This is a genomic window from Actinomadura sp. DC4 (assembly GCF_030406325.1).
GTDB lineage: Bacteria > Actinomycetota > Actinomycetes > Streptosporangiales > Streptosporangiaceae > Actinoallomurus.
On sequence record NZ_JAUEQY010000024.1, the window covers coordinates 1 to 57671 of the forward strand.

The 57671-nt window shown below is 70.8% G+C and carries 49 protein-coding genes, 1 tRNA gene and 1 pseudogene (1 of these 51 running past the window's edge); 24 read left to right on the top strand and 27 right to left on the bottom strand.

What is annotated here, in order from left to right:
- The 3 genes from QWU11_RS32485 to QWU11_RS32495 all read left to right on the top strand — a co-directional run.
- On the top strand, positions 1-973 hold a 973-nt coding region (locus tag QWU11_RS32485; RefSeq protein WP_290118303.1), incomplete at its 5' end, for a family 2B encapsulin nanocompartment shell protein.
- 16 nt (positions 974-989) lie between these two features.
- Entirely contained in the window at positions 990-2027 is a 1038-nt protein-coding gene (locus tag QWU11_RS32490) for a family 2 encapsulin nanocompartment cargo protein polyprenyl transferase (RefSeq protein WP_290118304.1), read from the top strand.
- A gap of 457 nt (positions 2028-2484) precedes the next feature.
- Positions 2485-3228 carry an antibiotic biosynthesis monooxygenase gene (locus tag QWU11_RS32495; protein WP_290118305.1) on the top strand — a complete coding sequence of 248 codons (744 nt, stop codon included), beginning with the start codon at positions 2485-2487 and terminating at the stop codon, positions 3226-3228.
- Between the two features lie 10 nt (positions 3229-3238).
- On the opposite strand, the gene QWU11_RS32500 is transcribed toward QWU11_RS32495, so the two are convergent.
- Both QWU11_RS32500 and QWU11_RS32505 read right to left on the bottom strand, forming a co-directional pair.
- Positions 3239-4177: a hypothetical protein gene (locus QWU11_RS32500; RefSeq protein ID WP_290118306.1), complete on the bottom strand. Its 939-nt coding sequence runs from the start codon at positions 4175-4177 to the stop codon at positions 3239-3241.
- A 40-nt stretch (positions 4178-4217) separates the two neighbouring features.
- The gene (locus QWU11_RS32505; protein ID WP_290118307.1) at positions 4218-4595 is read right to left on the bottom strand and encodes a helix-turn-helix domain-containing protein; all 378 of its coding nucleotides are present in this window, start codon (positions 4593-4595) and stop codon (positions 4218-4220) included.
- Positions 4596-4724: 129 nt separating this feature from the next.
- On the opposite strand from QWU11_RS32505, the gene QWU11_RS32510 reads away from it, so the two are divergent.
- From QWU11_RS32510 to QWU11_RS32520, 3 genes are all read left to right on the top strand, one after another.
- Entirely contained in the window at positions 4725-5090 is a 366-nt protein-coding gene (locus tag QWU11_RS32510; RefSeq protein ID WP_290118308.1) for a DoxX family protein, read from the top strand.
- 521 nt (positions 5091-5611) lie between these two features.
- Positions 5612-5749: a hypothetical protein gene (locus tag QWU11_RS32515; protein WP_290118309.1), complete on the top strand. Its 138-nt coding sequence runs from the start codon at positions 5612-5614 to the stop codon at positions 5747-5749.
- 34 nt (positions 5750-5783) lie between these two features.
- The gene (locus tag QWU11_RS32520; protein WP_290118310.1) at positions 5784-6650 is read left to right on the top strand and encodes a hypothetical protein; all 867 of its coding nucleotides are present in this window, start codon (positions 5784-5786) and stop codon (positions 6648-6650) included.
- A gap of 43 nt (positions 6651-6693) precedes the next feature.
- On the opposite strand, the gene QWU11_RS32525 is transcribed toward QWU11_RS32520, so the two are convergent.
- The 4 genes from QWU11_RS32525 to QWU11_RS32540 all read right to left on the bottom strand — a co-directional run bounded on the left by QWU11_RS32525 (position 6694) and on the right by QWU11_RS32540 (position 10833).
- On the bottom strand, positions 6694-7920 hold the full coding sequence (locus tag QWU11_RS32525; protein ID WP_290118311.1) for a DUF6596 domain-containing protein: 1227 nt from the start codon (positions 7918-7920) through the stop codon (positions 6694-6696).
- Entirely contained in the window at positions 7917-8240 is a 324-nt protein-coding gene (locus QWU11_RS32530) for a YciI family protein (RefSeq protein WP_290118312.1), read from the bottom strand. The genes QWU11_RS32525 and QWU11_RS32530 overlap by 4 nt, the downstream gene beginning before the upstream one ends.
- Positions 8241-8294: 54 nt before the next feature.
- Positions 8295-8918: a dihydrofolate reductase family protein gene (locus tag QWU11_RS32535; protein WP_290118313.1), complete on the bottom strand. Its 624-nt coding sequence runs from the start codon at positions 8916-8918 to the stop codon at positions 8295-8297.
- 157 nt (positions 8919-9075) lie between these two features.
- The gene (locus QWU11_RS32540) at positions 9076-10833 is read right to left on the bottom strand and encodes a tannase/feruloyl esterase family alpha/beta hydrolase (protein ID WP_290118314.1); all 1758 of its coding nucleotides are present in this window, start codon (positions 10831-10833) and stop codon (positions 9076-9078) included.
- Positions 10834-11014: 181 nt separating this feature from the next.
- Here QWU11_RS32540 and QWU11_RS32545 point away from each other — a divergent pair, with 181 nt between their 5' ends.
- Together QWU11_RS32545 and QWU11_RS32550 are read left to right on the top strand one after the other, a co-directional pair.
- Entirely contained in the window at positions 11015-11179 is a 165-nt protein-coding gene (locus QWU11_RS32545; protein ID WP_290118315.1) for a hypothetical protein, read from the top strand.
- Positions 11180-11851: 672 nt separating this feature from the next.
- Positions 11852-13870 carry a toxin glutamine deamidase domain-containing protein gene (locus tag QWU11_RS32550; RefSeq protein ID WP_290118458.1) on the top strand — a complete coding sequence of 673 codons (2019 nt, stop codon included), beginning with the start codon at positions 11852-11854 and terminating at the stop codon, positions 13868-13870.
- Between the two features lie 319 nt (positions 13871-14189).
- Here QWU11_RS32550 and QWU11_RS32555 read toward each other — a convergent pair.
- From QWU11_RS32555 to QWU11_RS32570, 4 genes are all read right to left on the bottom strand, one after another.
- Positions 14190-14266 (bottom strand) — tRNA-Arg (locus tag QWU11_RS32555).
- A 306-nt stretch (positions 14267-14572) separates the two neighbouring features.
- Positions 14573-17134, bottom strand: a complete 2562-nt coding sequence (locus QWU11_RS32560) for a glycosyltransferase family 39 protein (protein WP_290118316.1) — start codon at positions 17132-17134, stop codon at positions 14573-14575.
- 66 nt (positions 17135-17200) lie between these two features.
- Complete coding sequence (locus QWU11_RS32565) at positions 17201-17533, bottom strand: TraR/DksA C4-type zinc finger protein (protein WP_290118317.1); 333 nt, start codon at positions 17531-17533, stop codon at positions 17201-17203.
- Between the two features lie 49 nt (positions 17534-17582).
- Positions 17583-18527: a LacI family DNA-binding transcriptional regulator gene (locus QWU11_RS32570; RefSeq protein ID WP_290118318.1), complete on the bottom strand. Its 945-nt coding sequence runs from the start codon at positions 18525-18527 to the stop codon at positions 17583-17585.
- A gap of 42 nt (positions 18528-18569) precedes the next feature.
- Here QWU11_RS32570 and QWU11_RS32575 point away from each other — a divergent pair, with 42 nt between their 5' ends.
- Together QWU11_RS32575 and QWU11_RS32580 are read left to right on the top strand one after the other, a co-directional pair.
- A complete protein-coding gene (locus QWU11_RS32575; RefSeq protein WP_290118319.1) occupies positions 18570-19334 on the top strand; it encodes an SDR family oxidoreductase in 765 nt (254 codons plus the stop codon).
- A 142-nt stretch (positions 19335-19476) separates the two neighbouring features.
- On the top strand, positions 19477-20037 hold the full coding sequence (locus QWU11_RS32580; protein ID WP_290118320.1) for a class F sortase: 561 nt from the start codon (positions 19477-19479) through the stop codon (positions 20035-20037).
- 140 nt (positions 20038-20177) lie between these two features.
- On the opposite strand, the gene QWU11_RS32585 is transcribed toward QWU11_RS32580, so the two are convergent.
- Positions 20178-20912, bottom strand: coding sequence for a hypothetical protein (locus QWU11_RS32585; RefSeq protein WP_290118321.1), 735 nt, complete (start codon positions 20910-20912; stop codon positions 20178-20180).
- A gap of 8 nt (positions 20913-20920) precedes the next feature.
- Here QWU11_RS32585 and QWU11_RS47490 point away from each other — a divergent pair, with 8 nt between their 5' ends.
- Positions 20921-21142, top strand: a complete 222-nt coding sequence (locus QWU11_RS47490) for a hypothetical protein (protein ID WP_354670923.1) — start codon at positions 20921-20923, stop codon at positions 21140-21142.
- Positions 21143-21149: 7 nt separating this feature from the next.
- Here QWU11_RS47490 and QWU11_RS32590 read toward each other — a convergent pair whose 3' ends face one another.
- From QWU11_RS32590 to QWU11_RS32600, 3 genes are all read right to left on the bottom strand, one after another.
- Complete coding sequence (locus tag QWU11_RS32590; protein WP_290118322.1) at positions 21150-21953, bottom strand: IclR family transcriptional regulator; 804 nt, start codon at positions 21951-21953, stop codon at positions 21150-21152.
- Between the two features lie 72 nt (positions 21954-22025).
- Positions 22026-23807 (bottom strand): GMC family oxidoreductase, encoded by a 1782-nt coding sequence (locus QWU11_RS32595; RefSeq protein WP_290118323.1) that lies wholly within the window; start codon positions 23805-23807, stop codon positions 22026-22028.
- Positions 23807-24538 carry an SDR family oxidoreductase gene (locus tag QWU11_RS32600; RefSeq protein ID WP_290118324.1) on the bottom strand — a complete coding sequence of 244 codons (732 nt, stop codon included), beginning with the start codon at positions 24536-24538 and terminating at the stop codon, positions 23807-23809. Before QWU11_RS32600 ends, QWU11_RS32595 begins: the two co-directional genes overlap by 1 nt.
- 246 nt (positions 24539-24784) lie before the next feature.
- Between QWU11_RS32600 and QWU11_RS32605 the strand changes: the two genes are divergently transcribed.
- From QWU11_RS32605 to QWU11_RS32620, 4 genes are read left to right on the top strand one after another with little or no spacing between them, the layout of a single operon-like run.
- A complete protein-coding gene (locus QWU11_RS32605) occupies positions 24785-25813 on the top strand; it encodes an ABC transporter permease (RefSeq protein WP_290118325.1) in 1029 nt (342 codons plus the stop codon).
- A 31-nt stretch (positions 25814-25844) separates the two neighbouring features.
- Entirely contained in the window at positions 25845-26903 is a 1059-nt protein-coding gene (locus tag QWU11_RS32610) for a sugar ABC transporter substrate-binding protein (protein WP_290118326.1), read from the top strand.
- 1 nt (position 26904) lies between these two features.
- Positions 26905-28395, top strand: coding sequence for a sugar ABC transporter ATP-binding protein (locus QWU11_RS32615; RefSeq protein ID WP_290118327.1), 1491 nt, complete (start codon positions 26905-26907; stop codon positions 28393-28395).
- Between the two features lie 29 nt (positions 28396-28424).
- A complete protein-coding gene (locus tag QWU11_RS32620) occupies positions 28425-29885 on the top strand; it encodes a benzaldehyde dehydrogenase (protein WP_290118459.1) in 1461 nt (486 codons plus the stop codon).
- Positions 29886-29953: 68 nt separating this feature from the next.
- Here QWU11_RS32620 and QWU11_RS32625 read toward each other — a convergent pair whose 3' ends face one another.
- Complete coding sequence (locus tag QWU11_RS32625; protein WP_290118328.1) at positions 29954-30946, bottom strand: sigma-70 family RNA polymerase sigma factor; 993 nt, start codon at positions 30944-30946, stop codon at positions 29954-29956.
- Positions 30947-31016: 70 nt separating this feature from the next.
- Between QWU11_RS32625 and QWU11_RS32630 the strand changes: the two genes are divergently transcribed.
- On the top strand, positions 31017-31355 hold the full coding sequence (locus tag QWU11_RS32630) for a VOC family protein (protein ID WP_290118329.1): 339 nt from the start codon (positions 31017-31019) through the stop codon (positions 31353-31355).
- A gap of 327 nt (positions 31356-31682) precedes the next feature.
- Here QWU11_RS32630 and QWU11_RS32635 read toward each other — a convergent pair whose 3' ends face one another.
- The 7 genes from QWU11_RS32635 to QWU11_RS32665 form a co-directional block, all read right to left on the bottom strand.
- Entirely contained in the window at positions 31683-34610 is a 2928-nt protein-coding gene (locus tag QWU11_RS32635) for a glycoside hydrolase family 3 protein (protein WP_290118330.1), read from the bottom strand.
- Entirely contained in the window at positions 34607-35950 is a 1344-nt protein-coding gene (locus QWU11_RS32640) for a GH1 family beta-glucosidase (protein ID WP_290118331.1), read from the bottom strand. Before QWU11_RS32640 ends, QWU11_RS32635 begins: the two co-directional genes overlap by 4 nt.
- Positions 35947-38256, bottom strand: coding sequence for an alpha-xylosidase (gene yicI, locus QWU11_RS32645; protein ID WP_290118332.1), 2310 nt, complete (start codon positions 38254-38256; stop codon positions 35947-35949). The genes QWU11_RS32640 and yicI overlap by 4 nt, the downstream gene beginning before the upstream one ends.
- 10 nt (positions 38257-38266) lie before the next feature.
- Positions 38267-39109 carry a carbohydrate ABC transporter permease gene (locus QWU11_RS32650; protein WP_290118333.1) on the bottom strand — a complete coding sequence of 281 codons (843 nt, stop codon included), beginning with the start codon at positions 39107-39109 and terminating at the stop codon, positions 38267-38269.
- On the bottom strand, positions 39106-40053 hold the full coding sequence (locus tag QWU11_RS32655; protein ID WP_290118334.1) for a sugar ABC transporter permease: 948 nt from the start codon (positions 40051-40053) through the stop codon (positions 39106-39108). Before QWU11_RS32655 ends, QWU11_RS32650 begins: the two co-directional genes overlap by 4 nt.
- A gap of 6 nt (positions 40054-40059) precedes the next feature.
- Positions 40060-41349, bottom strand: coding sequence for an extracellular solute-binding protein (locus tag QWU11_RS32660; protein ID WP_290118335.1), 1290 nt, complete (start codon positions 41347-41349; stop codon positions 40060-40062).
- A gap of 67 nt (positions 41350-41416) precedes the next feature.
- A complete protein-coding gene (locus tag QWU11_RS32665) occupies positions 41417-42409 on the bottom strand; it encodes a LacI family DNA-binding transcriptional regulator (protein WP_290118336.1) in 993 nt (330 codons plus the stop codon).
- A gap of 241 nt (positions 42410-42650) precedes the next feature.
- Between QWU11_RS32665 and QWU11_RS32670 the strand changes: the two genes are divergently transcribed.
- Entirely contained in the window at positions 42651-44087 is a 1437-nt protein-coding gene (locus QWU11_RS32670) for a sigma-70 family RNA polymerase sigma factor (RefSeq protein ID WP_290118337.1), read from the top strand.
- Here QWU11_RS32670 and QWU11_RS32675 read toward each other — a convergent pair.
- From QWU11_RS32675 to QWU11_RS32685, 4 genes and pseudogenes are all read right to left on the bottom strand, one after another.
- Positions 44071-45408: an amino acid permease gene (locus QWU11_RS32675; RefSeq protein ID WP_290118338.1), complete on the bottom strand. Its 1338-nt coding sequence runs from the start codon at positions 45406-45408 to the stop codon at positions 44071-44073. The two genes, QWU11_RS32670 and QWU11_RS32675, sit on opposite strands and share 17 nt — an antisense overlap.
- 219 nt (positions 45409-45627) lie before the next feature.
- Positions 45628-46242 carry a YqcI/YcgG family protein gene (locus tag QWU11_RS32680; protein ID WP_290118339.1) on the bottom strand — a complete coding sequence of 205 codons (615 nt, stop codon included), beginning with the start codon at positions 46240-46242 and terminating at the stop codon, positions 45628-45630.
- An 87-nt stretch (positions 46243-46329) separates the two neighbouring features.
- Positions 46330-46434: a hypothetical protein gene (locus QWU11_RS47495; RefSeq protein ID WP_354670924.1), complete on the bottom strand. Its 105-nt coding sequence runs from the start codon at positions 46432-46434 to the stop codon at positions 46330-46332.
- 40 nt (positions 46435-46474) lie between these two features.
- Positions 46475-47482, bottom strand: a pseudogene (locus QWU11_RS32685) (alpha amylase C-terminal domain-containing protein); the annotation flags it as partial.
- Between QWU11_RS32685 and QWU11_RS32690 the strand changes: the two are divergent.
- A complete protein-coding gene (locus QWU11_RS32690) occupies positions 47466-48479 on the top strand; it encodes a LacI family DNA-binding transcriptional regulator (protein ID WP_290118460.1) in 1014 nt (337 codons plus the stop codon). The pseudogene QWU11_RS32685 and the gene QWU11_RS32690 overlap by 17 nt on opposite strands.
- A gap of 134 nt (positions 48480-48613) precedes the next feature.
- A complete protein-coding gene (locus QWU11_RS32695) occupies positions 48614-50191 on the top strand; it encodes a glycoside hydrolase family 13 protein (protein ID WP_290118341.1) in 1578 nt (525 codons plus the stop codon).
- Positions 50192-50256: 65 nt separating this feature from the next.
- Here the strand turns inward: QWU11_RS32695 and QWU11_RS32700 are convergent, their stop codons facing one another.
- On the bottom strand, positions 50257-50709 hold the full coding sequence (locus tag QWU11_RS32700) for a nitroreductase family deazaflavin-dependent oxidoreductase (RefSeq protein ID WP_290118342.1): 453 nt from the start codon (positions 50707-50709) through the stop codon (positions 50257-50259).
- A gap of 395 nt (positions 50710-51104) precedes the next feature.
- On the opposite strand from QWU11_RS32700, the gene QWU11_RS32705 reads away from it, so the two are divergent.
- From QWU11_RS32705 to QWU11_RS32725, 5 genes are all read left to right on the top strand, one after another.
- On the top strand, positions 51105-51536 hold the full coding sequence (locus tag QWU11_RS32705; protein ID WP_290118343.1) for a MarR family transcriptional regulator: 432 nt from the start codon (positions 51105-51107) through the stop codon (positions 51534-51536).
- Positions 51529-55149, top strand: a complete 3621-nt coding sequence (locus QWU11_RS32710; RefSeq protein ID WP_290118344.1) for an ABC transporter ATP-binding protein — start codon at positions 51529-51531, stop codon at positions 55147-55149. The genes QWU11_RS32705 and QWU11_RS32710 overlap by 8 nt, the downstream gene beginning before the upstream one ends.
- A 16-nt stretch (positions 55150-55165) precedes the next feature.
- A complete protein-coding gene (locus tag QWU11_RS32715; protein ID WP_290118345.1) occupies positions 55166-56026 on the top strand; it encodes a hypothetical protein in 861 nt (286 codons plus the stop codon).
- Positions 56027-56090: 64 nt separating this feature from the next.
- Positions 56091-56969 carry an LLM class F420-dependent oxidoreductase gene (locus QWU11_RS32720; RefSeq protein ID WP_290118346.1) on the top strand — a complete coding sequence of 293 codons (879 nt, stop codon included), beginning with the start codon at positions 56091-56093 and terminating at the stop codon, positions 56967-56969.
- 170 nt (positions 56970-57139) lie between these two features.
- Positions 57140-57671: the beginning of a hypothetical protein gene (locus QWU11_RS32725; protein ID WP_290118347.1), read on the top strand. Its footprint extends 599 nt past the window's final position; 532 of the gene's 1131 nt are visible here — the first part of the coding sequence; its start codon is at positions 57140-57142; its stop codon lies beyond the right edge, outside the window.

The following is a 57671-nucleotide window of genomic DNA, read 5'->3' on the forward strand; positions in this document are numbered from 1 at the left end:
CGGGGTTGGTAAGTATGGGGATGAGACGGTGTTGGGGGTGTTGGCCGATGGTGATTACTTCGGTGATCGGGCGTTGGCGGGGTCTCAGGACACGTGGGACTTCACCGCCAAAGCCGCCACACGCTGCCTTCTCCTGTCGCTGTCCCGCGAGACCTTCGACGAGCTGACCGAGGAGTCCGAAGAGCTACGGGACCACCTCGACCGTCTCCGCGACGGCACGACGCCGACGCAGAACAAGCACGGTGAGGCCGCCATCACGCTGGCCTCGGGGCATGTGGGTGAGCCGGTGCTGCCGGGCACGTTCGTGGACTACGAGCTGTCGCCCCGGGAGTACGAACTGAGCGTGGCCCAGACCGTGCTGCAGGTGCACACGCGCGTCGCCGACCTCTACAACCAGCCCATGGACCAGGTCCAGCAGCAGTTGCGGCTGACCGTCGAGGCGCTGCGCGAGCGGCAGGAGCACGAGCTGGTCAACAACCGCGAGTTCGGGCTCCTCCACAACGCCGACCTCAAACAGCGCATCCACGCCCGATCCGGGCCGCCGACCCCGGACGACATGGACGAGCTCGTGAGCCGCCGCCGCAAGTCGCGGTTCTTCCTCGCCCACCCGCGCGCGATCGCGGCGTTCGGCCGCGAGTGCAACCGGCGTGGCATCTACCCGCAGAACGTCGAGGTCGAGGGCCGCGCGGTGGCGGCCTGGCGCGGCGTGCCGGTCCTGCCGTGCAACAAGATCCCCATCACCGACGACGGCACGACCTCGATCCTGTGCATGCGGACCGGTGCCGACGACCAGGGCGTCGTCGGGCTCCACCAGAGCGGCATCCCCCACGAGATCGAGCCGAGCATGTCGGTGCGGTTCATGGGAATCAATGAGAAGGCCGTCATCTCGTACCTCGTCAGCGCCTACTACTCGGCGGCCGTCCTCGTCCCCGACGCGCTCGGCATTCTCGAGAACGTCGAAATCTCTCGTTGAGAGGCGTGCCCACCTGATGACCACAACGGATGAGTCGAGAGCGGCCCGTACGGCCGCCAAGGTGCTGGCCTGGAGCCGAAGCACGGTCGAGCCGGCGCTGCGTGCGGCCGTCGACACGCTGCCGAGCTCGATGCGCCTGGTCGCGGGCCACCACTACGGCTGGTGGGACGAACGCGGCGAGCCGGTCCAGGCCGCGGGAGGCAAGGCCATCCGGCCCACACTCACCCTGCTGGCCGCCGAGGCGGTCGGCGGCGATCCGGCGGTCGCGGTGCCGGCGGCGGTCGCCGTCGAACTCGTGCACAGCTTCTCGTTACTGCACGACGACGTGATGGACGGCGACCGCACCCGCCGCCACCGCCCGACGACCTGGGCCGCGTTCGGAGTGGGCCCCGCGATCCTCGGCGGCGACGCGCTGCTGACGCTGGCCTTCGACGTCCTGGCCGCGAGCGACCACCCGGCCGCCGCGGACGGCATGCGGCGCCTGAGCGCCGCCGTGCAGGACCTGGTCGACGGCCAGAGCGCGGACATGGCCTTCGAGACCCGCGCGGACGTCGACCTCCGCGAATGCCTGACCATGGCCGAGGGAAAGACCGCCGCCCTCTTAGGCTGCGCCTGCGCCCTGGGTGCCTTCTACGGCGGCCGCCCGGACCTGGTCCCCGGCCTGGGAGCCTTCGGCGACCGACTGGGCCTGGCCTTCCAACTGGTCGATGACCTGCTGGGCATCTGGGGAGACCCGGAGGTCACGGGCAAGGCCGTGTACGCGGACCTCCGCCAGCGCAAGAAGAGCCTGCCGGTCGTTGCCGCCCTGACCTCGAACACCCCGGCCGGCCACGAATTCGCGGACCTCTACCACCGGGAAACCTCCCTGACCGACGACGAACTCGTCCACGCGGCCGGCCTGATCGAACTGGCCGGAGGCCGCACCTGGTGCCGCCGAAAGGCGGACGATCTGCTGACCGAGGCCCTGTCCCACTTGAGATCGACCGCCCCGGCGGACCGCCCAGCGGCCGAACTCACCGCCTTGGCCGACCTGGTCACTCGCCGAGACCACTGACCTGGGCCGCACGCCAGGCGTTGACCCGAGCCCCTGAGGGCCGGTTCGTTGGAGCGCCGCCGGCGTCCGCGGATCCATGCCACCGCCCGTCTCCGCGTAATCCGCAGGTCTGCATGGTCCAGCCGAACCCCGGTCACCCGCCGAGACCACTGGTCCTGGCTGTTGAACATGAGCCACCGAGGGGCCGGTTCGTTCGCTGGTGGCCTCCGGGATCCATGCCACCGCCCGAGGCTTCGCCACCCGCTCTCGCACTTCCGCGGGTCGTCTCGGGGCGCGCCACCCGCGCCATCATCTCGAAGCGGTGCGTGACCTGCACGTTTCGTGTCACTCTGGCTCTCACGGCAATGCGGGCCGAACTCATCCGCCCGCACCCCGCCTATCGGACTGGTTCGACGACCGAGACACCTGTAGGGTGCATGCGAATTACATGATTACATGATTTCGGGGAGGTCGTGCGATGATCGTTGAGTACATCCGTTACCGCGTGCCCGACGGCGAGGAGTTCGAGGCCGCCTACCGCCGCGCTGTAGTGCCACTGGACAAGGCGTCCCAGTGCCTGGACTACGAGTTGTCCCGATGCGTCGACGAACCCGGCGCCTACACCCTCCGTATCGTCTGGACCTCCGCGCAGGGCCATCTCGAAGGCTTTCGGAACGGCGAGCACTTTCAGGCGTTCTTCGCCGAGATCAAGCCGTACGTGTCGAACATCGAGGAGATGCGGCACTACGAACCCGTGATCGAGAAGACCCAGCCGACATTGTTCGACTGGGCGGGTGGCGCGGAGGCGCTCGAACGGCTGACCGATGCCTTTTATGGAAAGGTGGCGAAAGACGACCTGGTCGGGCCGTTGTTCGCTCATATGGACCCGAGCCACCCACGCTACGTGGCGATGTGGCTGGGCGAGGTCTTCGGCGGACCCACTCATTACAGCCGAGAGCGCGGCGGCCACGCGCACATGGTCTCCAAGCATCTCGGGAAAGGGATCACCGAGCAGCAGCGTCGCCGGTGGGTGAGCCTGCTCATGGACGCCGCCGACGACGTGAGTCTGCCCTCCGACCCCGAGTTCAGGGCGGCGTTCGCGAGCTATATCGAGTGGGGCACCCGCCTGGCCGTGTATTTCTCCCGGCCCGGCGCCACCGCTCCCGGCGAAGGGCCGATGCCACGCTGGGGCTGGGGGGCCGCCCCGCCGTACCGGCCCTGACCGAAGACGCCTACCGGGCGCTCCGCAGGTCGGACCAGCGGGTCGGATGGCCGGATGCATCCGTGGTCAGCCAGGATCCGTCTCCCAGCGGTTCGAGGTCGTACGGGCTCTTTCCATGGGCGTCGAACTCGGCTCCCACCTGGCCAGACCGCAGGTCGACGGGGTAATGGTGCCACCATTCCTGCTCGTCCTCCGTTTCTCCGACAATGGTGACGATGGCCGTGTCCGGGCGGAGGTAGCCGCCGCTCCACTCCACGAAAGCGTCCTCCGGGTCGTACCCGAAGGTCTCGATCGGGATTTTCAGCTCTACCTCGCCGCCTGGATAGGTGTGGAAGGCCACGTCGCCCTGGTCGTGGTCGACGGTCATGAAACGGTCCCCGTCCGGGGCCAGGTCGATGAGGCATCGGTCCGACCACGGGTAGCGGACGAGGTCGAGGCGGTCGCCGGCCGGCGTTCCGCGGAAGATGATCGAGCCGTCCTGGCCTTCTCCCACGTTCAGCAGGAGACTCTCGCCGGCCGGGTGGCGGAGTTGTTCGGCGCCGTGTCCGACGGTCTCCAGGTCGGCGTGGTCGATGGTCCGGCCGGTCTCGGCGTCCAGGACGACCCACTGGTCGAGGCGTTTCCGGCCGGCCATGCTGTCGGGGCGGTAGATCCAGACCAGCCGGTCGTCCAGGGACAACGCGCAACCCGGGTGGTGGCCGTGCCGCTCCGTCGCCGGCGGCTCGAACGCCGAACGCCAGATCTCGGTCCCGTCGTCGGTCATGCAGACGGCCGCGTTCACGGTCGTGTAGACGGCTCGCCGGAGATCGGCGGAGACCGCGTGGTCGACGACCTCCTCGGACGGCCGGAACACCGCCGCAGGGGACAGCGTGCCCCAGGAGCCGGGGGCGATGTCGTACGCGCAGATGCGTCCGTCGACCAGACGCATGGGGAGGGATCGCTGGACCATGATCGGAGGGTAGTGCTCCGGGCCTGGTCGTGATCCTGGGTCACTCCGTGCGCGCCTCGTACGTGGCTCGGCTCGCCTCGATGTGGGGGACGTGTTCGATGGCCCAGCCCGCGAGGGCCAGTGCGGGCGGGATGAGGCTTTTGCCGGTTACGGTCAGCGCGTACTCCACTCGCGGCGGGACCTCCGCGTGGACCGTACGGGTCACCAGGCCGTCGCGCTCGAGGTTGCGCAAGGTCAGGGTCAGCATGCGCTGAGAGATGCCGGGTACCTGCTGGTGCAGCTCGGTGAAGCGCAGCGTGCCCTGGTCGAGAGTCGCCACGATCAGCAGCGTCCACTTGTTGCAGATCCGGTCCAGAATCGTACGGATCCTCCGGCCGCCGTCGCCTCTGATCATGCAGGTGTGCTCGTATTCGGACATGACAGCCCCTTGTGCCTCACTTACACGTCTGTGCCTTTTGTAGACCTTTCAATACTGACGCATCATGAAGCTACTTACGGCCGGTGACCGTCCTGTTCACGGCCGTTTTCCCGCCGTCGAAGGGCTCTCATGGAACTCGCCTACTGGATCGTCGCGGCGCTGCTGGCGGTGTTCTACGTGTACGCCGGAGGTAAGAAGGTCATTCAGAGCCAGGAGCGGCTCCGGCCGATGATGGGCTGGGTCGACCGCGTCCCGATGCCGCTGGTCAGGGCGATCGGTGTGCTGGAGGTCCTCGGCGCCGCCGGCCTGATCCTGCCCCCGCTGACGGGGATCGCCGCCTGGCTCGCCATCGCCGCGGCGATCGGGCTCGTCCTGATCCAGGTCGGCGGCATCGCGGTCCACCTGTCCCGCGGCGAGGCCCGGCAGATCGGGCTCAACATCGCCCTTCTCGCGGCCGCCGTCGCGGTCGCCTGGCTGGGCACCACCTGGCTCTGAACCGCCCCCGCACGGCCGAACCGCTACGCGATGCTCGGACGCCGGCGCCCTTCCTGCCGGGCGGGGAAGGTGAAGGGCCGGAGGCGTTGACCGTGCCGGCCCTTCACCGGCGGCCGGGGCGCTTCCACCCGCACCGGCCCTGCGTTTCCGTTTGCCCGCCCGTAGCACCAGACTGAGCGAAAAGGGAACGCTCGACATCCCTCTGACGTCGACCTGTATTACACCGCAGGGAAAAGCCGGAACACGACTGCAAGCATCGCCAGTGACCAGGATAGAACGCATCGCATCAATGCTGAACGACGCTCACCACATTGCAACACGCCATTTCGCGTTCGGGACGAGTGCACCGGCACGAGCTTCACAGTTCTCTGGCGGGCACGCCATCTCTGGGGCAGTATTGCTACACCAAAGGGAGTCGGCGGGATCCGTGACTTCCACCGGCGAGGAACCACCGGCCCCCTTTGCGTGACAGTCCCGCCCGTAGCACGGTAATCGGACCGACCGAAAACGGAGATATACCTATGGGTCACAGACAACGTTCCGGGCTGGCCGATGCTCCCCGTACGCGCGGCGGCCTCGTGTCCCTGGGCGTCCCCACCATCATCCCGGCATTCGTCGCCCAGGCGCTGGTCGCGACCCTCGCGTCGGGGCCGAGGTGATCAAGTGGTGGCGACACGACGGCGAGGGGCGCCGGTGACCGCGACCAAGGGGCCGGCGCCGCTCGAACCGGAAGAAGACCAAGAGCCGCTCATCGAGCATCTCCGCGAAGAAGAACTGCGGGATCGCATTCGTACTATCGACGATGAAATGGCCAAATGGAGGGCCAAACTCAGCCTCTTGCTGAATGCCGCCGTCCAGTACGAGCTCAACAAGGTCGCCGGCGATGACGGCGTCGAGGTCATCGCCTCGGTCGTCGGCATTCACGCCGAGGCCATCTGGCCGCTTCTCGCCGGGTCCTATCGCGCCACCCCGACCGTATGGATGCGGCTCGAACGCATCCTCATGCTCTGCCACGCCAGCGAAGGCGTCGAACGCGTCACCACCGCGCGCGGCTATTTCGACCGGCTGCTCGATCTCACCGCGGAAAGGGACCGGGCGTTGAACCGCCGGGTCGAACTCAGCCGGCGCAAGCGCGGCAAGGAGGCCGGGATCGGCGCCACCCGCGTCCCCGAGCCGGAGAAGGCACCCGGCGACAGCACGGACCCACCCGTCACTCCACCGGCAATCCCCGACCTGCGCGGACACGACCAGCGGCCCGACCCGCTGCTGGCCGACACGCCGGAAGGCTTCGTCGCCGCGATGCGCGCCTACCACGCGTGGGCCGGCAACCCCAGCCTGCGCGAGATGGAACGACGCTGCGCCAAGCAGATCTCCTACTCGACCTTCCGCACCATGCTCAACGGCGGCTCCCTCCCGGCCAAGCTCGCCTCGGTCGAGACCTTCGTACGGGTCCTCGGCGGCACCACCGAGGACCTCCAACGCTGGGCGACCGCGTGGCGGCGAATAGCCATGAACGGCGACGAGGCGGGTGGAGGGGACCGGCAGTCGAACGAGCCCTGACCCCGCCGGAGCGCGGAGCCGACGTGCAGCCGTAGGGGAGGCGCTACCCCAGCTGGTCGCGGCGGCGGGTCAGGTAGGCGATCTCGGCGGTATTGCCGGCCAGTTCGATGGCTTCGTCGTACGCCGCGCGCGACTCCTGGTTCCGGCCCAGTCTGCGCAGCAGGTCGGCGCGGGTGGCGTGGTAGGCGTGATAACCGACCAGTTCGTCCCGAAGACGGTCGACGGCGGCCAGTGCCACCTGCGGGCCGTCGAGTTCGGCGACCGCGATGGCCCGGTTGAGCGCGACGATCGGTGAGGGGTCGAGCCGGACGAGCTGGTCGTAGAGGGCGAGGACCTGCGACCAGTCGGTGTCGCGCATGTCGCCGGCGGAGGTGTGTACGGCGTTGATCGCCGCGAGGATCTGGTACCGGCCAGGGGCCACCCCGGCGGCGAGCCGCTCGCGTACCAGCCGGTGGCCCTCGGCGATCAGCGCCGTGTCCCAGGCCCCGCGGTCCTGCTCGGCGAGTGTGACCAGTTCGCCGCCGGCCGAGACCCGGGCGCTGCGGCGGGCCTCGGTGAGGAGCATCAGAGCCAGCAGCCCGGCCGCCTCGCCGTCGTCCGGGAGGAGGGCACGGATCAGGCGGGTGAGCCGGATCGCTTCGGCGGTCAGGTCGTGCCGTACGGGATCGGTGCCGGGGCCGGTCGCCAGGTAGCCCTCGTTGAACACCAGGTAGAGGACGGCGAGCACGCCGGAGACGCGCGTCGGCAGGTCCTCGGCGGACGGCACGCGGTAGGGGATGCGAGCCGCTTTGATCTTGGCCTTCGCGCGGGTGATCCGCCGCTCCAACGCGGTCTCCCGTACCAGGAAGGCGCGGGCGATCTCGGGCACGGTCAGGCCGCCGACCAGACGCAGCGTCAGCGCCACGCGCGCCTCCACCGCCAGCGCCGGGTGACAGCAGGTGAAGATCAGCCGGAGCCGGTCGTCGTCGATGGCGCCGGCAGGCTCGGGCGGGTCGTCGTCGTAGACCATCTGAGCCTCCTTGTGCTTGTCGTCGCGTTTGTTCTCGCGCCGGATCCGGTCGATGGCCTTGCGATTTGCGGTGGTGGTCAGCCAGGCGCCGGGGTTGGGAGGCACGCCGTCGGCCGGCCACCGCTGTACGGCGGTCGCGAACGCCTCGGCGGCCGCCTCCTCGGCGATGTCGAGGTCACCGAAGCGCCTGGTCAGGGAGGCGACCACCCGAGCCCACTCCTCGTGGTGGGCCCGGGTGATCGCGTCTTCGACGTCGCTCACTGGAACGGCCGTACCTCGATCTTCCGATCGCAGGCCTTCGACGCCTCGGCGGCGAGCTTGAGCGCCACATCCAGATCGGGGGCCTCCCACACCCAGAGGCCCGCGAGGTACTCCTTCGACTCCACGAACGGCCCGTCGCTGAACACCGCCTGCTCACCCCGGTTGTCGATGACGGTGGCCGCGTCGGTGTCCGCGAGTCCGCCCGCGAAGACCCAGTGGCCCTCGGCGATGAGTCGTTCGTTGAACGCGCTGATGACAGGCTGCCTGTCCGTACTGCCGGGATTGCTCTTGTCGTCGATCACGGAAACCAGGTACTGCATTTGAAGATCATCTCCTCTGGTGGTCGGGACAGGGTGGTCCGGTGGTCAGGGACCTCAAGCCGTTGGCGCGTACTGCGGGCGCCCGGCGGGCCGGTAGACCTGGATCGTCACGCCCTTGGAGTCGACGCGCGACTCGACCAGGTCGAGCGCGAGATCGGGGCCCGCGTCGGGGAACAGCCGCGCGCCCTGGCCGACGACCACCGGGACGGTGATCAGAGTCATCTCGTCGACCAGGTCGTTCTCCAGCAGCCACCGGGTCAGGATGCCACTGCCGTGTACCTGCAGCTCACCCCCCGGCCTGGCCTTCAGCTCCCGGACGGCGGCCGCGAGGTCTCCGGGCAGGACGGTCGTGCCCGACCAGGCCGGATCGGCGAGGGTGGCCGACGCCACGTACTTGGGCTTGGCGTTCAACGCCTCCACCACGGACTCCCAGCCAGGGGCATCCTGGACCGTGAAGGTCCCCCATGAGCCGGCGAACAGCTCATAGGTCCGCCGCCCGAACAGGAACGCCTCGGCCCGCTCGTAGGTCTGGTCGATGAACGCCCGGGTCTCGCCGTCGCCCTTCCCCAGTGCCCATCCGCCGCGCTCGAACCCGTTCCTGCGGTCCTCGTCCGACGCGCCGCCGTTTCCCTGCACCACTCCATCGACGGTGACCTGAGTCGTGGTCGTCAGCTTCATGATCGCGGTACCTCTGCCTCGGCGCCGCCCCTCGTGGGCGGCCTCACCCCTGCTACGAACACCACCGCCCCGATCCGACACCTCTTCCCGGATTTCTTCGAAGAACTTTTCCGGGACGCCGTGGAGCGTGAGCGGGGCGGTGACGTGCTGCCCGAGCTCAGCTCGGGCGTCGCGCCGGGGCGCAGGACCAGCGGCCGTCGTGCCAGCCGCAGGTCTGCTCGTAGCCGGAACGGAACGACCCGAGCCAGGGGATGCCGTCCTCGTAGCGCGCAGGCGGCGGTGCCGGCGCGAAGTTCGCCGCGTCGTCGGTGCTGCCGCTCCCGTCGTAGCGTGCGACGGCCGGATAGGGGTAGACCGGCCGGGTCCGTACGACGGTGTCGTCGTCCTGGCGCTTCGTGGCGACGAGCCGGTCGGGTGCGACGCCGTTCTCGACCCAGGCGAGGGTGGGGGTGAGCGCGTCGATCGCGTCCGGTCCCTGACCGGCACCGCAGTGGGAGACGCCCGGCAGCATGAACAGGCGGGCGAACCGCTGCGTGGCGTCCGTCCCGCCCATGCGCTCGGTGAGGGCGTGGTAGTAGGCGATCGTCCCGTACGGCGAGATCGCCGGGTCTGCCCAGCCGTGCCAGAGGAGGAGCTTCCCACCCGCGGCGCGGAAGGCCGTCAGGTCGGGGTCGGTCGCGTCGTAGACGCCGGCCCGCCGGTAGATCTCGCGGAACGTCGCCGAGTCGTAGCGCAGGTCGTGCAGTGTCGCCGACGGCCGGGCGGACGGGTAGGCGAGGTACTTCAGCGCGTTCGTCGCATTGGCCTCGGTCGCGGACGGGGCGCCGGTGGCGGTCGGGGTGACCCAGCGTTCCCAGTTCGCCTCCGAGCCCACGGGCTCACCCCCCGGGTACATCCGCCGGCCCTTCTCGTCGCGTGGCCCGTCGTACAGCTTGCGTACGGCACCGATCTGCGCGTCGGTGAGGCAGTTCGCGCGGTCGGTTCCCGTCGCGCAGCGCAGACTCCGCGGATCGAACGCGCAGGCACGCGGGTCCTCGATCTGGCCGTCGGTCAGACCGTCCTTCGCGTCGCACTCGCGCAGGACGGCGGCGTGCAGCGCGGGAAGCTTGGCGGCGGTCAGGATGGGCCGGCCCCGCGCGTCGGTGTTGGCGGTGGCGTGCCAGCCCGCGGACCAGACGATGAGCGACGTGAGCGACGCCGCCGGGGCGCCGGCGACGATGCCGTCGAAGTCATGCGGGTAGCGCTGCGCCTCGGTCATCCCCTCGTGGCCGCCCTGCGAGCAGCCGTCGAAGTAGGAGTAGCGCGGGCCCTGTCCGTAGTAGAGCGAGATGAGCCGTTTGGCGACGAGCGCGACGACGTGGTCGGCCCGGTAGCCGAAGTCGACCCCGAGCTGCGGATCGGCGCCGAACGTGGCGTCGAAGCCGGAGACGCCGACGTGCCCCTCGTTGTCGGTGGCCAGGACGAAGTCGCCGCGGTTCAGTGGCACGCATCCGTCCGTCGCGTCGGCGTAGAAGTCGATGTTCCCGCAGAACGACGCGCACCCGATCTGCAGATACCGCTGCCGCCACGTCTTGGTGGGGAGGAACACGTCGAACTGGATCTGCGGCGCCACGGTTCCCTTGACCTCGCAGGCCGCCGAGCCGTCCGGCGAGGTCGCCGCGGTCGCGGACCCGATGACCGCCGGAGCGCCGGGCGTCCCCGACAGGTCCTGCCCGGCGAGGGCCGCGCAGTCGGTCCTCGGCAGCACCACGGGCGGGCCGGAGGGCGAATCGGCGGCCACGCCGGCCGTACGGGGCGCGGCCTGGCCGCCGCCGGCCATCACGAAGACGGCGAGAACGGCGAGCATGACCGGTAGCGCCCGTCCAGCGGTGCGGCCGGCGCGCCCCCGCGCCCGGCCCCGTACACGAGTACGCATGCGGTTTCCTCCCCGTTTCGCGGCGTACGCGTGATCGCTGGACCCCCTGCGACCTCACGACACGAGCAACCGGAAGCTAAATGTGCCGCGAGCACGTGTCAATACCGAACCGGACGTCCGGAAACCGCGCTGGATCCCGGCGAAAATCGCCACGCCCTCTGATCTGTCACCATTACGGCTGGTGATCATCCAGCGCCCGCTGACGGCCGTTTCCGGTCGCCCGGTCACCAGTCTGGCTCGATGCCTCCAGCGCGCGGGGGAGCCGGTCGAAGAGATGGCGGCCACCGCGAACGATGGCCTCCCGGCGCCCGTCGAAGAAGTGCAGGGAGATGTCACTTACCATTGATTCCGACGTGTGGGTTCAGCGGTCTGGCACAGGTGTTCTAGCCTTTGTGAAGCGTCGACCGGAATACTTACTTTATCCTTATGCGATCGCGTCCGGTCAGGTCCTTCCCGGCGTGATTCCTGTAGCGTGCCCGTATGTCCGTGTATAAAGGCGGACGCCATGGCTTCGAGCGACCGCCGAAAGACCGATCTCGGGCCATCAGGGTCCTTGCTGCCGGCGGGTCCGCACAGGCGTTCCGCGCCGACATCTCCGAAGCCCCCCAACGCGCCTGCGTCAGCGTCACCACGGGGGAATTGCCTCGGTCGTCTGCGCTCGTAGTGAAAGGAAAAATTGATCATGAGTGTTGCGGGAGTGAAAGCAGTGTGCAATGGGTGGCGTACGTCACGGTTCAGCTGGGGTGGAGTGGCGTGTGTGCAGGCTCGCGTGGAGATGGTGTCGGTCGGAGTAGGGGCCGGCGAAGTGGCTGGGTCCTTAAGCGCCGATTCTTTAGCACGCCGCCCGGGAGCTTCCAGGGGGCGGGCCATAGGAGTGGAGGCATGGGCAGGGTCGCGCCCGGTATTGGAGGATCGCGTAGTCGCAGCGGCTAAAATGGCGACGTTGGATGAGGCGCGCCGCTTTTCTGGTCCCGGGCCGGTACCGGACGCTGGGAGGTTCGGGGAATATTGCCTGGCGATGGTAGAGGAATTGGCCCGCCGATTGTTCCCGGGCTTCGGTGTCAGAATCACCGGGCGGGCGACGGATGATGCGGCGGCCGGTACGAGGGGGCGGACGCGCCGATATCTGGGGGTTCCGGCTGGAGCGTGGATGCCAGTCACCGGGTGGGAAGAGCTGGCCCGGTCCGTGAAGGAAGCCGGGGTGGGGACGGCAGCGTTCGTAGTGGTGGGTAGGCCCAACCGGATCGGTCACGCCATGGTGTTGGCCCATAGCGATACCGGTCTGGTGAAGATCGACCCGACCACCCCGCCGCCTCCTGCGGGCAGGGCCAATGCTCATGCTTACGGCATGGCATCGGTGTCCGCTGAGGAACTGCGGGACGCTGACGGGGTGGGGCCTTCGCTGATCGAGACACGTGCGCTGATCATCACTCCCAACGGTCGACCCCGCGCTCTTGCCATTCCTGCGACCGTGGGTGCCTTGACCGACCCCGTTGACACCCTCATCGGCGCTCCTCCCGTACCGGCAGACTTCCCTAAGAGTGAGGTCACGAATGATGAACTAGTACAGGCTGCCGCCGACGCGCGAGCCATTGGCATATCCGAGCTAGCGGATTTTACGCGATACTGTCGCGCCGACATGGATTGGAAGGTTTCCAACAAACGTATCGGGGTGGCATGGTCAACAGAGAAAGCCGGGGCTGAGGTCACCGAAGTTCAACTAGAACAGGCCGCCATCGATGCGCGAGCCACAGGTATGACCAGCTCGGTTAAATTTTCGCAACACTGTCGCGAAGTCAAACACTGGGCGATCGGTAATGATCGCGCCTTCGCGGCGTGGGCGCGGGCGAAGAACAAGCCCTCTGTCACCTCCAGGGACCTGACTCAGGCAGTCGCCCGGGCGCAAAGCGAAGGAATCAGAAATGGGCCTGCATTCCTCAAATTTGTCCGCAAGACGCATAAGGTCAGCGCAAAAGCCGCCGCTGCGGCCTGGGCGCAGAGGTATGCGGGAGACGAGACCGTGGAGGGGGTCCCGCTGTCCCATGTGGCCGCGATCTCGCCCCCGGCCGACCCGGCGACCGCCGCCGGGTATCGGCCGCGGCCCGGGCCACAGCAGGCGGAGTCCTCGTTCGCGGGGAGCAACGCACCTCCCCGGCCTTCGTATGATCCGCCGAGGATGTTCAGCCCGGCGCCGGGCGCCCAGCGGCAGGCGCCGGCAGGCGGGGCGAGCGGACCCGATTCGGCGCAGGCTCGCCGGCTCTTGGCGCAGTTCGGCCTGGATCTGGTGGAGGTGCCCTCGGACGGCGACTGTTTCTTCAACGCGTTCTTACGTACGCTCGGGCATAACGGAACCGCCGTTGAGCTGAGAACGACCCTCGCGCAAGACCTGGAGAACCCGCAAGTCCGAGAGAGGCTGCTCCAGACCGAACTTCAGGCCGCCGAACGGAGCTGGATCAATCGATCCCGAGCGGGAGTCAACCTCGCACTGCTCCACGCCGACCCCACACAGCTCCAGGCCACCATGTGGCGCGAAATCGCGAATCAGATCCGCACGGGCGACTGGGCCGGCGAAGGCGGAGACCTGGCAGCCCACCTGGCCGCAGCACGCTTCGGCATCCAAATACGCGTCCTGTTCCCCCACGGTGGGCACCTGATGATCGGCAACGCCCTGGACCCCACCATCACCTTGTACCACCCGTCCAACCACTGGGACGGCACCCGTATCAGGACATCGCCCCCCTCCATTCCCGGCCATCACCCTCACGGAGGGTACGGCGCAGGCGGCTCCGGCTGGAGCGGACAGAACCGCTATGGGCAGGACGGATCCGGGCGCAGGGGGATGCGGCAAGCAATACGCGACGACCCAAGGCTCCAGCCACTCCAGGCCGGTCCGATCGCCCGCACCGACGAACATGGATTCACCTGGTTCTCGCCGTCCCCCAGCGCCTACGACGCACACGGCGACTGGATCGCCCCAGAAGAGCAAGCCTGCGTCAACGTCGCCATCATCACCCTTATCCGTCCAACAGGGGGATAGGCCTGTTGGAAATGCGGCACTTGGCGATATCGGTGCTGGTCATGGCGTGCTTCTGATGGCACCAGGCGCTGTGAGCGCTGACTTGGCGGGCGGCGAGGATCGCGTTGCGTTCAGCGTGGCTGCGCGCCTTCAGCATCTCGCGGGCGAGGGCGCCGTGGACGCGGCCGTCGGCGCGCTTCGTCCCGGTGGCTGCGACCACCGAGGGGGCGACGACGCTCCGCCGGCCGGTTCGCGCTTCGCCTTCCGGGTGACGGCCGGCCGGAGGCGACCGGAGAATCTGAGTATGCGCAGGTCAGCGTGGATAACGTCCTGACCGCGGTGGCGCGCCCAGAGGGATTCGAACCCCCGACCGTCGGATTAGAAGTCCGATGCTCTATCCGGCTGAGCTATGGGCGCCGGTCGATCGTTCTGAGTGTACGGACTCCGGAGCGTTGATGTGATGCCGGTGGCCGCTAAGCGCCACGGGGTGGGTGGGCGGCGTGGTGCGTTGCGGCTGGGAGTAGCCGTGCGCCCTGGAGCTGCGGTGATGGCTCTGTGGCCGGAAGTGGTAAAGAAACCTTTCACTGACTCTCGGGTCGACCCGTCCTCACTCCGCTTGTGACGGTCCGTCACCACCGTGCGTGATGGGTGGGCGGCGGGACGCGTTCGGCCGTTCCACCGTCGGTGGAACGGCCGAACCCGGGGTGCCCGCGGCGCGCCCCGTCAGGGGGACAGGTCATAGACGGTCGTGCCGTCGACCGTACGGGCGGTGTACTTCGCGGCCACCCAGGCGGCGATCTGCTGGGCGGCTCCGCTGCCGGTTCCGGCGCCTCGCATCATCGAGCCCGCGATGAAGTAGTGGACCTTTCCGGCCTGTACGAGCTGCTGGAACCTGCTCAGGCTCGGGGCCGGGTCCGTGCCGTTGAAGCCGCCGATGGCCATGACCGGGTCTCCCGTCGCCAGCTGGTAGCCGGCGGCGCTGTTCGAGCCGACCGCCGCCGCGGCCCAGGTGTACGAGGTGGCGTTCTGCTCGAGGTACGCCGTCAGGGTGGCGCTCGGTGTGGTCGCGTCCAGCAGGGCGCCCGGGCCGCCGCCCATTCCGCCGGCGCGCATGCCGCCGCCCTGACCACCGCCGCCCTGGCCGACGCCCCCGGGCTGTCCGGAGGGGCGAGTCGGTGCGCCGCCCTGCCCGTTGCCCGCGCGGCCCTGCCCGGCACCTCCGCCGGGCGGCCGGCCGAAACCGCCGCGCGTACCGGCTGGGAAACCGCCACGTCCGCCGCCTCCGGGGAAGCCGCCCGATCCGCGCATCCCGCCACCGGACGGGCCGGCCGTGGGGATCGCGCCCTTGTGCGAGGTGGTCGCCGTGTCGATGGCGTACGCGGTGGGGCCGGCCAGCGACGCGGCGACCGCGACGGCGGCGCCGGCCACCAGGAGACGCGCGGGCAACCGTCGCCAGGCCAGGAGGGTGATCGCGGCAAGGAGGCCACCGAGCAGTACCGGAATTCGGAGCCACGGGACGAAGTCCGGCGTACGGCTCAGCAGGCGATAGCACCACCACGCGGTCAGAGCCACGGCCGCGGCCAGGGCGATCGTGGCGGCCGGGCGGCGGCGATGGGACCAGAGGACCGCGGCGCCGATCCCGACCAGCGCCGCGACCGGCGGTGCCAGGGCGACCGTGTAGTAGCCGTGGAAGATGCCCTGCATCAGGCTGAACACCGCGTCGGTGACCAGCAGCCATCCACCCCACACCACGAACGCCGCCAGGCCGCGATCGGTCCGCACCCCGGCGCGGCCGGGGTGTGCGGCGGAGGCTCCGGGGACGCGGGCCGCAGGTACGGGCTGTTCGCCGTCGAGGCCGCGCGCAGGCGCGTCAGAGCACTCGGCGTCATCCTCGCCGAGGTCGGCGGACGAACCGGTACGGTCCGTCCCGGTCCCGGCATCGCGCCGAACGCCGGGCGGGCGCAGGCGCGCGGGCGACCCGCCGCCCGACTCCCTGAACGGCTCGGCGGCAGGACGCGGGCGACCCGGCCGGCTCCCGGCCGCAGCCGCCCCCTGCGTCGCAGGCGTTCCGTGCGACGGCCGGGACGCCGTCGGTAGTACGCGGCCGAGCCGGGCCGGAAGCAGACCGAAGAGCGAACCCTCGCGCGCCGATGGGCGCAGGCGAGCGGCCCCGTCCAGCGTGGCGGGCGATCCGCGTGACGGCCGACGTGTCGCCGGCAGCAGGCGGCCGAGCCAGGCGGGAAGAGAACTCTCGCGGCTCGCGGTCGGTTCCAGGTCGTGCGGTGAGCGGCGAGCGGTCAGCCAGACGCCTGCGAGCAGGAGGACCAAGGCGGCGGGGAGGAGCCAGGCGATCTGGCCGCCGAGTTCCACGTCGAACATTCTCAGCCAGCCGGCGTCCTGGTTCGTGTTGCCGAGCCCGCCCGTCTCGTTGCCGCTCAGGCGGCCGAACCCGTTGTACCCCAGCGCCAGCTCCAGCACGCTGTTGTGCTGCGACCCCCCGATGTAGGGCCGCGACCCCGCCGGCACCAGCGCGACGACCGCCACCCACCAGCCCGCCGACGCGAGCAGGACAAAGCCCGCCAGACAGAGCTGCCACAACCGCCGGCGCAGCCCCGTCGGCGCCATCAGCAGGTAGACCAAGCCGAACGCCGGCAGTACGAGGAACGCCTGCAGCATCTTGGCCAGGAAGGCCGGCCCCACACACGACCCGGCCACCAGCAGCCACCCCGTACGCGCCTCCTCCTGGGCCCGCAGCAGCGCATACGCGCCGAGGGTCAGCAGCAGTACCAGCAGCGCGTCGGGGTTGTTGAAGCGGAACATCAGCGCCGCCACCGGTGTCGTCGCCAGGACCGCGCCCGCCAGCAGGGCCCCGCCCGCCGCCGCACGCGGGCCGTACGAGGCGAGCGACCGGCGTACGGTCGCGTACAGAAGAGCGACCGTTGCCACGCCCATCAGGGCCTGCGGCACGAGGATGCTCCACGCGTTCACGCCGAAGAGGCGCGCCGCCAGGTCCATCGGCCACAGGGACAGCGGCGTCTTGTCCACGGTGATGAAGTTCGCCGCGTCCGAGGAGCCGAAGAAGAACGCCTTCCAGCTGTGCGCGCCCGCCTGTACGGCCGCCGAGTAGAAGGAGTTGGCCCAGCCCGAGGCGCCCAGCCCCCACAGGTAGAGGGCGGCCGTCGCGACCAGGAGCACTGCCAGCGCCGGGCGTGCCCACGCCGGGTCACCGCGCAACGAGCGTGGCGAACACGAGGTGGCGACGGGGGCCGAGGCGGAAGAGATCATGACTCTACGGTCGGCGGCCGAGCTTGATCGCCGGTGAGCCGATCATTAAATCCCGCTGAGAACGGCTCAGCGGCGCGAGGCGCACGCGATGCAGGTGCTCGCCGTCGGCCGGGCGGCGAGGCGCTCGGGCGCGATCGGTTGACCGCAGCTCTCACACGTGCCGTACCCACCCTCTTCGAGCTGCCGCAACGCCCGGTCCAGCTCGGACAGATGGCGCTGGGACTGGTCGAGCAGGGACTCGATCTGCGAACGCTCGAAGGCGATCGTGGCGCCCTCTGGGTCGTGCTCGTCGTCCACGCCGGTCGAGACCGTGGAGTCGATTATCCCGTCGCGGTCGTGGTTGAGCGCCTCGATGCGTTCGAGTGTCCTCGTACGCTCCGCGGCCAGGAGTTCCTCCATCGAAGTCACCTAGGCAAAACGCCCCGGCGACCCGCCGAATTCCACCACCTCACCCCGAACCCCGCATGATCAGTTCGAGCCCGAGCGTGACCTCGCGCGCGGCGGCGCCGGGCCGCTCCAGGCGCTGGAGGAGGAGCTCCATCCCCGTACGCCCGGACTCCTCCAGGGGCTGCCGTACGGTCGTCAGGCCCAGGGCCTCGGCCAGCGGGCCGTCGTCGAAGCCCACCACCGAGACGTCGGCGGGGACGGAGAGCCCGAGCTCGTGGGCGGCGCGTACGACCCCGGCCGCCAGGGTGTCGTCGGAGGCGAAGACGGCGGTCGGGCGGTCCGCGCCGGTCAGCAGGGCGCGCGCGCCGGTCAGGGCGTCGCCGGTGAGCCGCACGTCGAGGGCCGCCCCGGCCAGCGCCGTACGGTATCCGGCGAGCCGCTTCTGCGCCGGCGAGACGTACCGGTCGGACTCCTGCGCCTCCCCGAGGAACCCGAACCGGCGATGCCCGCGCCGGAGCAGGTGCTCGGCGGCGAGCCGTCCCCCGAAGGCGTCGTCGGTGTACACGGAGTCGAGACCGGGATGCCGTACGTCGACCAGCGCCGTCGGGAGCCGCGGCGCGACCTCCAGCGGCCGGCTCACGATGATGATCCCGTCGAGCCGCCCGGTGACCGGCAGGCTGGCGAGCAGCGGCGACGGGGTCCGCGCCGCCGACTCCTGGTCGAACACGACGACCTCGACCGGCCGGTGGGCGACGGCCTCCAGCACGCCGGCCAGGCGGCGGGCGGCGGAGGGATAGGAGGTGTACGGCGCGAGCACGCCGACCCGGCCCACCCCGCGACGGGCGCGCGCGACCGCCTCGGCCTTGGGGACGAAACCGAGGGCCTCGACGGCCGCGAGGACCTTCCGCCGGGTCGGCTCACGCACCCGATCGGGGGAGTTGAGCACGAGGGACACGGTCGAGACGCTGACGCCCGCCTCGGCCGCCACGTCGCGAATGGTCGGCACCCCGCCTCCTCGAACTGGTTCGATAAAACATATACTAGCGCGATGTCTGCTTCATACGTGGTGACGGGCGGCGGCCGGGGAATCGGGCGAGCGGTGGCCGAGCGGCTCGCCGAGAGAGCGGCCGTCGTGGTGATCGAGCGAGACGCGGAGGCGCTCGCCTGGACGGAGGGGCACCCGCGCCTGGTCGCGGTGGCCGGCGACGCCGCCGACGAGACCGTCACCGAACGGGCCGCCGACCGTGCGGAGGCCGCGGCGCCTCTCGCCGGCTGGGTGAACAACGCCGCGGCGCTCGGCGACGCCGCTCCCTTCCACTCCGCTCCGGCGGCGGACGTCCTGGAACGGGTCTCGCTGAACCTCGGCCTCGCCCTCGTCGGCTGCGCGACCGCCGTACGCCGTTTCCTCGCCGCGGGCACGGCCGGCGCGATCGTCAACGTCTCCTCCCACCAGGCGGTCCGCGCCGTGCCGGGCTGCGCGTCGTACGTGACGGCCAAGGCCGGGATCGAGGGCCTGACCAGGGCACTGGCGGTGGAGTACGGGCCGGGCGGGATCCGGGTGAACGCGGTCGCGCCGGGTTCGATCGCGACCGAGCGGTACGCGGAGTTCCTCAACGTTCAGGACACGGCGGACGCCGCGCGCACCGAGGACGCGATGGCCGCCCTGCACCCGCTCGGCAGGGTGGGCCGTACGGACGAGGTCGCGGCGGCCATCGCGTACCTGCTGTCGTCCGACGCCGGTTTCATCACCGGCGCGACGGTGCCGGTGGACGGCGGGCGTACGGTGCTCGCCCGTGACCCGGAGGCGCTGTAGGAGACTTGTGAATCGCAAACTCCTCCGGCCGTTATCGTGGCGCCAGATGTCGTAAAAGAGAGGCATTTCTCCGCGCGGTGATCGGACCATTTTTTACGGACTGATCTGCTATTCGGCGGACGGGATCGGGTATCACCCATCCGTGTCGAACGGAAATGCCGCCGCCGGGCTGCTGGTGACGGTCGCGATCCTCACCGGTATGTCCCATGTGACGCCGGGGAGACGGCACGCCGTGACGCATCACTGGTCGAGCCCCGAGCGGGTCGAACTCGGCGACGCCCGGCTTCCGGTCAGCTCCGTACGCACCGTGCAGACCCATGCGTCGTACGACGCGCGGGACCGGTCGAGGCCGCGGATCGTCCACCGTGAGACGACGTGGGGCAAGTCCGCGGAGCCCCCCGAGGTCATCGTCGGTTACGTCGACCCCCGCCGGGGGCCGCGGGCGTTCCACCGCCTGACGAAGGTGACCGAGGGCGACCGCGTGAAGGTCGTACGGCACGACCACAGCGTGGCCTGGTTCAAGGTCGACTCGGTACGGCGAGCGCTCCGCCGCTCCATCGAGCGCGAGCGGTCCTCCACCGGCCGGCCGGAGCTGCGCCTGATCTCGCTGCGCGACAAGAAGGAGCAGAAGAACGACCCGCGCGACGTCGTCGTCTCCGCCCACCTGGACCGCCCCGAGACCCCCGAGACACCGCCCGGCTGACGCGCCGGTACCCACGATTTCGGATTTAACGGCGATCCCAGCCATTGGCGTCCTGTATTAATCGTTACCTTTCTGCCGGGTTGGACCTTCCGTTTCCCTGGTTACGCTGACATCGCCATGGCGGTCGCGACGACCGCGACCTACGGGGCATGCAGGGGCCGGGGTACGGTGCCGATCGCCGCGCGTACACCGATCTCGGCCGGTGCCACGAGATTCTCCAGGTCAGGATCGCCGACCGGCCGTTCCAGTGGCCGCACGCGGGCCTGTACGCAGGCGACCTGGCCGAGGTCCCGACGGTCATCGTCGAACTGCTCAACCGGTCCGCGCCGCGCCAGGCGTTCGACCTGGTCGCGCCGACCACCGATGACGAGCTGGCGGATCTCGACCACGAGCCGGCCGCCCGGGTGTCCACACTGTGCACGGTGGCCATGGTCGACTGCCACCACCTGGCCGGTGTACCGGGGTACGACGAGCGGCTCGACCAGGCGATCACCGCCGCGGGAGTGGCCGGGGCGGATCGGCCGGCCGGCGGCCCGATGCCGCCGCCCCTGGTCGCCGACCCCGCCTACCACCTGCTCCACCAGGCGCTGCGCCGGCATGGCCGCGGACAGGTCACCGCGGCCGAAGACGACCTGCGGCCGGCCGTGACGCTGCTGTCGTGCATGGACGCCGGCCCGAAGACATCGCTGCGGGGCCTGCTCAGGACGGCGTTCACCACCGGCCGCCTGCACCACAAGCAAGCTCCGCGCGGCGATCGAACACATCCACGGCGACGGCGAGCTGCCGGAGCTGCTCGACCGGGCGCGGCCATGGCGGCTGCCGGCGAGCGGCGAGGCGGAACCCCAGCGGCCACCGGACGGGCAGCGGATCGCCACCGAGCGAGATCCCCTTCGGTCGGGCCCGGAAGCTCGCCTCCGTCGCATGGTCCCCCGCCGGCGACCTCATCGCCACGGGCCACACCGACCAGGTCATACGCGTCTGGGACGCCGCCACCGGCGAAGCGGTCCTGACGCTCACCGGTCACCTCGCCGTCCGCTCGATCGGTTACCGGGCCATGCCGGTCGCGTGGGCGGTGCGGATCTGGGAGATCGTCGCCGACGGCTGACGCCGCGTCACGCCGATGGCGGGGCGGGGATCTCGTGGGAGGACAGGACCAGGGTGCCGTTGGCCGTGGCGTGGGAGAGCTCGCGCGACAGCGAGAGCGCCGACGTCCGTACGGCCGGGGCCAGGCGGTCCAGGTCCAGCCGGTTCGCGTGGCCGGTGATCGAGATGGCCGCGATGACCCGGCGCCGGTGGTCGAAGACCGGGGCCGCGACCGCGGACACCCCCACCTCCGACTCCTCCCGGTTGATGCCGTACCCGCGTTCGAGGGTCCGGGCCAGGTCGCGCTGCAGCAGGCCCGGCATGGTGATCGTGTGCGGCGTGTGGCGGGCCAGGCCCGCGCCCAGGACCAGGCGCAGGCGTTCCGGGGCGCCGAAGGCCAGGAACAGCTTGCCCATCGCCGTGCAGTACGCCGGCAGGCGTCCGCCGACGCGGGAGATGATCGGCATCGAGCGGCGGCCGCTGACCTTCTCCAGGAACAGGGTGTCGATCCCGTCGAGGACCGCCAGGTGGATGTTCTCGTGCGACGCCTCGTACAGGTCCTCCAGGTACGGCAGCGCGGCCTCCCGCAGCCCGCGCGGCCGGGGGACGCGCTGGCCCAGGACGAACAATCGCATCCCCAGGCGGTAGCCGTGGCCGGTGCGCTCCAGGGCGCCCCACCCGACGAGTTCGCCGAGCAGCCGGTGCACCGTGGGCTTGGGCAGGCCCGAGCGGGCGGCGAGCTCGGTCAGGGTCAGGTCGATGTCGGACGGGCCGAAGGCGTTCAGCAGGCTCAGCCCGCGGGCGAGGACCGACTTCGGCGGCGAGGCGTCCATGTCAGAAGCCTTCCCTTCGCGACCGCGCCGCGCAATGGGCCGGCACGTCGTTGGGCGGCGGTCCGTGCTCGGTCATCGGGAGAGCTCCTTGTGCAGGTGGTCGGCGAGGCGGGCGGCCAGCGCCATGACGGTCAGGGACGGGTTCACCGACAGCGAGGCCGGGATGAGGGACGCGTCCCCGACGTACAGGCCCGCGACGTCGTGCGAGCGCCCGTTCGCGTCGACCACCGAGCGCCGGGCGTCCGAGCCCATCGGCACGCTGCCCTGGACGTGCGACGTGCACAGCCCGGTCCACAGCACCTCGCGGGCACCGGCCGCGCGCAGCGCCGAGACCGCGAACGAGCGCGCCGCCTCCAGCCGTGAACGTTCGGCCGCGGAGAAGCGCTTGGCGACGACCGCCTCCCCGCGCAGGTCCAGCTCGACCACGCCGCTGTTCTCATCACCCGCCATCACCAGGAACCCGGCCCAGTGCCGGTACGCCCGCACGCTGTCGGCCAGCGGCCGGCCCCACAGCGGGCCTCCGCCGGCCTCGACCAGGCTCTCGGCGAACGACACCGGGTCCTGGATGGTCGGCCCCTCGATCACGAACTCCCGCTGGTGGTCGAGGCTGTGCCCGGTGATCGGGTAGACGCGGTGGTTGTCCTGCGGCTCGTCGAAGCGCCCGTACACCAGGCGCGCCGGGTGCAGCCCGAGCGTACGGCCGACCGGCCGGGACTCCGAGGCGCGCTGGTAGTCCGGGCTGTTCAGCAGGATCCGCGGGGTCCCGAGCGCCCCGGCCGCGAGCACGACCGTTCGGGCCCGTACGACGTCGTCGCCGCAGCCGACCCCGGTCACCCGGCCGCCGGAGACCAGCACGCGGTCGACCGTCGTACGGGCGGCGAGCCGGATCTCCCCGCGTCCCACGGCCGGCGCGATGAAGGTGTTCAGCGCCGACTTGCCCGCGTTGGTCGGGCAACCCTGCAGGCACGAGCCGCAGCGGGTGCAGTTGTGGTCGGTGTAGGACCGTACGGGCTCGAACGAGGCGCCGGCCGCGGCCAGGCCGTCCCGCAGCACGTACGCGCTCGGCGGCCAGTCGGACCTCTCGCGTACGCCGAGCCGCCGTTCGACCTCGTCGTACCAGGGGCGCAGGTCCTCAGGGGAGAAGGGCCGGCCGCCCTCGCCGAGCAGTCCGGTCCGCTCGTGGAAGGCGGCGACGTCGAAGTCGGCGGCGCGCATCGCGACCTTGGTGTTGATGACCGTCGACCCGCCGACGCAGCGGCCGGCCAACAGCGCGACCGGCTCGTCCCCGTCGGTGAACCGGACCGGCCACCACAGCCGGCGCCGCGCCTCCAGCTCGAAACGCGTGTGCGTGGAGGCGGGGTACAGCCCGCCGGCCTCGATGAGCAGCACGTCGTGACCGGCGCGGCCGAGGTCGGCGGCGATCAGGCCGCCGCCCGCGCCCGAGCCGACGACGACCACCTCGGCCTCGCGGGGCAGCGGTTTGGCCGGCGTCGGCGGCTCGGTCAGGAACGACCAGTCCTTGTTGAGCCGGCGGGCCTGCGGAGGGTCGAACCCGATGTCGTCCCAGCCCGTCGGGCCGGTGTGGCCGGAGACGGCGAAGTCGCCGTAGTAGGCCTCGATCGCCAGCCGCCGGACCAGCGCGAACGCCGCCGAGCGTGCGAGCGGCGCGAGCCCGTCCGCGCCCTGCCCGACCGTGGGCGCCAGCAGCCCGATCGCGGCGTGCAGAGCGTCCTCCTCGCCGGGGGACATCCCGGCGACGGCCTGTGCGATGTAGTGCTCGGGCCCGATCGCGTGCGATCCGGGTACGAGGGACTCGCAGAGGTCGGCCAGGACCCGCGTCTCTCCGAGGTTCATCAGTGCATCGCGGATCCGCCGTCGACGTTGATCGTCTGGCCGGTGAGGAATCCGCTCCCCTCGTCGCAGACGTACGCCAGCGTCGAGACCAGGTCGCCGGGCGCCTCGACGCGAGGGATGACCTGGAGGTCGCGGACCCGCTCGAACCCGCCGTCGGCGCCGACCGTACGCGCCGCGGTCGCGGTACTGGTCAGCCCGGGCGCGATCGCGTTGACCGTGATGCCGTCCTCGCCGACCGCGCCGGCCAGGGCGCGGGTGAAGCCGACGAGGCCGGCCTTGGAGGTCGTGTAGGCGACCATGTCGGGCGGGCCGAGGAACACCACCGCGGAGACGATGTTGACGACCCGGCCCCAGCCGGCCGCCCGCAGGTGGGGCAGTGCGGCCTGGGTGACGATGAAGGGGCCTTCGAGGTTCAGCCGCATCACCCGCCGCCAGTCCTCGATCGTCGTCTCCTCGAAGGGCATCGCGGGATAGATCCCGGCGTTGTTGACGACGATGTGCAGGTGGCCGTGGTGCCCGATGACCGCCTCGACGGCGGCGGCCACGGCGGTGCGGTCGGTCACGTCGGCCTGGATGCCGAGGAAGCTCCCGCCGGCGCGTTCGCCGGTCTCGGTCAGGTCGGCGACGTCCAGCCCGGCCACGCGGTATCCGCGTTCGGCCAGCGCGACGCAGAACTCCTGGCCCAGACCGCCGGCGGCACCGGTCACCAGCGCGACGCGTTCACTGCCCACGATGGCGAGCCTGATCCACGGCGGGAACCCGGACAAGGACGGCGTTCCACTGACCGGAACCCGCCGGTGAACGCGCGCCGTAACCGACCCGGGCGTCTCGGTACGGTGCGCCCCACCGGACATATCGCCGCGTTTCCATTCGGTGAAACGGCCTGCTTGTCCGGACGGATCAATCCGTCCATGCTCGCGGAACCCCGGACCATTCCGCTGAGAACTCGCAGCCGAGCCGTGAGGAGCGATGCCGCGATGCCACCCGCCGTGACCGACTCCGACTCCGCCGCCGGGCAGACCGGCGGCGAACGGCCCGTACGGCCGCTCTACCGCAGGCTCGTCCGCGACGAGTTCGGCGTGATCGCCGTGCTGGTCGTCATCGTCCTCGGCGTCGGGATCTTCCACCCGGACTTCCTGCGCAGCGGCAACCTGCTGTCCATCACCCACAACACGGTCTATGTCGGCCTGATGTCCTGCGGGATCGTCTTCCCGCTCGCCATGCGCGAGGTCGACCTGTCCGTCGGCGGCATGTACGCGATGTGCATGGTCGTCGGGGCCGTCCTCATCAGGGACGGGGTGAGCACCTGGATCGCGCTCGTGGCGATTCTCGCCCTGTCGGCCTCGCTCGGCGCGGTCAACGGCGTCATCACGACCTACATGGGCCTGCCGTCGTTCATCGTCACGCTGGCCACGGCGCTGCTGTTCCGCGGCGCCGGGCTCGCGCTCGCCGACGGCAAGCAGATCACCGACCTGCCGCAGAGCGACTCCTTCTTCACCTTCCTCGGCGGCGACTCGCTCGGCGTGCCGACCGCCGTCTGGATCTCCGCCGTCCTGGTCGTGGCGCTGACCGTGGTGTTCACCCGTACGAGGTTCGGCGCGCGGGTGCGTGCCATCGGCTCCAACCGGGAGGCGGCCCTGTTCAGCGGCCTGCCGGTGGCCCGGACCCGGATCGCGGCACTCGCGCTCTCGGGCCTGATGGCGGGCGCCGCGTCGGTCTTCTCGCTGGCCTTCTTCATGGCCGGCGACCCCACCGTCGGCCAGGGCTACGAACTCACCGCCATCGCGGCGGCGATCATCGGCGGCACGCCGCTCGCGGGGGGCCGCGGGTCGATCGTCGGCGCGGTGGTCGGCTGCCTCATCCTCAGCGTCGTCGCCTCGGCGCTGGCCTTCTTCCAGGTCCCGATCAACTGGACCACCTTCGCGACCGGCGGGGTCATCCTCGTCGCGGTCGCCGCCGACACCCTGCTGCGCCGCATACGGAACCCGCGTTCCACCGGTGCCTGACCGCCCCCGCCCGTACGCGAGGAGACCTCGAATGAACCAGCGCACGCGAGCCGGCATCGCCGCCGTTCTCGTCCTCGGGCTCACCGCCGCCTGCGGCGACGGCGGATCCGGATCCGGATCCGGCAAGAAGCTCAAGATGGGCATCGCGGTGCCCAACAACAGCCTGAACTTCGCCCGGGAGATGTACCAGGGCGCGACCGCCGCCGCGCAGCACGCGGGCAACATCGACTTCAAGGTCGTCGGCCCGCCGAACACCGACGGCCCGGCCGAGGTCCAGCTCTTCCAGAACCTCGTCGTCACCCACCGGGACGGGGTCGTCCTGTTCAACCTGGACCCGCCGATCTTCACGCGGCCCGCCGCGCAGGCCGTCGGCCAGGGCGTGCCGGTCGTGGCGCTGGACACCGCGCCGACCCCGGGCAGCAAGGTCGACTTCTTCGTCGGCACGGACAACTACGAGCTCGGCGGCCTGCTCGCCCAGGCGGCGGTCAAGAAGCTCGGCGCCGGCGCGAAGGGCACGGTCGTGATCGGCCAGACCGACCTCGGCGTCCCGGTGCTCGACAACCGGGTGAAGGGCATCAAGGAGACCTTCGCCAAGCTGGCGCCGGGCATCAGGACGGCCGGCCCGTTCCACACCTACAGCGACCCGGCGCAGAACTACAACGCGTGGATCGCGCAGGTGCACGCGCACCCGGACGCACTGGCCTTCCTCGGCGTCGGCGACGCGGACAGCTACGACCTCGCCAAGATCAAGCAGCAGGAGAAGGGGAAGTATCTCACCGCGGGCTTCGACGTCGACCCCAAGACGCTCCAGGCGGTCAAGGACGGCACCAACTTCGCCGGCATCGATCCCGAGCACTTCCTCAAGGGCTACATCTCGACCGCGGTCCTGGCCCAGTACGTACGGGACGGCAAGAAGCTGCCGAAGGGCTGGTTCAAGACCCCCGGCCAGGTCGTCGACAGCGGCAACATCGACCAGGTCATCGCGCGGGAGAAGACGCCGCAGGCCGCGTACGACACGTACAAGCCGCAGATCGACAAGCTCATGTCCGACATCGGGGCGAACATCCGGCCGCTCTCGGAGGCGCGCTGACATGCTGACGGCCTCCGGCCTCGTCAAGCACTACGGCGGTGTCGCGGCGCTCGACGCCGCCGGGATCTCCGCCGAAGGCGGCGAGGTGCACGCCCTCGTCGGGGAGAACGGCGCCGGGAAGTCCACGCTCGTCAAGATCATCTCCGGCGCCGTCCGGCCGGACGCGGGAACGGTCGAGCTGGACGGCCGGCCCGTACGGTTCGCCAACACCCGGCAGGCCGCCGAGCAGGGCATCGCGATCGTGTCGCAGGAGCTGATGACCTTCGGCGACCTGACCGTGCTGGAGAACCTCTTCCCGCTCGGCGGGCCCGGCCGGTTCGGCCTGGTCAGCAACCGGGCGATGGAGCGCCGCGCGGCGCCGGTCCTGGCCGAGCTCGGCCTGGAGGTGTCCCCGTACGCGCGGGTCGAGACGCTGTCGCTCGCCGACCGGCAGCTCCTGGAGATCTGCCGGGCCCTGCTCCTGGACCCCCGGGTGCTGATCCTCGACGAGCCCACCTCGGCGCTGCCGCGCGCGGCCGCCGACCGGCTGGCCGGGACGACGCGGCGGCTGGCCGGGCGCGGCCTCGCCGTGCTGTACATCTCCCACTTCCTGGAGGAGGTCATCCGGGTCGCGCAGCGGGTGACCGTGCTGCGCGACGGCCGTACCGCGCTCGCCGGGGAGGAGATCGGGCAGGTCAGCGTGGACTCCCTGGTCGCCGCGATGCTCGGGGGAGCCGCGCCGGAGGCCATCGTACGGGCCGAGCGGGCCGTGCGCGGGGCCGCCTCGGTCTCCCTCGGCGGCGTCAGCGTGTACGGGCGGCTGCGCGACGTGTCGCTCACCGCGTCCGCCGGTGAGATCGTCGGGCTGGCCGGACTGCAGGGCGCGGGTCACCTCGCGGTGCTCGACGTCGTGTGCGGCCGGGCGCGGCCGACGGCCGGTTCGGTACGGCTGCCCGGCGGCGCGGTGCCGCGCTCGCCGCGCCAGGCCGTCGCGGACGGGGTCGCGTACGTCTCCGGCGACCGCAAGGGGCGCGGGCTGATGGCCGACCAGCCGCTGTGGGAGAACGCCACGGCCGTACGCCGGCTCGGGCTCGGCCGTGACGGCGTGCTGCCCTCGCGCCGGCGGATGGTCGAGCGCACCGAGGGCCTGGTCAGGCGGCTGCGGATCCGCGGCGGCCCGTACGACCTGGCGGGCGAGCTGTCCGGCGGAAACCAGCAGAAGGTGGTGCTCGCCAAGTGGCTCGACGCCGACCAGGCCGTCTTCGTCCTCGACGACCCGACGCGCGGCGTGGACGTCGGCGCGCGTGCCGAGATGCACGAGATCGTCCGCGATCTCGCGGGCGACGGGAAGGTCATCCTGATCGCCTCGACGGACCTGACCGAACTAGTCGATTTGTGTGATCGTGTCCTGGTCTTCCAACGCGGCCGCCTCACTGATGAGATCGTCGCCCAAGCGCTGTCCGAGCAGGCGCTGAGCCGGGCGATGAACGCCGGGTTCGCGGTGGCGCCATGAGTTCGGCGCCGGACGAAGGCAGGGAGACGATGGGCTTTCTCGACGAGAAGATCTGGACCGGGTCGGTGTTCAGCGACGACTGGGGCGCCTCGGCGGCCGGCGACGCGGCCATCGCCGAACCGGCGACCGGAATCGAGCTCGGCAGGATCGGGATCGGTGGTCCCGCCGAGATCGGCCGGGCCGCCGCCTCGGCGGCGAACGCGCAGGTCGCCTGGGCCGAGACCTCGTACGAGGAGCGCGCCGCGGTGCTCCGGCAGGCGGGACGCCTGTTCGAGGAGCACGCCGCCGAGATCGAGGAGTGGATCGTCCGCGAGACCGGCGCGATCCCGCCCAAGGCCGCGCTGGAGACCCACATCGCGGCGCAGGAGTGTTACGAGGCGTCCGCGCTCGCCTCGCACACGACCGGCGAGATCCTGCCGACGGCCAAGAAGCGGCTCAGCTTCGCCCGCCGGCTGCCGGCCGGCGTCGTGGGCGTGATCTCACCGTTCAACTTCCCGCTCATCCTCAGCATCCGGGCGGTCGCCCCGGCACTCGCCCTGGGCAACGCGGTCGTGCTCAAGCCGGACCCGCGTACGGCCGTCTCCGGCGGTGTCGTCCTCGCCCGTGTCTTCGAGGAGGCCGGACTGCCCGCCGGCGTCTTCCACATGCTCCCCGGCGGAGCCGAGGCGGGGGAGGCGCTGGTCACCGACCCGCACGTGCGGGTCGTCTCCTTCACCGGCTCGACCGCCGCCGGCCGCAAGGTCGGCGAACTGGCCGGACGCCACCTCAAGCGCGCCCACCTGGAGCTCGGCGGCAACTCCGCGCTGATCGTCCTGGACGACGCCGACCTGGAGCTGGCGGTGTCGGCCGCGGCGTTCGGCTCGTTCATGCACCAGGGCCAGATCTGCATGACCACCGGGCGCCACCTGGTGCACGAGGGCATCGCCGGGGAGTTCGTCGAGCGGCTCGCCGCCAAGGCCGACGGACTGTCGGTCGGCGACCCCGCGGTCGAGCCGGTCGCGCTGGGCCCGATCATCGACGAGCGCCAACGGGACAAGGTGCACGCCGTGGTGACCGCGAGCGTCGAGGCGGGCGCCCGGCTGGCGGCCGGCGGCACGTACGAGAACCTCTACTACCGGCCGACCGTCCTCACCGACGTCACCCCGGACATCCCCGCCTTCACCACGGAGATCTTCGGCCCGGTCGCGCCGGTCAGCGTCTTCGCGTCGCTGGACGACGCGGTGGAGCTCGCCCGCGGCACGGACTACGGCCTGTCGCTGGGCATCCTCAGCCGCGACGTCATGAAGGCGCTGGACCTGGCCGAGCGCATCCCTTCCGGCATCGTGCACATCAACGACCAGACGGTCGACGACGAGGCGACGGCCCCCTTCGGCGGCGTCGGCTCCTCGGGCACCGGAGGCCGGGCCGGCGGTCCCGCGGCCAACATCGAGGCGTTCACCGAGACCCAGTGGGTGACCCTGCAGGGCGACATCGCGCCCTATCCGTTCTAGACCTTCTCGGACGCCTCCCTCCAGCCGGATGCCCCGCCTCCTCCCCCCGGGCGGGGCATCCGGCTCCGTCAGAGCAGCGAGGCGGGCAGGCCGAACGCTTCGAAGTGGTCGGAGCCGAGGAACGAGGTCAGCCCGGCGATGCGGTCGTCGCGGAGCGTCAGCACGGTGATCGACCACAGGTCGTGCCGCGCTTCGGGTTCCGCGCCGACGTAGCAGGCCAGCGCGGGCTGGCCGTTCGCGGTCGTCTCGATATGCCGCCAGCTCGGGCAGCGGGTGATCGGGACCTGGACGGCGAAGTCGGTCACCGCCGCGATGCCTGAGTACCAGTGCGGCAGCGGCGGCATCGACCAGGTGACGTCCTCGGTGAGCAGTGCGACCAGGGCGTCCGCGTCGCCGCGCTCCAGCGCCGTCGCGTAACCGGCCACGAGCTCCCGCACGCGCGCGTCGCCGATCTTCCGCAGCGTCTCCTGCTGGGTGGGGGAGACGACCTTGCCGGCGAGCACCCTGCGGGCGCGTGCCAGCGCGGAGTTCACCGAGGTGGTCGAGGTCCGCATCATGCCGGCGATCTCGGCGGCCGAGAAGCCGAGGACCTCGAACAGCAGCAGTGCCGCCCGCTGGTTGCCCGGCAGGTGCTGCACCGCGGCCACGAAGGCCAGCTCGACGGTCTCCCGCCGTTCGTAGTCCGGGTACGGGCCGAGCCAGGCCACGTCGGTCAGCGGGACGCTCTCGATCACGGCGCGCGGACTGGCCGGGCCGAGGTCGACGGGCAGGGCCCGCCGTTCGCGCCCGGCGAGGACGTCCAGGCAGGTCCGGGTGGCCACCGAGTAGAGCCACGTACGCAGCGAGCTGCGGCCCTCGAAGCCGCCGATGCCGCGCCAGGCCCGTACGAGCGCGTCCTGCAGGGCGTCGTCCGCGTCGTGGAACGAGCCGAGCATCCGGTAGCAGTGCGCGTGCAGCTCCCGGCGCAGCGGCGCCACCAGGCGGGTGAACGCGGCGTCGTCGCCGCCGCGCGCCCGCGCCAGGTCGGCGTCCTCGGCGATCCCGGAAGAAATCTCGCTCACGAGAGACGATTCTGCCCCACGGCGCCGGTCCCACCTCCGTCGAGATGTTCCAAGCGAAGGAGAACCCACGATGACGCCCGAATGGTTCGACGTGTCCAGCCCCGACGCGGCACGAGCGCGAACCTTCTACCAGGAGATGTTCGGCTGGCCGGTGACGGTGCTCGACGAGACGTACGCGCTCATCGGCGAGGACGGCGCCCCGGCGGGCGGGATCGGCCAGGCCGGACCCGGCAGTCCCTACACCGGCGTGGTCGTGTACTTCCGCGTCGAGGACATCGACGCCGCGCTCGACCGGGCGGAACGCCTCGGCGGCGGTCGGCGGCTGGACCCGGTCGCGGTCCCCGGCCGGGGACGGATCGCCGTCTTCACCGACGCCGACGGCAACCCCGTCGGCCTGCTCGGCGACTGACGCGGCGGGCGCTCAGGAGCCGAGCCGGCGCAGGACGGCGAGGACGCGGCGGCGGTAGCCGCCCTCGCGCGGCAGGTCGAGTTTGTCGAAGGCGGGTCCACCCGGCACCGGCGTCACCGGGTAACACAGCACGTCCGGCTGGGCGGGCAGCGGCGGACGTGACCTGTCCGGCCGCCGGCGGCGTCCGCCGCTGCCCGCCGTCCAGGCCGGAGCACGGCCGCCTCCGCCGCCGAGGCGTCGCCATGGGGAGGTCCCTTCAGCGGTACGGGAGACCCCAGGGGCGCCCCGCCGCTGTTTCCTGGGCAGGAGGCGAGGCGCCCGGCTCTGTCAGCCGAGGGAGAAGGTGCTCATGCGCAGGTCCCCGCCGAACACCAGGTACACGTCGTGGTGGCCCGTCGCGCCCGTCAGTGCGGTGGTCGTGGTGGCGTAGGAGTACGGGCCCCCGGTCGCGGCGACCGAGGCGGTTCCGGCGAGAGGGCCGGTCGGGGAGTCCAGCCGGATCTCGACGGTGCCGGCCGACGAGGCGGCCGTACGGGCCGTGAAGGTCCTCGCGTGCCCGAGCGAGGCGCCGGCGAAGCTCACCCAGTCGCCCTTCCGGGCACCGACCGCGTCGCCGCGCGCCTTCGTCTCGTCGACCAGACGCACGCCCTGGTAGTCGTCGAAGTCGACGGCCCGCGTCGGCCGGGACAGGTCGCGCGCCGGGATTCTCTCGCCGTCGACCCGCAGCGGCGCCTTCTGCCGGATGTCGGCCGAGGACGCGCCGGCCAGCACGTCGTAGGTCCCGCCCTCGACGACGGAGCGGTTCCGCGTGACGTCCCAGTGGCCGAGGTCGGCGACGCCGAACCGCAGCCGTACGGTCGCCGTCCGCCCCGGCGCCAGGTGCACCCGCTGGAAGGCGCGCAGCTGCCGCAGCGGCTCCTTGTCGCGCGAGGCCCGCTGGTGCGTGTAGAGCTGCACGACCTCGTCACCGGCGTGCCGGCCCACGTTGGTGACGTCGACGGTCGCCGACACCTGGCCGCCGGAGGTGGAGACGTGCAGCCTTCCGTAGCGGAACGAGGTGTAGGACAGGCCGTAGCCGAACGGGTACAGCGGACGGCCCCGGTAGTACAGGTACGTCCGGTCGGACTTGATGAGGTCGTAGTCGAGGATGTCCGGCAGGTCCGCGTCCGAGCGGTACCACGTCTGCGTCAGCCGCCCGGCGGGGTCGTTGTCGCCGAACAGCGTGTCGGCGATCGCGTGACCGGTCTCGGCGCCCGCGTGCGTGGTCCACAGGATCGCCGGGACGTTGTCCTGCTCCCAGTTCAGCGTGGTCGGGTAGCTGTTCTCCACGACGACCACGGTGCGGGGGTTGGCCGCCCGTACCGCCTTGACCAGCGCCGACTGGCCCTCGGCCAGCGCCATCGTGGTCCGGTCGTGGTCCTCGCGGCCGTTGATGAACGGCATGCTGCCCACGACGACGACCGCCGCGTCCGCGCCCCGGGCCGCCTTCACGGCCTGGTCCACGCCGCTGCTGATCGTGTCCTTGGCGAAGTGCGCCGCGTCGTCGGCCGTGGTCAGCGTGAGCGTGCCGTCGGAGGCGGGCGCGACGTACTTCTTGTCGCCGAACCAGGACTGGTCGGTCTCGTAACCGGCGTACCGGATGAGGTACGTGCCGTCGCCCTGCTTCTCCAGCGTGAACCGCTGCTGGACGAACCAGCCGTTCGGCTGGTCCTGGTCGTTGACGAAGTTCGTCCAGTTGTACCCGGCGTACCTGCCGTTGGCGACGCTGCGCAGGGTCAGCACGCCCTGGCCCCAGTCGAAGGCGTCGAACTGCGTGGTGGCGTCCGCGCTGGTGGCGCTCTCCTTCAGCACCGCGCCCGCGCCGGTCCCGGCGGTGACGTAGCGGCCGGTGGCGACGTCCTTCAGCGCGATCCGGTCGGTGCCCTCGCTGTCGGTCACGGTGCCGGCGTGCTCCCTGATGCCGTCGAGGGGCGTCACCTCGTACGGCAGCGAGCCGGAGTACCAGTCGGTGTAGAGCGTCCTCTCCAGCGGCCCGATGACCGCGACCTTCTTCCCGGCCTCCAGCGGCAGCGCGCCGCCGGAGTTCTTGAGCAGCACGGCGGCCCGGTCGGCGGTCTCCCGGGCGAGCCGCCGGTTGGCCGGGCCGTCGATGACGGCCGGCGTGATCTTCGCGTACGGGCCGCCGCCGGGGTCGAGGTCGCCGAGGCGGAACCGGACGCTCAGGATGTGCCGTACGGCGGTGTCGACGTCGGCCTCGGCGAGCAGCCCCTGGGCCAGCGCCGACTTCACCGCCGCGGCGGTCTTCGACCCGTCGGTGTCATCGACCGTGAAGCTGTCGATGCCGGCCTTGAGCGCGGCCGCGTCCGCCTCGGGCTGGGTGGCGTAGTACGCCTCGCTGCCGGTGAGGTTGTTCGGCGCGCCGGCGTCGGTGACGTTCAGCAGACCCTGGCGGGTCCAGGCCCGTACGGCGTCGTTCAGGCCCGGGTCGACCGTGGCCGGCCGCCCGTTGACCAGGTTGTAGGAGGCCATGACGCCGGTCGCCGCGTCGGCGGAGATCGCGGCCGAGAACGCCTTCTCGTCGTACTCGTGCAGGACGCGGGGCCGCAGGTCCGACGACGTGGTGTCGCGGCGCACCTCGTTGTTGTAGCCCAGGTAGTGCTTGAGGACGGGCGCGGCCTTCAGATAACGCGGGTCGCCGCCCTCCATCCCCGCCCCGTACGCCGTGGAGATGGCCCCGGTGAGCAGCGGGTCCTCGGAGTAGCCCTCCTCGTTGCGGCCCCATCGGGGGTCGCGCAGGAGGTTCACCACGGGCGCCCAGAGCTGCACGCCCCACACGTCGGGGTTCACGGCGTTGTACCCGCGCGCCTCGTCGCCGACGGCCGAGCCGACCCGCTTGATCAGGCGGGGGTCCCAGGTCGAGGCCAGGCCGACGGCCTGCGGGAACACGGTTCCCTTTGCGGTGACGACCGCCCCGCCGTTGTTCTTGTCGGTCGACCACGCGACGCCGTGCAGCGCCTCGGTGCCGGTCTTGAACGCCTTGATCCCCAGGCGCGGGATGGCCGGCTCGTACTGGTGTAACAGCGACACCTTCTCGTCGAGGGTGAGCCGCTTGACCAGGTCCTCGACGCGGGCGTTCAGCGGGAGACGCGGATTCTGGAAGGGATAGGTGCTCGCGGCCTTGACCGGCGCGGCGAGCCCGGCCGTGGCCACGAGGGCCACGGCGGGCAGCAGGGCGAGCCGGGGTCGGGGTCTCATGGCGCCGGCCTCCTGAGGGGTCCTTCGGAGAGCTCCGTGATCCGGTCGCGGTACCAGTGGGCGCTGTCCTTCCACGTGCGCGTCTGGGTCGCGTAGTCGACGTGGACGATGCCGAACCGCTTGGAGTAGCCGTACGCCCACTCGTAGTTGTCCAGCAGCGACCAGACGAAGTAGCCGCGCACGTCCGCGCCCTGTTCCATCGCCCGGCCGACCGCCGCGATGTGGTCGCGCAGGTAGTCGATCCGCCGCTGGTCGCGGATCCGTCCGTCCGCCTCGACCCGGTCGTCGAACGCCGCGCCGTTCTCGGTGATCATGAGCGGCACGCCGGGGTGGTCGTCGCGCAGTCGCAGCAGCAGCTCGGTCAGGCCGGTGGGGTCGATGCTCCAGCCCATCTCGGTGTACGGCCCCGGCTGCTTCACGAACTCCACGTCGTCACAGCCCACCCACGGTGAGGCGGCGCCGTCCCCGTGCCCGTCCGCGGTCGAACGCGCCGAGTCCCCGTCCCAGGTCCGTACGAGGGTGGGCGAGTAGTAGTTGACGCCGAGGACGTCCAGCGGCGCCGCGATCAACGCCTCGTCGCCCGCGCGGACGAAGGACCAGTCGGTGATCCGCGCGGTGTCCTCCAGCAGGTCCGCGGGGTACGCGCCGTTCAGCATCGGGCCGAGGAAGACGCGGTTGGCCACCGCGTCGACCCGGCGGGCGGCCTCGGCGTCGCCGCGTACGTGGTGCAGGTTGAGCGTCACCGAGTGCCGGCCGGGCAGCACCTGGCAGGCGAGCCCGTGCGCGAGGTTGAGGTGGTGGGCGGCGGCGAGCGCGGCGGCCGGCTCGGTCCGGCCCGGCGCGTGCACGCCCGAGGCGTACCCGAGGAAGGCCGAGCACCACGGCTCGTTCAGCGTGGTCCAGGTGTGCACCCGGTCGCCGAGCGCGGCCCCGATCCGCTCGGCGTACTCCGCGAAGCGCAGCGCGGTGTCGCGCACCGGCCAGCCGCCCGCGTCCTCCAGCTCCTGCGGGAGATCCCAGTGGTACAGCGTGGCGACCGGCGCGATGCCGCGTTCGAGCAGCGCGTCGACGAGCCGCGAGTAGAAGTCGATGCCGCGCGGGTCGTGCACGCGCGGCCAGGCGATGGAGAAGCGGTAGGCCCGCAGGCCCAGCGCCTCCATCGTCGCGACGTCCTCGGGCCAGCGGTGGTAGTGGTCGGTGGCCACGTCACCGGTGTCGCCGTTCAGCACGCGGCCCGGCGTACGGCTGTAGATGTCCCAGATGGACGGCTCGCGGCCGTCCTCCTGGGCGGCGCCCTCGATCTGGTACGCGGCGGTGGCCGCACCCCATACGAAGCTCATTCCCCGGCTCCTCTCACGGTGACGGCGTCTCCGCGCGTCTCCACCAGCAGACCCTGTTCGTGCCCGATCACCGTGCCACCTTCCACGGAGCCCGTATGGACGCCGGGCAGCAGCAGCCGCCAGCGGCCCGCTCCCTCGGCCGTGACCCGGATGACGTCGCCGTCCCGCGTCGTGGTGAAGGTCGCCGCGGTCTCCCCTGTGGGGACCTCCGTGACGACCCGCGCGCCGTCGGGCAGCGCGTACGCGTGCAGCGTGACGCCCTCGGCGTGGTCGTAGTCCGGCCGGTCCCGTACGGCGCCGAACGGGATCACCGACCCCGGCCGGGCCAGCAGCGGTACGGACGAGAAGCCGTGCCGCTCCCGCACCCAGCGGCCGCCCGCGACCGGTTCGCCGGTCGGCACGTGCGTCCAGGTGCCCTCGGGCACGTAGTACGCGATGTCCCCGTCCGCGGAGAAGACCGGCGCGACGAGCAGGTCGCTCCCGAGCATGTACTGGCGTTCGAGGTGCGTGACCGCCGGGTCGCCGGGGAACTCCACGACCATCGCGCGCATCATCGGCAGGCCCTCGCCGTACGCCTCGCGCGCGGCGGCCTGGAGGTAGGGCATGAGCCGCGCCTTCAGGTGGGTGAAGCGCCGCAGCACCTCGACGGCCTCTTCGTCGAACAGCCACGGCACCCGGTACGAACCGCTGCCGTGCAGCCGGCTGTGCGAGGACAGCAGGCCGAAGGCGATCCACCGCTTGAACAGCGCGGGGTCCGGCGTGCCCTCGAAACCGCCGATGTCATGGCTCCAGTAGCCGAAGCCGGACATGCCCAGCGACAGGCCGCCGCGCAGGCTCTCGGCCATCGCCTCGAAGGTCGACTCCGCGTCGCCTCCCCAGTGCACCGGGAACGCCTGCGTCCCGGCCGTCGCCGACCGGGCGAACAGCACGGCCTCGCCCTCGCCGCGGCGTTTGCGCAGGAGTTCGAAGACGGCCTCGTTGTAGAGGTAGGCGTAGTAGTTGTGCATCCGTTCCGGGTCGGAGCCGTCGTGGTAGACGACGTCGGTGGGGATGCGCTCGCCGAAGTCGCTCTTGAAGCAGTCGACGCCCATGTCGAGCAGCGCGCCGAGCTTGCCGGTGTACCACTCGCGCGCCGCCGGGTCGGTGAAGTCGACGACGGCCAGGCCGGGCTGCCACTTGTCCCACTGCCAGACGTCGCCGTTCGCCCTCTTCAGCAGGAAGCCGCGGGCCTTGCCCTCGGCGAACAGCTTCGAGCGCTGGGCGATGTAGGGGTTGATCCAGACGCAGACCTTCAGCCCGCGCGCCCGCAGCCGTTCCAGCATGCCGCGCGGGTCGGGGAACGCGTCCGGGTCCCACTCGAAGTCGCACCAGTGGAACTCCCGCATCCAGAACGTGTCGAAGTGGAACACCGACAGCGGCAGGCCGCGCTCGGCCATCCCGTCGACGAAGCTCGTGACGGTCTCCTCGTCGTACGACGTCGTGAACGACGTGGACAGCCACAGCCCGAACGACCAGGCGGGCAGCCGTGCCGGCCGCCCGGTGAGCGCGGTGTACCGGCGCAGGATGTCCTTGGGAGTCGGGCCGTAGATGACGAAGTACTCCAGCGACTGGCCCTCGACGCTGAACTGCGTACGCGTCACGGCCTCGGAGGCCACCTCGTACGACACGTGGCCGGGATGGTTCACGAAGACCCCGTAACCCGCGTCGGTGAGGAAGAACGGCACGTTCTTGTAGGCCTGCTCGCTCGCGGTCCCGCCGTCGGCGTTCCAGATGTCGACGCTCTGGCCGTTCTTGACCAGCGGGCCGAAGCGTTCGCCGAGCCCGTACACGTGGTGGTCGGCGCCGAGGTCGAGCTGCTCGCGGATGTAGTGCCGGCCCTCACCGGTCTCCACGACGGCCGTGCTCTTGGGCCCGTTCCCGGTCAGCGGCCGGCCGCCGGCGGAGAACTCCACGCGCCACGGGCCCGTCCGCCCGACCCGTACGGACAGCGCCCCGGAGGTGAGCACCGCCGCCTCGTCGGTGACGGACACGACCGCCCCGGCGTCCTCCTCGTGCAGTGTGAACCGCGGCCCGCGCGCCTCCTCACCCGCGAAGTGGGTGATCGTCACGCCGATGACGTCCGGCATGGGGGAGGAGTAGGCCAGCGTGACGACGGGCCCCTTGAGCATGTCCCCGCGATGCCGGATCGGCTGCGCCGGCGCGTACACGCTGAACGAGCCGGGCGCCGTGCCGACGTCGCGCACCTCGGCCGGATAGGAGGCCTGGACGCCCTCGCGCAGCATCCAGTAGCCGTCGGTGAACTTCAATCGAGCCCCTTCACTTTGCCGAGCCCACGGTGATGCCGCGGGTGAGAGTGCGCTGGAAGATCAGGAAGAAGACGACCGCCGGGATGATGCCGAGCAGGGCGGAGGAACTGGTCATCGTGGCGTCCATGAGGCGCTGGCCCTGGAGGACGCCGAGCGCCACCGGGACGGTCTGGTTCTCGTTGGAGATCAGGAAGATCAGCGGCAGGAAGAACTCGTTCCAGGTCCAGATGAAGAAGAAGACGAAGAGCACGCCGAGGGTCGGCCGGCTGATCGGCACGACGATCCGCCACAGGATCCGCAGCCGGCCCGCGCCGTCCATCCGGGCCGCCTCGAGCATCTCGCGGGGGAACGCCGACAGCACCGAGGACAGCAGGTACGTGCCGAACGCGCTCTGGATGGCCGTGAAGATGATGATCACGCTGAGCCGGGTGTCGTACAGGCCGACCTTCTTGGAGACGAAGTACAGCGGGTAGACCAGCACCTCCTGCGGCATCGTGTTGGCCAGCAGGAAGACCACCATGATCGAGACCCGGCCCCGGATCCGGCCGATGCCCAGCGCGTAGGCGTTCAGCACCGAGAGGACCACCGCGAGGACCGCCACCGAGCCGCTGATGATCACGCTGTTGACGAGCTTGCCGCCGAAGTCCACCCGCTCCCAGAAGTCCTTCATCCCCTGTAGATAGAGGCCCTTGGGCAGGCCGAGCGGGCCGTGCGCGGAGTACTCCGCCGGGGTCTTGAACGCGTTGACGGCGATGATGGCGAACGGCAGCAGCATCACGACCGCGAGCACGATGAGCGCGACGAGGACCGCGTACGAGCCCGGCGTCCGCCGCCGTACGGTGACCGAGCTCATCCGTTCGCCTCCTCGGCGCGGCTCTGCCTGCGGAGGAACACCGCGGTCAGCGCGACGATGATCAGTGTGAGCACGGTCGCGATCGCCGCGCCGTAGCCGACCTGGGTCTTTTCGAAGAAGTTCTGCCAGGAGTAGTAGGCGGGCACCTTCGTCGCGCCTCCCGGGCCGCCGTTCGTGAGGATGTAGACCTTGTCGAAGCTCTTGAGCGCGGCGACCGTGCAGATCAGCAGCACGACGTACAGCTCGGGGCGGATCTGCGGGATGGTGATGTACCAGAACCTCCGCCACCACGAGGCGCCGTCGATCTCGGCCGCCTCGTACAGGGCGGGGTCGACCCGCTGCAGCCCGGCCATGAAGACGATGAGCGGGAAGCCGATCTGGACCCAGACCATCACCCCCATGACGGTGTACAGCGCGAGCTTCGGGTCACCGAGCCAGTCCTCGCGCAGCGAGCCGAGGCCGATCGCCTTCAGCGTCGCGTTGAGCGCCCCGTTCTCGGGCGCCAGGATCCAGGACCACACGATCCCGGCCACCGCGAACGGCAGCACCTGCGGCAGGTAGACGCACGCGCGCAGGATCGAGGCCGTACGGGCGCCGAAGCGCCTGCCGATGACGTCGAACAGCACGGCGGCCAGGACCAGGCCGATGACGGCCGGGATGATCGCCATCGCGATGACGAGCGCGACGTTGTGCTCGAACGAGGCCCAGAAGTCGCCGTCGGAGGCCAGCTTGGTGTAGTTGCCCAGCCCGGCCCACCGCGGCCGCCCGATGCCGTCCCAGCGGGTCAGGCTGATGCCGATGTTCATCAGGAACGGCACCACGATGACGGCGACGAACAGCACCCCGCTGGGGATCAGGTAGACCGCGTAGGTGATGTCGCCCCGTCGCCGCACGGCCGGCCTCCGCTCGGAGGCGGCCGGCGGCGCGCTCAGCGTCTGCGTCATGGGTTCTCAGTGGCCGACGTTGGAGAGGTTCTCGTCGTACGGCTTGGCGAACGAGTCGAGCACCTTGTCCGGCGTGGCCGAGCCGTTCATGAGCTTCTGTGTGCCGGCCACGAGCACGTCGTAGTAGCCGGGGGCGGGCCAGTCGGGGTAGAAGCCGAGTCCGTCGTTGCTCACGAGGGTCTGGTAGTTCTGGATCAGTTTCTTGTTCTTGGCGTCGGTGACGCCGTTCGGGTCGGCGGCGACGGGTACGCCGCCGTTGTTCGCCAGCAGGTTCTGGATGTCCTTCTTCATCGTGATGGCGATGAAGTCATAGGCGAGCTTCTTGTTCTCCGAGCCCTTCGGCACGACCCAGAGGTTGCCGCTGGAGCCGAGGGTCATCTTGGTGCCGGGCCACAGGAAGGTGTCCCAGTCGAAGCCCTTGATCTCCTTCTCGAACCGGCCGTACCACCAGCTTCCGGAGAAGAACATCGGGTACTTGCCGGAGATGAAGGAGGTGCCGGCGTCCTCGGCCTTCACACTGACCGAGCTCTTGGCGACGTAGCCCCTCTTCACCCAGTCGGCGAAGGTGGTCGCGGCGTACGTCCACGCCGGGTCGTGGAAGTCGACCTTGCCGGTGTAGCGCTCGAAGCGGTCCACCCACGGCCGGTCGGCCTTGCTCAGCGCGAGCTGGTAGAGGTACTGCTGTGCCGGGTACTCCGCGCCGCCGTTGGCGAGCGGCGTGACGCCCTTCTTCGTGAAGGTGTCCATGGCGGCGGTGAACTCCTCGAACGTCGTCGGCACCTTCACGCCGTACTTGTCGAAGAGCTTCTTGTTGTAGAAGACCTGGAGGTACTCGGCGTAGTTCGGCACGCCGTACCATTTGTCGCCGCCCATGACGCCCCTGGCGTCGTACTTGGCGGTCTCGGCGATGTTGGGGCTGAGCTGCTTGTCCCAGCCGCGCTTGACCACCTCGGAGCTGAGGTCGGTCAGCAGCCCCTGCTTGGCGAGCAGGCCGGTGGTCGCGTTGCCCTTGTTGTACTCCAGGATGTCGGGGGCGTCCTTGGAGTTGAGCACCATCGGCGCGGTCTTCTGGATCTGCTCGAAGCCCTTCTCCTCGAACTTGACCTTCACGCCGGGGTGGGACTGCTCGAACTCCTTGATCGCCTGGTTCCACGCCACCCCCATGGCGCTGTCCGGGCCCTCGTAGTGCCAGAGCTTGAGCTCCTTGGGCGAGGACGAGGATCCGTTTCCGCCGCACGCGGACAGCGCGAGCAGGCCGGCCGTGAGCGCGGCGAGCGTCTTTCCGGTCTTGAGCATCGGGGTGCCTCCAGGGGGTGTCGAAGCGCTTCGACGACGTCCGCGGTACGGCGCGAGCGCCGATCGGTCAGGGGATGTCGGGGATGCTCGACCGGACGACGAACCGCGGGGGGAGCAGCGTCGCGTCCGGCACGTCTTGTCCGCCGAGCTTGGCCATGAGGAGGGCGACCGCCTGCCCGCCGACGTCGTCGGCGGGAATGGCGATCGAGGTGAGTCCGAGGTGTTCGGCGAGGTCGTCGGGGGCGATGGCGATGACGGAGAGGTCGTCGGGGATCCGCCGCCCGGCCGCGCGAAACGCGGCCAGGAGCGGCTCCATGGCCGGCTCGTTGTGGATGACGACGCCGGTCACGCCGGGGTGGTCGCGGAGCAGCTCGTCCGCGGTCGACCGGGCCTCCTGCGGCTCACAGGGCCGTACGAGCGCGCGGACGCCGCGTCCGGCGGCGGCGCGCCGGAACCCGCTCTTCGTACGCTCGGCGAAACCGGTCCCGCGCTCGTACACCGCGGGCGGCGCCCCGATGAGGGCGATCTCCCGGTGCCCGAGGTCGGCCAGTCGCTCGGCGCACGCCGCCCCGGCCGCCTCGAAGTCGAAGTCGATGCAGGTCAGCCCGGCGGGGTCGGCCGGGAAACCGATGAGCACCGAGGGCCGGTCGAGCGAGCGCAGCACGGGCAGGCGTACGTCGTGCAGCTCGACGTCCATCACGATCAGCGCGTCGACCAGCGCGGTGCCCGCCACCCGCTCCAGGCCGCCGACGCCCTCGTCCTGGGTCAGCAGGAGAACGTCGTGGTCGTAGGTCCGGGCGGTGGTGACGGAGGCGATCGCCATCTGCATCACCACCGGCACGTGCATGCCGGAGCGGAGCGGCACGACCAGGGCGATGACGTTGGACCGGCTGCTGGCGAGCGCCCGCGCCCCGGCGTGCGGCCGATACCCGAGGGTCCGGACGCTGTCCAGGACCCGGCGGCGCGTCTGTTCGGAGATGGACCGCTTGCCGCTGAGCACGTACGAGACCGTGCTCGGTGACACGCCGGCGTGCCGGGCCACATCAGAGATCTTGACCAACGTCCCGCTCCTGTCGAAGCGCTTCGATTGCCGGGAATGTTAAGCCCGTCACATGGCCGATGCAATGGCCTGAGCCGAAATTTTGGGAGCGCTCCCACGACGCGATCGGTCACGCACTGTACGCAATCACCGTACTTTTAGCGGCTAAGCCCTGTCTCAGGGTGATTTTGATGGCAGGATTCGTCGACGGAAGTGTCGTACGGGGCGTCTGAGGCGTGCCTCAGTCAAGCGGGGAGGATATGTGGCGGGCTGGCCGAGCATCGAGCGAGCCGACGACCTGTGGCTCGCACAGGCGTTGCGCTCGGGCGACAAGGCCGCGGAGGTCCGGTTCTACGACCTGTACGCGGTACGCCTGTTCGACTACTGCCACGTGCTGCTCCCCGACGAGCGGGCCGCCGCCCTCACCGTGGTCGACACGCTGGTCCTCATGCGGGAGCGCATCGGCGACCTGGGCGACCCGCAGGCGTTCCGCGGCCGCCTGTACTCCATGGCGCGCGAGGAGTGCCTGCGCGAGCGTCCCGCGCTGCCGGCCGAGCGGCACCCGGCCGACGCGACGGGCGCGGAGGTGGACGAGGCGACCCGGCTGCTCGTGCACAACGCGCTGCTGGTGCTGACCGGCCGCCAGCGCGAGGCGCTCGACCTGTCCCAGCGGCACGGGCTGACGCCCGAGGAGCTCGCCGAGGTCCTGGAGATCACGCCGCAGGACGCCTCGATTCTCGTCGCGCAGGCCCGGCACGACCTGGACGACGCCTTCGCCGCCGTGGTCGTCGCCGCGACCGGCCGCGAGGACTGCCCGAGCATCGGGGCGCTGGCGGGCCCGCCGGGACAGCGGCTCGACGCGGAGACGTGCGGCCTGCTCACCCGCCACATCACGAACTGCCCGATCTGCGGCACTCGCGGCGACGGCCGCGCGGCGTCCGGGCGCCTGCTGCACGCGATGCCGTTCGCCGCGATGCCCGGGGCCCTTCGCGACCGCTTCCTCGCCGCCGCGGCCGACCCGGAGTTCGCCCGTCGGGTGACGGCGCGCCGCGTCCCGCCCGCCGAGGCCTCCCCGCCGGTCGAGGAGTCGCACCGGTCCTCGCGCCTCTGGCCCGTCATGGCCGCGGTCACGGTCGGAGCCCTGGCGATCGGCGGCGGCGTCCTGTACGTCCTGCCGGACTCGGGCCACGAGAACGCCGGCAACAACCAGTCCATCGCCGCCAAGCCCGACGGATCGTCGGCCGACGTCCCCTCTGCGGCGGGCGCCGGCGCCCCACGGCCGAAGGACGGTGCCACGTCGGCGACCCCGTCGCCGTCCGACTCCAGCAAGACCCCCACGCCGACCCCGACGCCGCACCGGAACAGGTCGCGGTCGCCGCAGGGCCGGCCGGGCTCTCCGTCGGCACCCACGCCGCCGTCCCCGCCGGCCCAGCCGGCCTCGGGCACCCTGGCGGTCTCCGGGTGCACGATGAACGGAACCCGGCACTGCACGGTCACCGTGGTGGCGCAGGGCGGGCCGGTCACCTGGAGCGTGACGGGCGTGAACGGCGACATCAGCGCGAGCGGCGGCGGCAGCCTGTCGGCCGGTCAGTCCGCGGGCGTGACGGTGACGCGCGACGCGAGCTGGTGCTGGAGCGGCGGCAACGGCTCGGTGTCGTTCAACACCGGTGCGACGGCCGCCGTCAGCTGGCGCTGCTGACGCCTCGGCGGGACGTCCGCGACACCGAGGCGGCGACGCCGATGACGGTGAGCGCTGCGGCGTACGCGAACTGCGCCGCGCCGAAGGCGGACACGGCGATGACGCCCAGGACCACGGTCACGGCGATGCCGTACGCGCGCCGGCCCGCGCGGAACAGTCGCGTGTAGGCGATGGCGCAGAGCAGGTAGAGCAGGAAGAAGTTCTGCCCGGCGATCGTGAGCAGGCCGGTCAGCGAAGCCAGCTTCACCGCGTTGGCGCCGATGACGAGGAGGAAGCCGGTCACGCAGGCGATGACGGCCCGGTGCGGGTTGCCGGACGGGCTGAGCCGCGCGAGAGGAGCCGGCAGCAGGCCCTCGCGGGCGCTGGACATCACCAGGCGGGACCCGCCCCAGATCGCGCCGACGAGGTTGGCGGCGATGATGACGACGCCGAGCGCCGCGACCAGATGGGCGGCGGCCGGGGAGAACGTGGCGACGAGCGCCTGGACGGGGGAGGCGAGCTCGGTGGTGGCATCGCGCGGCAGGCGGGTCTGCACTCCCCACGCCAGCAGGAGGTACATCACGACGACGAGCGCGAAGCTCAGCACCACGGCCCGGGGGAAGTCGCGGCGCGGGTTCGCGTACTCCTCGGTGGTGAACGACAGCATCTCCCAGCCGGTGAAGGCGAAGAAGACGACGCCGGTGGCCTTGACCCCGTCCGAGACGGTGTCGATCCGCAGCGCGGGCAGATGGTGGACAGCGGCGCCACTGGCCGTCGCGAGCACGCCGACGGCCAGGAGCGCGACGGTCAGGACGATCGCGAAGGCGACCTGCACCCGCGTGGACATGCGTACGCCGAGGACGACGACGCCGCCCGCGAGGACGATGAGCAGCGCGGCCCCGGCCTGGGCCGGCAGAGCGCCCAGGCCGGGGAGCGCGACGAGATAGTTGCCGCCGGTCAGCGCGATCCCGGGGATGCCGAGGCCGAAGGTGCCCAGCAGCAGCACCTCGACCGCGGCGGCGAGATGGCGCCCGAAGGCCGCCTGGACGAACCCGGCCACGCCCCCGGCGCTGGGGTAGGTGGAACCGAGCTTCGCGAAGATCAGCAGGAGGGGGACGGTGAAGATCGCCGCGGCCGCCCACGTGAGAAGAGCGGCGTCGTCGACCTTCTGGTAGGCGAGTCCCGGCAGGACCAGCGCGCCGCTGCCGACGACGATGGTGACCGCCAGGGCGATCGCACCGGGCAGCCTGACGTGCCCGCGAAGGCGGTCCGTGTCACTGTTCTCGCCGCTGTCATCGGGCGGCGGCGCCTCGGCGGCGATCTCGCGGTACGCGTCGGCCATGAAAGGTCCTAGCTCAGTGCGGGCATCGGGTGAGGGTGGCTGTCCGGCGGCAGGAATGTCGTTTCCGCGCTGCGGCCTTCCTGGGGACGGATCATGTATATCGCACCGTGCGAGGCCGCGGCGGATCCGTGGACGATTCCTGCGGACAGCGTTATCCACGTGCCTTTGGGGCAGGTCTTCTCCTGGTATTTCCCGTCGCTGGTCCAGAACAGCAGTACCTCACCGTCGATGACGAAAAGCTCTTCGTCGAGGCTGTGGTAGTGCCAGTCGTGAACCTTTCCCGGCCCGTCGTTCTGCAGCTCGAAGCTGCCCTGTGCCGGGAGTAATCCCTGAATTCCCGAAGAGATTTCCGTCGTGGAGGAAGTACTGCATCCATTCCCCGTTTCCCGTGTTCACCACGACGAACATCGGCATGCCGGCGAAGCGGAACTCCCACTCCGGGTGCTCGGTGTCGGCGGGTACGCTCGCCGGCCGCGGGGTGGGGTCGAGGTCGTGCACCGACTGGAGGAGCGACCAGGAGTACCGGTCGTATTCGCCCAGTGTCGTGAGGTCGCCGGCCGGCTCGAAGAAGGCGACGAGCGAGGTTCGCCCGCCCAGGATCGGCGCCACTTCGACGAACTCGCCCAGCGCGCCGGCGAGATAGGTCACGCCGTCCTCGCCCACGGGCACGAAGGTCAGGCGCAGACTTCCTCTTTTAAGGGCGTCGGCGCCGAATATGCCGGGGAAGAATGATTCTCTGCTTAAGGGACGGTTGCTGAAACGTGTCGCCGCTGTGCGTTCCCATCCGGTCGCCGAATCTTCGGCCGGATGAAGCAGCTTATCGAACGAGGTCATGGTCGCCTTACGATTCGGGTGGACCGTAAAACGATGAGGGCCTTCGATCCGGTTTCGCCAGGCCGAAGGGCCCTCGCCGGGGCCGGCCTACCGCCAGGTGTCGTTGACGGTGGCGGCGGGGCCGGAGCCGGTCGTGGCGGAGCGGTTCGGGTTCGACTCCCACGTGATCGAGCCGTCGGTGTTCTTCTTGATGTACTTGTACTGGAAGGCCGTGCCGGTGGGCGATCGCCACGGGGCCGCCCGGACTGACGTGAAAGGTGGCGTTTCCGGAGCCGTCGACGGTGACGGCCGTACCCGTGCATGTCCCGCCGGAGACTCCGCCGCCGACGACGTCGCAGTACGTCCCGGCCGGCAGCCCGGTGGCGAACGTGCGGTTCAGGGTCGAGCCCGAGTTGTTGATCGCCACGTACCCCTTGGCGCCCCGGCCGAAGGCGATCTGGTTCGCGCCGTCGGACCACCAGCCGGTGACCGAGGTCCCCTTGACCACGTTGTGCCTGCCGACCATGCCGCCGAGCCTGCGGTCGAGGCAGCCCTGCCAGCCGGAGGAGCAGTTCGTGCCGCTGACGTGCCCGCTGGAGTCGGAGGGGGCGAGTCGTCGGAGCCGTTGAAGTCGAAGCCGGACTACACCTGGGGCGTGCCGTAGCCCCAGGCCAGCGAGAAGATCGTGGCGAGGGTGTACTGGCATGACCTCCTGGTAGACGTACGCGGACGTGCTCAGCTTCCCCTTGATCACCTTCAGGTCCGGCGAGCCGATGTGCTTGGCGGCGTCCACGCGGAACCCGTCCACGCCGATGCTCAGCAGGTCATTGAGATAGTCGGCGATCCTGCCGCGTACGTGGTCGGACTCGGTGCGCAGGTCCGACAGGCTCACCAGCTCGCACTCGGTGACCTCGGTGAAGCTGCCAGTTCCACTCGAAGAGGTTGGCGATGACGTCATGATCGCCGGGCGGGGACGCCGCGGCGTGGGCGGCGGGGACGAACGGCCGTCGCCAAGACGGCGAGGGTTTGAGCATGCGGGCCTCCTGGGGCGAAGGATGGGCGGGGTCCCCCGAGGTGCTGCGGCCGCTCGTTTCGGTTGTGCAACCGCGAAAGTGACTCCACCTCGATGGGCTGGCAATAGCTTGCAGAAAGCTTGCGCAAGATCATTGCCAATGCTCGGGTGGCAGGCTGCAACGGATCCCGGGTCCGGCCCGGTCTTCGGCGGTAGATTCGCCTTCGTGAGCATGCGTCTGGCGGACATCGCCGTCCAAGCGGGAGTGAGTGAGGCCACGGTCAGCCGGGTCCTCAACGGCAAGCCCGGAGTCGCTTCCGCGACCCGTCAGGCGGTCATCGAGGCGCTCGACTCCTTCGGCTACGAGCGCCCCGCCCGGCTGCGGCAGCCGCGCGCCGGCCTGATCGGGCTGATCGTCGCGGACCTGTCCAACCCGATCTTCCCCGCCTTCGCCGAGGTGATCGAGAACACCCTGGCCGTGCACGGCTACACCGCTGTGCTGTGCGCGCTCGCGCCCGGCGGCATCAACGAGGACGACTACACCGACCTTCTGCTGGAGCGAGGGGTCTCCGGCATCATCTTCGTGTCCGGCCTGCACTCCGACTCCCAGGCCGACCACGGCCGCTACAAGCGGCTCACCGACCGTGGCCTGCCGATCGTGCTGGTCAACGGCTTCGCGGGCGGGGTCGACGCCACGTTCGTGTCCAGCGACGAGGCCGGGTCGATGGAGCTCGCGGTCGCGCACCTGGCCCAGCTCGGGCACCGCCGGATCGGGCTGGCCGTCGGCCAGGAGAGGTTCGTCCCGGTGATCCGCAAGACCCAGGGCTACCGCAAGGGGATGGCCGACCGCCTCGGCGCGACCGACGTGGACGGCTGGATCGCGAACACCATCTTCTCCATCGAGGGCGGCGAGGCCGCCGCCCTCCAGCTGCTCGACGACCACTGCACCGCGATCTGCTGCGCCAGCGACATGATGGCGATCGGCGCGATCCGCGCCGCGCGGCAGCGTGGCCTGCGGGTGCCCGACGACGTCTCCGTCGTCGGCTTCGACGACTCGCCGCTGATGGGCTACATCGACCCGCCGCTCACCACGGTCCGCCAGCCCGTGCGTGAGATGGCGCTGGTCGCCGTCCGCAGTCTCCTGGACGAGATCCAGGGAGTCGGCTCGCCCCACACCGAGCTCGTGTTCCGCCCGGAACTCGTGGTCCGCCGCTCGACCGGGCCGGTCACCGCCGACGCGCCGTAGTCGATTGCACTATTTTGCTGCAAAGTATTTCAATCATGCTGCTTCGCTGTTACGTTCTGCGCAACCCGATGGTGCTTTGGGCGGTTACGTGCGCCGTCGTCCTTTCGGAGGAGTTGCAGGCCTGAAGGAGTTGCATGACTCAGCAGTTCGCCGACCCGATCGGGTCCCCGCGTACGGACTCCCTCTGGTGGAGAGAGGCGGTGATCTACCAGATCTACCTGCGCAGCTTCGCGGACGGCGACGGTGACGGCGTCGGAGACCTGCTGGGGGTCCGCAGCCGGCTGAAGTACCTGTCCTGGCTGGGCGTCGACGCGCTGTGGCTCACGCCGTTCTACCGCTCGCCGATGGCCGACGGCGGGTACGACGTGGCCGACTACCGGGCGGTCGATCCCGGTTTCGGCACCCTCGGCGACGCCGAGTCCCTCCTCCAGGAGGCGCACCGGTACGGCCTGAAGGTCATCGTCGACATCGTCCCGAACCACACCTCCATCGCCCACCCGTGGTTCGCCGAGGCGGTCGAGGCGGGGCCGGGCTCACCCGCCCGCGACCGCTACATCTTCCGTACGGGCCGCGGCGACCTCCCGCCGAACGACTGGGAGTCGATCTTCGGCGGGCCGGCGTGGAGCCGCCTGCCGGACGGCTCGTGGTACCTCCACCTGTTCGCCCCGGAGCAGCCCGACCTGAACTGGGAGAACCCCGAGGTCCACGCGGAGTTCGAGGACATCATGCGGTTCTGGCTCGACCGGGGCGTCGACGGCTTCCGCGTCGACGTCGCGCACGGCATGGTCAAGGCGGACGGCCTGCCCGACGCCGGGCACACCGGTCAGATCAAGATGCTCGGCCACGCCGAGCTCCCCTATTTCGACCAGGACGGCGTGCACGAGATCCACCGGTCCTGGCGCCGGCTGCTGGACGCGTACGGCGGCATCGGGGTCGCCGAGGCCTGGGCGCCGAACGCCGAGCGCCTGTCGCGTTACGTGCGCCCCGACGAGCTGCACCAGGCGTTCAACTTCCACTATCTGAAGGCGGACTGGGCGGCGGCGGACCTGCGCGCGGTCATCGACGACTCGCTCGCGGCGGCCGGCCTGGTCGGTGCGCCCACGACGTGGGTGCTGTCGAACCACGACGTCCAGCGGCACGTCACGAGGTACGGCGGCGGGGAGGTCGGCGCCCGGCGGGCGCGGGCGGCGGCGTTGCTGACGCTGGCGCTTCCCGGCTCGACGTACGTCTACCAGGGCGAGGAGCTGGGCCTGCCCGAGGTGGACGTGCCCGAGGAGTACCGCCTGGACCCGCAGTGGGGCAACGGCCTGGGCCGCGAGGGCTGCCGCGTGCCGATCCCGTGGGCCTACACCGAACCGCCGTTCGGCTTCGGCCCGCCGATGGTGGGGGAGAGCTGGCTGCCGGTCCCGCCGGAGTGGCGGAACCTGACGGTGGCGGCCCAGGCGGACGACCCGCGCTCGATGCTGCGGCTCTACCGCGAGGCGCTGCGCATCCGCCGGGAGCTGCCGGCGCTGGGGGACGGGGCGTTGCGCTGGCTGGAGGGCCCGCCGGACGTCCTGGTGTTCGAGCGCGATCCGGGTTTCGTGTGCGCGGTCAACTTCGGCCCGGAGCCGGTACGCCTGGACGTCGATGGAAGGCTCCTGCTCTCCAGCGGGCGGGTGAACGACGCGGAGCTGGATCCCGACTCGACCGCCTGGTGGTCGCGGGCTTAGGGGGTCGCGGGCCGGTCGACTCGGCCGGCCCGTACCGCAGGACTCTCGGGCTCGCCGGGCGCCGGTCAGCTGAGGCGGAAGACCGGGTAGCCCGGGGCGATCTCCAGAAGTTTCTCCTCAGACGCCTTCGCGTCCACGCCGTCGAAGAACATCCCCACCTCGAACTTCCAGCGCCGCAGGTACGCGCGCAGGATCTCCGGCTTCTCCTCGTCCGGCAGCTCGGCCGCGGTGAAGACCTCGACCCGGCGGCCGATGTGCAGCTCACCGCCGCCGGACACGCGCATGTTCCGCACCCACTGCGTGTGGCCGCGCGGGGCCACCAGGTAGCGCTCGCCCTCGTGCTTGAGCAGGTTGACCGGCGTCGTCCGCCACTCACCGGTCTTGCGCCCGCGGACGTACAGAACGCGCGAGCCCAGCAGGCTGACGCCCATGCGGGTCAGGCCGCTGACGAGTCGGCGGGTGCTCCGGTCCACCAGGTTGTTACCGACGATCACGCGGGGTTCGGGGGTGGTGGCCATGGAGGACTCCTCAACATTTTCGAGAGCGGCGCTCTCTCTTGAGAGCAGTGTGCGCCTACGTGGGTCCAACCGTCAAGAGCACTGCTCTCGAAAGAGGTCGCCGCTCCAGAATCGCGCTCTCCGCGTCCCTGCGCTCTCCGGATTCCGTGCCCCCGACTCCGTACCCCGAGCCCGTACCCGGGCCTCTCACCCGAGCCCGCTACCTCCCAGATCCCGCGTCCCCCGGGCCGCGCCGTTGGAGCTCCAGATCTTCCGGGCCTCCTGTCTCCCGGCCCCGCCCGCCGTAGGTCCGCAGTCGGCTTTATACCCGACGGTACGCAATGCGTGGCAATCTAAACTCTATTTAGGACAATAAGGCATTTGCCAGTCGAAGAATAATAAGCTTTGCTTAGTGTGTGGAGACTGAAGAGGTGCGGGCGACCGCCGGTGCGTTGCGGCAGGGGATGGCTCAGCTCGGCCGCCGTCTGCGTGCCGAGCGCGTCAGTAACGGCCTGAGCCGCAGCCGGCTCAGTCTGCTCAACCTGCTGGCGCTGCACGGGCCGATGACCGCCTCCGCCATGGCGGCGGCCGAGCGTCTGCAGCCGCAGTCGCTCACCCGGCTCCTCTCCCGGCTCGAGGACGACGGGCTGATCGTGCGCAGTCCGGACGACGCGGACCGGCGTCAGGTGCGGATCGACATCACACGCGAGGGGGTGGCCGTGCTCGACGAGGACACGGACAGACGCGAGGCATGGTTGGCGAAGGCGATGGCCGAACGGCTCACAGCGACCGAGTGTGAGGTGCTCCGCCTCGCCGCGGGCCTGATGGAACGGCTCGCGGATGACTGAGCGCGGTGGCACGCCGCGCGACAAGGGCGGCTGGGTCCGCCGGATGCTTCCCTTCGTGCTCATGCAGCGCGGCAGCCTGGTCCGTACGTTCGTGGCGGGCCTGGTCTGGGCGGGCGTCAGCACCACGGTCCCGGTCGTCGAGCGGCACGTCGTCGACGACGTGATCCTCGCCTCCAAAGCCCCGCTCACCCCCTGGCTCTCGCTCCTGTTCGCGCTCGGAGTGGTCGGTTTCGTGGCCGCCCGTACGCGCCGGTTCCACTCCTCCAAGGTCATGCTGGAGGTGAGCTTCGGGCTGCGCGGCGCGATCCACCGCGAACTGCAGCGGCTCGACCTGCAGGCGCACAGCGGGATGGCCACCGGTCAGCTCGTCTCCCGCGCCAACTCCGACATCAGCCTCGTGCTCACGGTGCTGCGCGTCCTGCCGACGCTGAGCAGCAACCTCGTGCTGATGGTCGCCTCGCTCGGCGTGATGTTCTACTTCTCGCCGCTGCTCGCCCTGATCAGCCTGGTCATCCTGCCGATGCTGGTCATCGGGGCGTACCGCATGCGCACCCGTCTCTACCCGGCCACCTGGGACGTCCAGCAGCGCACCGGCGACGTCGCGCAGGTGGTCGACCAGGCGGTGACCGGCGTACGCGTGGTCAAGGGGTTCGGGCAGGAGCGCCGTGAGTTCGAGCGGCTCGCCGGGTCGGCCTCGGACCTGTACGGCTCCAGCATGCGCTCCATCCGGCTGCAGGCGCGCTACCAGCCGCTGCTCGAGTCGATCCCCACGTTCGGGCAGGTCGGTGTGCTCGCCCTGGGGGGCTGGCTCGCCCTGCACGACCGGATCACCGTCGGCACGTTCCTGGCCTTCGCCTCCTACCTCGTCCTGCTCATCAACCCGGCCCGCCTGATCGCGCGGATGCTCAGCGCCGCTCCGCAGGCGCGGGCCGGCGCGGAGCGCATCTTCGAACTGCTCGACACGACGCCCGCGGTGACCGACGCGCCGGACGCCCATGACCTGCCCGAACTGAGGGGCGAGATCTCCTTCGACGCGGTGCGGTTCGGCTTCTGGCGTTCCGAGCCCGTCCTGGACGGCTTCGACCTGCGGATCGCGCCCGGTGAGGTCGTCGCGCTCGTGGGCGCCTCCGGCTCGGGCAAGTCGACCGCCGCCCTGCTGCTCTCGCGCTTCCACGACCCGCAGGAGGGGGCCGTACGGATCGACGGTCACGACGTGCGCGACGTCACCCTCACCTCGCTCCGCTCCCAGATCGGCATGGTCTTCGAAGAGAGCTTCCTGTTCTCCGAGTCCCTGCGCGACAACATCGCGTACGGGCGGCCCGACGCCACCGAAGAGGAGGTCGAGGCGGCGGCGCGGGCGGCGGAGGCGCACGAGTTCATCACCCGGCTGCCCGAGGGCTATGACACCGTCGTCGGCGAGCGCGGCCTCACACTGTCCGGCGGGCAGCGGCAGCGGGTCGCGCTGGCCCGCGCCCTGCTCGCCGACCCGCGCATCCTCGTGCTGGACGACGCCACGAGCGCGGTCGACGCCAAGGTCGAGGAGAGCATCCACGCGACGCTGCGGCGTGTGCTCCACGAGCACACGACACTCCTGGTCGCCCACCGGCGGTCCACGCTGCGGCTCGCCGACCGGATCGCGGTGATGGACGCGGGCCGGGTCGTCGACGACGGCACCCACACCGAGCTGATGGCGCGCTGCCCGCTCTACCGCCGGTTGCTGGCGGGGGAGGACGACGACCTGGAGCCGGTGCCGGAACCGACCCCCGTGGCGGCCCCGCCGGCCGGGCACCGGCCCGGCATGTCCGGCGCGTTCGCCCACGACGACATGCTCGAACGCGTCTCCGCGCTGCCGCCCTCCGACGACGTACCGGACGTCGACATCGCCCGCGAGGCGCAGCCCGCGCCGGACTTCTCGCTCTTGAGGTTCCTGCGGCCGTACCGCGCGCCGCTCGGGCTCGGCCTGCTGCTCGTCGTACTCGAGGCGCTGACCGGCGTCGCCGGGCCGTACCTCTCCCGCGACGGCATCGACGACGGTGTCCTCACCGGCTCTCAGTCCGCGCTGTTCCGAGCGGCCGGGATCTTCCTCGGCGTGGCGGTCGCGGGGCTGATCATCTCCCGTACGGTCACACTCGTGGCCGGGCGCACCGGCGAACGCCTCATGTACGCGCTGCGGATCCGCGTCTGGGCGCAGTTGCAGCGGCTGTCGGTCGACTTCTACGACCGCGAGATGGCCGGGCGCATCATGACGCGGATGACCACCGACGTGAGCGCGTTCTCCTCGCTGCTGCAGGACGGGCTGATCAGCGCGGTCGCGTCGCTGTTCACGTTCGCGGGCGTCGCGGTGGCGATGGCGCTCATGAGCCCGGAGCTGACCGGCGTGACCGCGCTCGTGCTCATCCCGCTGCTGATCGCCACGGTGGTGTTCCGGCGGCTGTCGGCGGAGCCGTACCGCGAGGCGCGCGAACGCATCGCGGTGGTCAACGCGAGCCTGCAGGAGAGCATGGCGGGCGTACGCGAGTCGCAGGCGTTCACGCAGGAGGGCCGCCGGCACACTGAGTTCAAGCGCATCACCCGCGGCTACGTCGACGCCCGGCTGGCCGCGCAGCGGCTGATCTCGCTGTACTTCCCCTTCGTCGACTTCCTGTCCGGCGTCGCGGCCGTGCTCGTCCTGGCGTTCGGCTACCACATGGTGCGCGTCCACTCGCTGACGCCGGGCGAGCTGATCGCCTTCGTGCTCTACGTCAACCTGTTCTTCTCCCCGATCCAGCAGCTCTCGGAGGTCTTCGACGACTGGCAGCAGGCGCGGGTCTCGATGCTGCGCATCAGCGACCTGATGGCCGTGCCGGTGGCCACCCCGGTGCCCGAGACGCCGGTCGACCCCGGCCCGCTGACGGGGTCCGTACGGCTGGAGGGCGTGCGTTTCGGTTACCCCGGCATCGAGGAGGAGGCGCTGGCCGGCGTCGACCTGACGATCGAACCAGGGGAGACCGTGGCGCTCGTCGGGGCGACGGGCGCGGGCAAGTCGAGCCTGGTCAAGCTGCTCGCGCGCTTCTACGACCCGCAGGGCGGCCGGGTCGTCATCGACGGGCACGACCTGCGCGCCCTCGACCTGGACGCCTACCGCCGGCAGCTCGGGTACGTGCCGCAGGAGACGTTCCTGTTCCGCGGCACCGTGCACGACAACATCGCGTACGGCCGGCCGGACGCCCCGGCGGAGGAGGTCGAGGCGGCGGCGCGCGCGGTCGGCGCGCACGACCTCATCATGCGGCTGCCGGGAGGCTACGAGCACGAGATCGCCGAGCGCGGCGCCTCGCTGTCGGCCGGGCAGCGGCAGCTCATCTGCCTGGCCCGCGCCGAGCTCGTGGACCCGGCGATCCTGCTGCTGGACGAGGCCACCGCCAACCTCGACCTGGCCACGGAGGCCCGGGTCACGCGGGCCATGAACAGCGTCGCGTACGGCCGGACGACCGTCCTGATCGCGCATCGCCTGCAGACGGCACGCCACGCCGACCGGATCGTCGTGATGGCGAACGGGCGCGTGGTCGAGGACGGCACCCACGACCAGCTGTTGCGCGATCGAGGTCAGTACGCCTCCCTGTGGCGAGCCGCCTGACGCATAGGCTCGGGGCATGCTGCTGAGCCTGCTGGGTGCGATCGCCGCGGCTGTCTGCTTCGGCGTGGCGAGCGTCCTGCAAGCGGTCGCGGCGCGGGCGACGGCGGTGGGCGAGGGCGTCGACCCGCGGCTGCTCGTACGCCTCCTGGGCCGGCTCCCTTTTCTCCTCGGCACGTGCCTTGACCTGCTCGGTTTCGCCGCGGAGCTCGCCGCGCTGCGGTCGCTGCCGCTGTTCGTGGTCCAGGCCGCCATCGCGGCCAACCTCGCGGTGACCGCGGTCGTCGCCGTACGCGTCCTGCACGCGCGGCTGAGCGCGGCCGAGTGGACCGCCGTCGCGCTGGTCTGCGCGGGACTGGCCCTGCTCGGGCTCTCCGCCGGCCACGAGAGCCCGGCCGACGTCAGCCTGCGGTTCAAGCTCGTGCTCCTCGCGTGCACGGCGGTGGTCGCGGCCGGGGGCGTCCTCGCCGGGCGGCTGCGCGGGCAGGCGCGCTCCGTCGCGCTGGGGCTGGCGGCCGGGCTCGGCTTCGGTTTCGTCGCGGTCGGCTCGCGGGTGCTCAAGAGCTTCGCGCCGCTCGACGTGCTGCGCGATCCGGCGACCTACGTCGTGGCGGGCGGGGGCGTCGTGGCGCTGCTGTTCTTCGCGACCGCGCTGCAGCGCGGCTCGGTGACCACGACGACCGCCGCCGTCGTGGTGGCCGAGACGCTGATGCCGGCCCTGATCGGGATCTTCCTGCTGGGCGACGGCACGCGCCACGGGTACACCTGGGTGGCCGTGGCCGGTTTCGTCACCGCGGTGGCCGGAACGCTCGCGCTGGCCCGGTTCGGCGAGCCGTCCGCGGAGCCGGAGGGCACCGCCGCCGAGTCCGCGACCGAATAATTCGGACGCTCCTCCGGTTACGGTATTACCCGATTACATGGTTGGATCTAATCGGAGGTGACCTATGAAGATCGGACTTCAGATTCCCGACTTCACCTGGCCGAACGGCCCGTCGCAGCTTGGCTCTGACCTTGCTGAGGTGGTCCGCACGGCCGATTCCGCTGGCTTCGACCGCATCGCGGTCATGGACCATGTCTTCCAGATCGGGGCCGTCGGCCCGATCGACCACGACATGCTCGAGGCGTACACCACGCTGGGCTTCATCGCGGCGCACACCTCGCGGGCGAAGCTGCTCACCCTGGTGACCGGCGCGGTCTACCGCAGCCCGGGCCTGCTGGCCAAGATCGTGACCACGCTCGACGTGCTGTCCGGCGGGCGCGCAGAACTCGGCGTCGGCGCGGCCTGGAACGAGGAGGAGTCCCGCGGGCTCGGCCTGTCGTTCCCGCCCGTCGCCGAGCGGTTCGAGCACCTGGAGGAGACGCTGCAGATCTGCCTCCAGATGTGGGGCGACGGCGAAGGGCCGTACGAGGGCGAGCACCACCGGCTGGAGCGCACGCTCAACGTGCCCCAGTCGCTCACCCGCCCGCACCCGCCGATCATGATCGGCGGCGGAGGCGAGAAGAAGACGCTGCGGCTCGTCGCGCGGTACGCCCAGTCGAGCAACCTGTTCCCCGGCCCCGAGGTGGGGCACAAGCTCGACGTCCTGCGCGCCCACTGCGAGGCCGAGGGCCGCGACTACGACGAGATCGAGAAGACCTGCTACTTCGGCTTCGACCCCGGAGAAAAGGGCGAGAAGACGGGCGAGATCGTCGACAGCCTCGGCAAGCTCTCGGAGGCGGGCTTCGACGCCGCCATCGGTTTCGTGGCGAACGTCTCGAAGATCGCCCCGCTGGAGGCGATCGGCAGCGACGTCATCCCCGCGGTGGCCGGTCTCGGCCGATAGGCACGCGGGCCACGGCCTCACAACGTCGCGGCGGCCTGTGCGCATCCCGTGCAGGCCGCCCGGCGATCGCGAACGAGCTCCGCCGGCGTGGCCGAGTCGGCGAAGATGTGCTCATGCGTTTTGCTGGGGTTCCTACGATTTTGACGGCCGTTTCTCTCATCCTGGCCGGTGTGACGGCGTGCGAGAGCGGCGATGCCCCCACACGGAGGAAGGGCGGTCCCGCGTCGACACCGAGCGGGTCGCACGCCGCGGCCGGGTTCCGGCAGCGGGATCTGATGGTGACCGCCGACTGCGTGCTGGGCGGCAGGTTCGGCGCCGTCGAGGTCACCGGGTCGGATCCGCAGACCTGGAAACGGCTCGCCCAGGCCACGTTCGCCCTGCCCCCGTCCGCCGTCTTCTCCGGCACCGACAGCAGCCCGGCGATGACCCCGCTGATCGATCTCTGCCGCCAGCACGCCGGTTCCCAGGACACCGCCTACGACTCCGACCGGCTGGAATGGGTCGTGCCCCGGGTACGGGCTCTGTTCGACCGCGACTTCACCGAGATGGCGGTCGTGCTGCACGGTTCGGGAGGTGACGGGACACGCGTCGGAGTCGTCGACCGCCAGGGCAGGCTGACCGACCTCACCGGCGGAGAGGAGTCCCTGGGCAACACCCCGCGCGAGGAGAATGCCGTCATGGCGCCGGACGGTTCGGCCGTCT

What these genes read in the sequence shown, in the direction of transcription:
- QWU11_RS32490 (WP_290118304.1), top strand. Translation starts at nt 990, where the DNA reads ATGACCACAACGGATGAGTCGAGAGCGGCCCGTACGGCCGCCAAGGTG.
- QWU11_RS32495 (WP_290118305.1), top strand. Translation starts at nt 2,485, where the DNA reads ATGATCGTTGAGTACATCCGTTACCGCGTGCCCGACGGCGAGGAGTTC.
- QWU11_RS32500 (WP_290118306.1), bottom strand. Translation starts at nt 4,177, where the DNA reads ATGGTCCAGCGATCCCTCCCCATGCGTCTGGTCGACGGACGCATCTGC.
- QWU11_RS32505 (WP_290118307.1), bottom strand. Translation starts at nt 4,595, where the DNA reads ATGTCCGAATACGAGCACACCTGCATGATCAGAGGCGACGGCGGCCGG.
- QWU11_RS32510 (WP_290118308.1), top strand. Translation starts at nt 4,725, where the DNA reads ATGGAACTCGCCTACTGGATCGTCGCGGCGCTGCTGGCGGTGTTCTAC.
- QWU11_RS32515 (WP_290118309.1), top strand. Translation starts at nt 5,612, where the DNA reads ATGGGTCACAGACAACGTTCCGGGCTGGCCGATGCTCCCCGTACGCGC.
- QWU11_RS32530 (WP_290118312.1), bottom strand. Translation starts at nt 8,240, where the DNA reads ATGCAGTACCTGGTTTCCGTGATCGACGACAAGAGCAATCCCGGCAGT.
- QWU11_RS32535 (WP_290118313.1), bottom strand. Translation starts at nt 8,918, where the DNA reads ATGAAGCTGACGACCACGACTCAGGTCACCGTCGATGGAGTGGTGCAG.
- QWU11_RS32540 (WP_290118314.1), bottom strand. Translation starts at nt 10,833, where the DNA reads ATGCGTACTCGTGTACGGGGCCGGGCGCGGGGGCGCGCCGGCCGCACC.
- QWU11_RS32550 (WP_290118458.1), top strand. Translation starts at nt 11,852, where the DNA reads ATGGTAGAGGAATTGGCCCGCCGATTGTTCCCGGGCTTCGGTGTCAGA.
- QWU11_RS32560 (WP_290118316.1), bottom strand. Translation starts at nt 17,134, where the DNA reads ATGATCTCTTCCGCCTCGGCCCCCGTCGCCACCTCGTGTTCGCCACGC.
- QWU11_RS32565 (WP_290118317.1), bottom strand. Translation starts at nt 17,533, where the DNA reads ATGGAGGAACTCCTGGCCGCGGAGCGTACGAGGACACTCGAACGCATC.
- QWU11_RS32575 (WP_290118319.1), top strand. Translation starts at nt 18,570, where the DNA reads ATGTCTGCTTCATACGTGGTGACGGGCGGCGGCCGGGGAATCGGGCGA.
- QWU11_RS32590 (WP_290118322.1), bottom strand. Translation starts at nt 21,953, where the DNA reads ATGGACGCCTCGCCGCCGAAGTCGGTCCTCGCCCGCGGGCTGAGCCTG.
- QWU11_RS32595 (WP_290118323.1), bottom strand. Translation starts at nt 23,807, where the DNA reads ATGAACCTCGGAGAGACGCGGGTCCTGGCCGACCTCTGCGAGTCCCTC.
- QWU11_RS32605 (WP_290118325.1), top strand. Translation starts at nt 24,785, where the DNA reads ATGCCACCCGCCGTGACCGACTCCGACTCCGCCGCCGGGCAGACCGGC.
- QWU11_RS32610 (WP_290118326.1), top strand. Translation starts at nt 25,845, where the DNA reads ATGAACCAGCGCACGCGAGCCGGCATCGCCGCCGTTCTCGTCCTCGGG.
- QWU11_RS32615 (WP_290118327.1), top strand. Translation starts at nt 26,905, where the DNA reads ATGCTGACGGCCTCCGGCCTCGTCAAGCACTACGGCGGTGTCGCGGCG.
- QWU11_RS32620 (WP_290118459.1), top strand. Translation starts at nt 28,425, where the DNA reads ATGGGCTTTCTCGACGAGAAGATCTGGACCGGGTCGGTGTTCAGCGAC.
- QWU11_RS32630 (WP_290118329.1), top strand. Translation starts at nt 31,017, where the DNA reads ATGACGCCCGAATGGTTCGACGTGTCCAGCCCCGACGCGGCACGAGCG.
- QWU11_RS32635 (WP_290118330.1), bottom strand. Translation starts at nt 34,610, where the DNA reads ATGAGACCCCGACCCCGGCTCGCCCTGCTGCCCGCCGTGGCCCTCGTG.
- QWU11_RS32640 (WP_290118331.1), bottom strand. Translation starts at nt 35,950, where the DNA reads ATGAGCTTCGTATGGGGTGCGGCCACCGCCGCGTACCAGATCGAGGGC.
- QWU11_RS32650 (WP_290118333.1), bottom strand. Translation starts at nt 39,109, where the DNA reads ATGAGCTCGGTCACCGTACGGCGGCGGACGCCGGGCTCGTACGCGGTC.
- QWU11_RS32655 (WP_290118334.1), bottom strand. Translation starts at nt 40,053, where the DNA reads ATGACGCAGACGCTGAGCGCGCCGCCGGCCGCCTCCGAGCGGAGGCCG.
- QWU11_RS32660 (WP_290118335.1), bottom strand. Translation starts at nt 41,349, where the DNA reads ATGCTCAAGACCGGAAAGACGCTCGCCGCGCTCACGGCCGGCCTGCTC.
- QWU11_RS32675 (WP_290118338.1), bottom strand. Translation starts at nt 45,408, where the DNA reads ATGGCCGACGCGTACCGCGAGATCGCCGCCGAGGCGCCGCCGCCCGAT.
- QWU11_RS32680 (WP_290118339.1), bottom strand. Translation starts at nt 46,242, where the DNA reads ATGACCTCGTTCGATAAGCTGCTTCATCCGGCCGAAGATTCGGCGACC.
- QWU11_RS32690 (WP_290118460.1), top strand. Translation starts at nt 47,466, where the DNA reads ATGCGTCTGGCGGACATCGCCGTCCAAGCGGGAGTGAGTGAGGCCACG.
- QWU11_RS32695 (WP_290118341.1), top strand. Translation starts at nt 48,614, where the DNA reads ATGACTCAGCAGTTCGCCGACCCGATCGGGTCCCCGCGTACGGACTCC.
- QWU11_RS32700 (WP_290118342.1), bottom strand. Translation starts at nt 50,709, where the DNA reads ATGGCCACCACCCCCGAACCCCGCGTGATCGTCGGTAACAACCTGGTG.
- QWU11_RS32710 (WP_290118344.1), top strand. Translation starts at nt 51,529, where the DNA reads ATGACTGAGCGCGGTGGCACGCCGCGCGACAAGGGCGGCTGGGTCCGC.
- QWU11_RS32715 (WP_290118345.1), top strand. Translation starts at nt 55,166, where the DNA reads ATGCTGCTGAGCCTGCTGGGTGCGATCGCCGCGGCTGTCTGCTTCGGC.
- QWU11_RS32720 (WP_290118346.1), top strand. Translation starts at nt 56,091, where the DNA reads ATGAAGATCGGACTTCAGATTCCCGACTTCACCTGGCCGAACGGCCCG.